Source organism: Nostoc sp. JL34, from assembly GCF_017114945.1.
Classification (GTDB): domain Bacteria; phylum Cyanobacteriota; class Cyanobacteriia; order Cyanobacteriales; family Nostocaceae; genus Nostoc.
Genome location: NZ_JABXKQ010000124.1, coordinates 30383 through 88053, shown reverse-complemented (window position 1 = coordinate 88053; position 57671 = coordinate 30383). Strand labels below are relative to the sequence as shown.

The following is a 57671-nucleotide window of genomic DNA, read 5'->3' as shown; positions in this document are numbered from 1 at the left end:
AGCAATACGTTTCCAACAGCAAATCGGCTACAGCAACCCTCCAAGCAGATCGAGAAGCGATCGCTAATGCTGAAGCAGTTTTGAAAAGCGATCGCGTGGCGCTGACTAATGCTGGCGCAGTTGTGAAGGGGGATCAAGCTGCGATTGTTAATGCTCAAGCCGTTGTCACTTCCGACCAAGGAGCATTAGACAATGCCAAAGTGCAATTGTCTTACTCCAAAATCTATGCCCCAATTGATGGTCGTGCGGGGAATGTTTCGGTGACTCAGGGGAATGTGGTGCAAGCTAACAGCAGTGCTTCGCTGACTCAGGGGAATGCCCTGCAAACCAACAGTACGGCTGGTACGACTAGCAGTTCGACTCCACTTGTTACCATCACCCAAATTCGCCCGATTGAAGTTGCTTTTTCCATTCCCGAAACAAATCTACCCCAAGTGCAAAAGTATATGCAGAATGGCAAGCTGAAGGTAGATGTGACATTCCCCAATAGTCAAGGTCATTCGACACCAGGTGTTTTGACATCTGTTAATAATACGGTTGATAACACGACGGGAACAATTCAACTGATTGGCCAATTTGACAACGCTCAAGGAAACTTATTTCCTGGTCAATTTGTCAATGCAACGTTAACGCTGACTGAAGAACCGAATGCAACGGTTGTTCCCTCCCAAGCCGTGCAGAATGGCCCCGATGGACAGTTTGTTTTTGTAGTTAAGCCAGACATGACAGTAGAAAATGTCCCAGTTACAATTAGCAACACCATTGAGGGGCTAGATGTGGTTCAGAAAGGGCCGCAACCAGGCGATAAAATTGTCACCGATGGTCAAGCGAACCTTGTTTCGGGCAGCAAAATCCGTATCAAAACAGCCGGCAATGACTCAAGTGCAGAGAAGTCTAGAAGAGGAAAGGGGTCAGGGGGCAGGGAGCAGGGGGGAGAACCTTCTAAGTCAGGCGGAGGTGATTCATGAACCTTTCAGAACCATTTATTCGCCGCCCGATCATGACGACTTTGGTGATGACGGCGATTTTGATCTTCGGTTTCATGAGTTATCGCTTGCTGCCCATCAGCGATTTACCAAGTGTGGATTATCCGACAATTCAGGTAAGTGCTTCCCGACCGGGAGCCAGCCCGGAAACGATGGCAGCATCGGTTGCGCGTCCCCTAGAGAAGCAATTTTCTAGTATTGCGGGACTCGATTCGCTCAACTCAACTAGCACTCTGGGACAAACTCAAATTACCCTGCAATTTAACCTGAGTCGGAACATTGATGATGCGGCGCAGGATGTGCAAGCAGCAATATCGGGAGCATCGGGGCAAATTGCGACGGATTTACCTAATCCTCCGACATACAGCAAAGTTAACCCCGCTGATCAACCAATTCTTTACCTTTACCTGGATTCTCCCACACTGCCCCTTTCCCAAGTAGACAATTATGCCGAGACTTATCTAGCGCAAAAGCTATCTACAATCAATGGGGTAGCACAGGTAGCTGTCTACGGTTCCCAAAAATATGCGGCTCGAATTCAACTCGATCCACAGCAATTGGCAACGCGGCAAATTGGGCTAGATCAGGTGGCAACGGCGATTCAACAGGGTAACGTCGATTTGCCCACTGGCAGTCTTTCGGGAAATCACAAGAATTTTACAGTCCAAACTAACGGTCAACTCCAGGATGCAGCTGCTTATCGCCAGCTGATTGTGTCTTATAAAGATGGAATGCCCATCTATCTCAATCAACTAGGTCGGATTGTTGACAGTGTAGAAAATGACAAGGTAGCAAGCTGGTACAACAATACTCGCGCCATTATTCTCACTATTCAAAGACAACCCGGAACCAATACGGTACAAGTTGTAGACACAATTAAGAAATTGCTTCCGAATTTGCGAGACCAGATTCCGGCATCCGTGGAAATTGGGATTCTCTATGATGCATCTCAGTCAATTCGAGATTCGGTGGATGATGTCAGATTTACGTTGATTCTGACGATCGCTCTAGTTATCTTAGTAATTTTCATCTTTTTGCGGAACCTCTCAGCCACGGTGATTCCCAGCTTGGCGTTACCCGTTTCGCTGATTGGCACTTTTGCGGTGATGTATTTGCTGCACTACTCACTAGATAACCTATCGCTGATGGCGTTGACCCTTTCGGTGGGTTTCGTCGTGGATGATGCGATCGTCATGCTAGAAAATATCGTCCGTCATATCGAAATGGGGGAACGTCCCTTAGAAGCGGCGTTGAATGGATCGAGAGAAATTGGTTTCACAATTCTGTCGATGACCCTTTCTTTGGTTGCAGTTTTCATCCCCATGTTGTTCATGAGTGAAGTTCTGGGACGATTATTTCATGAATTTGCTGTGACGATCGCAGTGGCAATTCTCGTCTCTGGTTTTGTGTCTTTGACTCTGACTCCCATGTTGTGCAGCCGTTTTCTGCGTCCTGTAAATCATGCTAATCAAAGTCGGTTATATCAAGCTTCCGAATATGTCTTCGATCGCTTCCTTGGTTTGTACGATTGGAGTCTGAAAAAAGTCTTAAAATATCATCGCACCACGATGATTTTATCTGTTTTTCTATTGGCGGTGACAGTTGGGCTTTTAGTGATAGTTCCCAAAGGCTTTATTCCTAGTGAAGATACCGGACAAATTACAGGTATTACCCAAGCTGCAGAGGATGCATCCTTCGATAATCTTGTCCAGCATCAGCAGACAGTTGCTAACCTAATTCGCCAAGATCCAAATGTGGATGCAGTCAACTCCAATATTGGGGCAGGAGCTAGTGCTAGTGGCGGTGGGGCAGCAGTTGCAGCCAATTCTGGTAGTTTGTTTATTCGGTTAAAACCGCGATCGCAACGCCAACTTGGAGCTGACGAAATCGTGCAAAATTTGCGAACCAAACTCGCCACTGTTCCAGGCATTCAAGTATTCTTACAAAATCCCCCAGCGATACCTATTGGCGCTCAACAAAGCACAGGACTTTATCAAGTTGCACTCCAGAGTTCTGATGTCAAACCCTTACAGGAGTATGTTCCTCAACTTGTTGTCAAGATGAAGGAGATGACAGAACTCCAGGATGTCAACAGCGATTTACAGTTTGCTTCCCAGATCCAAATTGACATTGACCGCGATAAAGCCTCAACTTATGGGATTACCGCCGAGCAAATCGAAAATACCCTGAGAAGTGCCTACGGTTCCTACCAAGTGTCAACCATCTATGCAGCGACCAATGAGTATCAGGTGATTTTGGAATTAGCACCGCAATATCAGGAAGATATCAATGCTTTGTTGACATTGTACATTAACTCCAGCACAGGAGTGGCAGTCCCTCTGAAGACATTCGCCAAACTATCTCAGGGAGTCAGCCCGTTAATGGTCAATCATAACGGTCGGATGAACGCCGCCACTATTTCCTTTAACCTCGCTCCCGGTGTGTCCTTGGGAAATGCCAACGAAGAGATTGAAAAACTGATTAATCAGGTGATTCCTGCCAGCATTAGCACCAGTTTTCAGGGCGCAAGTCAGGTATTTCAAAGTTCACTGCCGAGTTTGGGTTTATTGTTAGCGATCGCCATCTTAGTAATTTATTTGATTCTTGGCGTTCTTTATGAGGATTTCATTCACCCAATTACCATTCTTTCCGGTTTGCCTTCAGCAGGTTTTGGAGCATTGTTAACGCTGATAATATTCCATGTCGAACTTAATGTTTACTCCTTCATCGGCATAATTCTCTTGGTGGGCATCGTCAAGAAAAACGGCATCATGATGGTGGATTTTGCAATTGTTGCCCAGCGAGAAGAATTGAAAAAACCGTCTGAGGCGATTTATCAAGCCTGCTTGGTGCGCTTTCGTCCAATTATGATGACGACGATGGCAGCATTAATGGGAACCTTGCCTATTGCGATCGGATTTGGGGCTGGCTCCGAATCCCGGCGTCCTCTAGGTATTGCAGTTGTGGGCGGACTGGTGTTTTCTCAGATATTGACCCTGTATTTAACTCCTGTGTTCTATATCTACATGGAATCATGGCGGAACAAGCTCAATCAAGTGAAGTTCCGGCGGGTATTTTCATTTACAGGCGGGCGATCGTAATGTTCAATTATCTGAAAACCAAGACTAAATCTAATTTTCTGAATTACAAATTCCAATTAAATACTTATGTCGGATCTTCAAGATGCATTAACCCGAATTCATTACTGGTTTACAAACAAATATCCAGCAAAGATTTCATCCTTGGCATCAGGTTTAAGTCCATTGGAAATAGATAATTTGTTGAGTATTTTATCTTTTAAAGTATCCAACGAAGTTAAGGAAATTTATCAATGGTCAAATGGATATTCCAAATATGAATGTGCAGATGATTGGATATTTTATTATATGTTCCTTTTAAATTTAGAGTCAGCAGTGAAAGAAGCTCAAACTTGGGTAGAGGAACATGAAGAAATAAACCTGATGTATAAGTATGCAGGTAAACCTGTCTTGCCAATCTGTATATCGGATATGGAGTTTTTAGCAGTTGTTGCAACTGATGATGAACAAACAACTTCTCCTGTAATTCATATTTCCGAAATTGCTGAAATTTCACTGCAATACACCAATTTAACAGCTATGATGTTGACTCTAGCGGAATCTTACGAGACTGGGGGATTGTTCATTGGTCGTAACGGTTACATAGAGAAAGATGAGAAAAAGTATGCTGCTGTATATCGAAATTACAACTTAGGAATTACAGACTTAGCTCTCGAAAGATTTCTGAAAATATTTCCTGAAGATTCCTCTTGGCAAACCGTACAACTACTTCATGAAGACCTATCTATGATTAATAGCTATGCAATAGAAATTCCACAAAATAACCTGAAAACTAAAGTAGTTAATACTCTTCTGAATCTACTGCAAGATGAAAAACATGATTCAGGTTTTTCTGTAGTAATAGTACTCGAAGAACTTCGAGCAGTAGATGCATTAATTCAAGGACTCCAACACCCTAGCAAATGGGTTCGTAGTAGAGCAGCATTTGCTTTAGGAAAAATCAAAGCATTTGAGGCTGTGGAGTTTGTCTCGCAGCTTTTAGAAGATCCAGATCCAGTTGTTCAAGAAGCAGTTAAGGAGGCATTAGAGATGTTTAAAAATCAAAGATAGAGTTATTGCACCTATTACAGGTTTATCAAATTCACGTTGAAATTATATTTAGCGATCGCATCGCTACCACATTTCTGGGAGAACACAACTCATGAACCTTTCAGAACTCTTCATTCGTCGTCCGGTCATGACCACTTTGGTAATGATGGGTATCCTTATCTTCGGTCTCATGAGTTATCTATTGTTACCCATCAGTGCGCTGCCTAACGTTGAATATCCTTTTATTTCTGTCTCTGCTAGTCTCCCTGGTGCCACCCCAGAAACAATGTCATCTTCGGTCGCCGCACCCCTAGAAAGACAGTTTACCGAAATTGCCGGACTCAATTCATTCAATTCCACCAGTTCAACTGGCAGCACCAACATCTCCCTACAATTTGACTTTAGCCGCAGAGTGGAAGATGCCGCCAAAGATGTACAGGCAGCCATTTCAGCCGCAGCCGGACAACTGCCCGCCGGAATGCCTCATCCGCCCACCTACCGCAAAGTCAACCCATCTGTCTCACCGATTCTCTTCCTCTATATGTATTCTGAGACACAGCCAATCTCGACAGTAGATGAATACGCAGAGGTAACGGTTGGTCAGCCCATCTCGATGATTAATGGTGTTGCTCAGGTACAGGTTTTTGGTCAACAGCAATATGCAGTCCGCGTCCAGCTTGACCCGCGAGAGTTGGCATCGCGGGGAATTGGTCTAAGTCAGGTAAAAACTGCAATTCAACAGGGAAATGTCAACTTACCAACAGGTAGTCTTTCTAACACTTACAAAACCTATACGATTCAGGCTAACGGTCAACTCACCGATGCTGCCAGTTATCGCCAGCTGATTGTAACTTACAAAAATGGTGCGCCCGTGCGGCTTCAGGATTTGGGGCAAGTAATTGACAGCGAACAAAACGTCAAAGTCTCAAATTTGTATAGTGATCGCAAGGTGACAAACCGCCATTCCGTTGTTCTCGCTGTACAGCCGCAACCGGGTGCTAATACTGTAAATATTGTTGATGCCATCCAGGAACTTTTACCTACACTCCGCGAACAAGTTCCCAAATCGATTGAGATGGGGATTATGTACGATCGCTCCCAAACCATCCGAGCCTCTGTCAATGATGTGAAATTTACCTTGGTTCTCTCGGTTTGTCTAGTTATCTTGGTGATTTTCTTATTTTTACGTGATATCACGGCGACGCTAATTCCCAGTTTGGCGCTACCTGTAGCGATCATTGGCACTTTTGCGGTGATGTATCTATCGGGCTTCTCCCTAGACAACCTTTCACTCATGGCGTTGACCCTCTCCGTGGGCTTTGTCGTGGATGATGCGATCGTGGTGTTGGAAAATATCGTCCGTTATCGGGAAATGGGCGAATCTCCCCTAGATGCGGCATTGAAGGGATCAAAGGAAATCAGCTTCACCATTTTGTCGATGACCCTTTCCCTGGTGGCAGTGTTCATCCCGATCATGTTTATGAGCGGAATAATCGGTAAATTATTTCATGAATTTGCCGTGACGATCGCTGTGGCAATTTTGGTTTCGGGTTTTGTTTCCCTCAGTCTCACTCCCATGTTGTGTAGTCGTTTCTTAAGTTCATCCCATCAGCAAAGACCAAATCTGCTGTATCGAGTCTTAGAAGGGGGATTTGATTTACTACTGCGGGGATATGATTGGACGCTCAAGCCGATTTTAAAATACCGCCTGATGACGCTTATTGGTTCTGGCATTCTGCTGGTAATGACCGTCTATCTGTTCGTCATCGTTCCCAAAGGATTTATTCCTACAGAAGACACCGGACAACTGATGGCGAACACCAAAGGAGCGCAAGATATTTCTTTTGATGATATGCGGCTTCACCAACAAAAGGTAGTTGACATCATTCGTAAAGACCCCAACATTGAAGCAGTTGACTCGATTGTGGGTGCAAGTGGCCCTAATGCATCAGTCAACTCTGGGCGAATTACGATTCGGCTCAAGCCACGTTCTCAACGTCAACTCAGTGCTGACCAAATCATTCAAGAGTTAACCCCCAAGCTGAGACGTGTAGTTGGGGTTAAGACATTCCTCCGTTCTCCGCCAGCTATTCCCATCGGTGGACAACAAACCAATTCTACTTATCAGTTCACGTTGCAGAGTTTAAATCTGCAAGACTTGCGCCAATACGTTCCTAAACTTGTAGATAAAGTCAAAACTTTACCAGGACTGCGGGACGTTGACAGCGATTTACAACTCAGCACTCCCCAAATCCAAGTCCAATTTAACCACAACAAAGCCGCAACCCTGGGGATTACTGCCCAACAAGTTGAACAAACCCTTAGCGCGGCTTATGGTTCCAGTCAAGTGTCAACTATCTATACCCCAAATGACCAATTCTATGTAATCTTAGAAGTGAAACCAGAATTTCAGCGAGATCCCAGCGCCTTATCGATGCTATATGTGCAATCGAGTACTGGAAAACTGGTTCCTTTGAGTGCGATCGCTAATATTACCCAAAATGTCGGCCCCCTGACTGTGACTCACGTTGCTCAACTCCCCTCTGCAACTATCTCTTTCGACACACTCCCAGGAACATCTCTAAGTCAGGCTACCGATGCCATCAAGCAAGCAGCCAGTGAGGTGCTACCCTCAACAATTACCCCCAGCTTTCAGGGTTCAGCCCAAACTTTTCAGCAGTCCTTCAACGATTTAGGCGTGCTGTTGTTGGTGTCTATTTTAGTCATCTATCTAATTCTCGGTATCCTCTATGAGGATTTCATTCACCCAATCACCATTCTTTCTGGTCTACCTTCGGCGGGTTTTGGCGCATTATTGACGCTGCTGATTTTCCAGGTTGATTTAAATCTTTACTCTTTCATCGGCATAATCCTGCTAGTGGGTATCGTCAAGAAAAATGGCATTATGCTGGTAGATTTTGCCATTGAAGCGCAGCGAAAGGAAGGAAAAAATTCCTTTGATGCCATCTATGCCGCTTGCTTGACTCGTTTCCGTCCAATTATGATGACGACGATGGCAGCTTTAATTGGCACACTCCCCATTGCTCTGGGGACAGGAGTAGGTTCAGAAGCGCGTCGTCCTCTGGGGATTGCGATCGTTGGGGGATTGCTGTTCTCTCAAATATTGACTCTCTATCTGACTCCAGTATTTTATATTTACATGGAGACATGGCGGAAAAAGCTTGGCCAACCTAAGTTTTACCGCTTTTTCTTCAAAACTTAGCAAGAGAATGGCAGACTTCTTAAGATGAAACTCATACTACTTAACAGTACGTCACATCTTGCACCTAGCCCTAGCGATTAGAAATCGCGGCTATACAAACAAAGTCCGCCTACGCAAACTAACGCAAAATCAAGGCTTTTCAACCTGCGGAGGCGACTAGAAGTCTCGTGTAGCCGCGACTTCTAGTCGCCTGGTGCAAGATATAATATCAAGTCCGATTAATTACTTATGATTACCGCATCCGTGCAAAAATCAGGAAAACCTCTTTCTCCCTGCTCCCTGCACCCCTGCGGTCTAAATGATAAGTCTTTACCCGAACATGATATAAGGTACTCTTCCGTTGCGCTTGTCGTTACAAGGTACTTGCCATCATTTAAATAACTTTATTCCCAACTTTTTAGCCGCTTCTTTTCAAAAACGGCTGAAAATTTATGTGTTTCTTGAGAAACGACAAATCCCTCTCAAGTCATAGATGCATTCTGTGCTGTGGTAGAAGATTTTTTGATTCTACTTCAGTATCGTACTAAATGAACAAATTATTAGATCAATCATAATTTTTCCGATCTTTATCTAATCCCCAGTTTCTTTTTCTTACAGAAAAATAACTCTTAAGGTCATGTTGTTAGCAGATAAATAATCTTAGAAAAACAATGAAAAACATGGATAACCCGAACAAAGCTGATAGTAAAAAAAATAATTCTGAGCAGCAGACAGTAGAGACCGAAACTGATATGTCTTCATCATCTAACGAACTGAGACAGATAAACAAAACAATTAATATAGATGGTCAACGCCCAGTTGATCCGAGTAACATTCAAATTAAGGAAACAATTAATGTAGATGGTCAACGCCCAATTGTGAAGGATGCAAATCATTCTGATAAAACAATTAATATAGATGGTCAACGCCCAATTGCTAAGAGCGCTTTTCCAGAAAATGACATGCTAACTGTAGAGAGTAAACGTCCAATTGATCCTAGTGATTTAGAGGTTGAGGAAATTCTTGATATAGACGGTCAACGTCCGATCGCTAAGAGTAATTTTCCAGTTCAGGATACTCTAGAGATAGATGGTAGCCGCCCAATAGTTTCAAATAACACTGTTGATTCGCAAATACCAACGGATTATGTAGACTAAAATCGCGATCTTGTTTGATATTGTCACTGCGTTGAGGGCATTTGTAATGCTGTGGCCTTGACCATAAAATGACCACAATTGTGAATCATCACTTGGCTACTTGTTAGTTAAAGTAAAAGCTTGCCGAACTTAGAGCTTTACTGGCTTTATGGTCGAATAGCTCTATTGTATGCGATTAGGGGGCGGGTACGCCATCGCAAAGGGTGCATCGCTCTCTTACCCCCCCCTTGAACGGTTACAAATATGAAGAGGATGCAAAGATTTTTTGAAAAGATAGACATCTAAGTAAATATTCGATATTAAGTTATTGTCGGGTTATTTTAATGTTTCCTATTTTACAGATAGAAATTTAAGGGCGATGCCTACGGCGGCAAGCTACGCCAACAACGAATGCATAAAGATTTCTTGTTTTATGCTGTCTGTCTCAAGTGTTCTCTATTTTGAAATTAGTAAGACTTATGCATTGACAAATCAACTAATTTTTGTACAGTCCTTAAGAGGATGTTTGAAAAGTTTTTTTGGTAACATCTAAGCCTCGAAAACCTAACCCCCCAGCCCCCATTCTCTTGTACGGAATGGGGGTTTTAAAGCCGATCGACCTTTCGGGGAGAGCGATGGAAGCGGGATTTTGAGTATACTTTACAACTTTTCAAAGAACCTCTAAGACTTAGATAGTCCTCAATATTGGAATAAGTAATGTGTCCAAGCGAATTAAAGGGGAAATCTTTAATGAACAATTGGCGAGTCTATCTAAAGAGTGAATAATATAATATGCCGAAAATTTCAACTTTTGGCATATTATTTGTGCTAAAAAACAGTCCTAACTCGATTATTGACAACTAAAGTTACTCCAAAAATCGATTCAAGTAGAAAAAACTTATGGCAATTATCATTGGAACCAACGGTAACGATACCCTACAGGGATTTTCCGAGCAGGATTTTTTCGACACCATAACCACCGTAACTGGTGGCGGTGACAAGGATATATTTGTTTACAGGAATGATGTAGGTTCCTATACCAGCGTAATCACTGATTTCGGTGGGGTAGGTGAAGGAAAAAACCCCACAGCAGCAGTCATTGCTGAAGTGGACACCCTAAATTTCCAGAACAATAATGACTTCACTGCCCAAAACTTGATCCTCACCCAGAATGGCAATAATCTGGAAATCAACTTTCAAGGGTTTATTTTTCGCACAATCATCTTGGAAAACTTTGCCCTGGAAAACCTGGAAAACCTCACCAAATCCACTGGAGCCACTGTAGATTTAGGCAATATTCTGTTTTATGGGCAAACTACCATCACCGACAGCTTTGATGTCTTCAATGCTAACTCCACTCAAAGCACTGTCTTTAAAAAAAACACAGTCACTTTCCTAAACGACCTATCCAACAATGTTAGTGGATTTGACAATTCAAATGATGTGATCAATGGTCAAGGGGGTAATGACATTATTGAAGGCTTAAGTGGCAATGACATTTTGAAGGGTGGTGCGGGCAATAATACCCTTAACGGTGGTGTTGGTGACGACTTTTTGGATGCTGACTCCCCCTCAGGCAATAATCTGCTTAATGGTGGCGATGGCAATGATTCTCTGACAGCCTCTGGCAGCGACGAGTACAACGCCTACTACGGAGAAGTCGATGATCGCTCTTTCGGCAATAATACGCTCAACGGTGGTGCTGGTGATGATACTTTAAATGCTAGTGGTTCATTCGGCGATAACCTCTTAGATGGGGGCGATGGCAATGATTCTCTCTCCATCTCTGGGAGTGTAAGCAGTGAGCAGTACACATCGTCCAACTCTCGCTCAGATGGCGATAACACCCTCAACGGTGATGCTGGTAATGATACTTTAAATGCTAGTGGTTCATCAGGCGATAACCTGCTTTTTGGAGGTGATGGCAATGATTTTCTCTCCATCTCTGGTTTTCTTTACCAATATTATGACTCCGGCTACGACTCTCGCTCATCTGGCAATAACCTCCTCTCTGGGGGCGATGGCAATGATACTCTAACAGCCTCTGGTGCCACTGGTAATAATACCCTCAACGGTGGTAATGGCGATGATAGCCTTACAGGCGGCGATGGTAAGGATAGCCTCACGGGCGGCGGTGGTAAGGATAAATTTGTTTACAAAGGCTTAAGCAACGACAGGATTAATACTGGCACTCATACGATCGCCGATTTTACTGGAGTAGGTAAAGGAACAAACCCCACAGCAGCAGTCATAGCCGAAGTGGATACTCTGATATTCCAGGACTCTCGTGCCTTCACTGCCGACAATTTGCTTCTCACCCAGAATGGCACAAGTTTGGAAATCAGCTTTCAAGGGTATGATAATACCAGATTTATCCTGGAAAACTTTGCCCTGGAAAACCTGGAAAACCTCACCAAATCTACTGGAGCTACCGTAGATTTGGGCAATATTCTGTTTTATGGGCAAACTACCCTCACCGACAGCTTTGATGTCTTTGATGCTAACTCCACCCAAAGCACTGTCTTTAAAAAAAACACAGTCACCTTCCTAAACGACCTATCCAACAATGTTACTGGATTTGACAATTCAAATGATGTGATCAATGGTCAAGGGGGTGATGACATTATTGAAGGCTTAAGTGGCAATGACATTTTGAGGGGTGGCGATGGCAATAATATTCTCAACGGTGGCGATGGCAATGATACTCTCAATGGTGGCACTGGCAATAACACCCTCAATGGAGGGAATGGCGATGATTCTTTAAATTTCTACTCCCTATCTACGTTAGTGACTCAAACAGTAGACGGGGGAACAGGTAACGACACCTTGTCTTTCAGTTATAGCAGTGCTACTACGGGAATTACTTCGACTTTCAATCCTACTACTAACATTGCAATAATTTCTACGACGGCGGACACAAAAGTGTTTAACTACAAGAATATCGAACAATTAAATATCATAGGTACAGACTACGATGATTATCTTGTGGGAAGCAATGGTAATGATACGCTCCGCTCAGGCAATGGTAACGATACAATAGATGGCGGCGCTGGTGAAGACTTCTTGGATATTAGTCTTTCAACAGGGGATCACCTCCTCAATGGAGGCAATGGCAATGATTCTTTACAGGTCTTGAGTTACATTTACGACGAATACGGAAATTTTGTTGAAAATGGCGTATCTGGCGATAACACCCTCAACGGTGGTGCTGGTAACGATACATTGAATGTTTACGGTTCAGCAGACGATAATCTATTAGATGGGGGTGATGGTAATGATTTCCTCTCTGCTACTAACACCTCTGGTGAGAACATCCTCAACGGTGGTGTTGGTAACGATACATTGAATATTGGCACTTTTACAGGCAATAATCTATTAAATGGGGGCGATGGTAATGACTTCCTGATAGCCTCTTCTGCCTCAAATAATAATACCCTGAAAGGTGGCAATGGTGATGATACCCTCATAGGTGGCTATGGTAATGATAGTCTCTATGGGGAAGGTGGTACTGATACCTTTGTTTTCGATACTTTCTTCAATGAAGGTCTTAATCTGATACGTGACTTCGATGCCACTAATGAACTAATTCAGGTGGGGACTGCGAGTTTTAGTGGCGGTTTATCAGCAGGTGTACTTAAGACAAGTCAGTTTACACTTGGAGAATCTGCAACCACTAGCACCCAGCGATTTATTTATAACTCCACTACAGGTGCATTGTTCTTTGACCTAGATGGTAGTGCAGGCGCATTTACTCAGGTACAATTTGCAGGATTATCTCCTGGGTTGTCACTCACGAACAACAATTTTGTGGTTGTTTAATCGTTATTAGAGTTCCATCATTTAGCCGCAGAGGACAAGAATAAGACTTACGCACTAGAGCCTAGATCCCCCTAGCCCCCAATCAATTGGGGGGAACTTCTAAAGCCCCTTTTTTTGGACTATCTGAATTGAATAGCACTAAGAAAAGCTCTAAGTTATTCATAGTTATTTCTAACGGTACAAGACGAATAACTAAAAATAGTGCAATTTAAAAGTAGTGCAAATATCGTAAATTATGGACGCTGCCAAACGCCTTGCTACTCTCAATCGCATCCGCAAACTCAGCCGCTTGATGGATACATCTATACGTATCCCTCTAATAGGTTTTCACATTGGAATAGACCCAATTATCGGTTTGGTTCCAGGTGCTGGTGATTTAATCAGTACAGCGTTTTCAGCTTACATCATATTTTTAGCTACCCGTTTTGGTATCCCACATCGAGACTTAGCCAAAATGATTTTTAATGTTGGCTTGGAAACAGTCGTTGGTACTGTGCCTTTAGTGGGTGATTTATTTGATGCTTTTTATAAGTCTAATATTCGCAATTTGGCAATTTTGGAGCAACATCTGACAGTAGTTGAACCAGAACTCAAAGAAGTTTCTGATGAACTTTATTCTCGTAAGTTCAGCCAAGTTTAAGTTGGTTGTCATCCATCATTAACCTTGGCACTCCTCACTGCTGTAAAATCAAATATTTAAATCGCGTAGAGCCAAACGAATTTGTTCCACACGCCTGCGGTTGACACCGAGATCGGACTCTCCCAGGCGAGATGCCGAGCGCAGATGAATTACTGACTCATTGGGAGGTAAATAAAACTCTACGTCATCAACAAATTTGAAGATGCGGCTTTTAGAAAGAGCATGGATGTAATCATCTGTCTGTTCTATAACTTCTGTACGGGGAACAACAGTGAGAACTTTGAGTAGGGTTTCTCTAGCTGCATTGCGGTCTACATGATAAGCAATCGGGTCGATCGTGTGTTTGTCGTCTGCATTTTGACTCACAACACAGTTGTTTGAAGCTGGACAAGAACTCAGATGACCACGATCAACTCCCAAACTAGAAGAGGCAGCCCAAGTAGCCCCAGGAAGTATTAAACTACTAATCAAAGTTAAGAGTATTACAAAAGTGATCCTCTGCAAGAATCGCTGCTGGAAGGCTGTTAGCAGATGGGACATGATAAATTTACTCCTCAAGGTCTAAATAGCACTTCCCTTATTTTCGGTCATTTCAGGTGGGCGCTGCTTATCAGTTCGCTTTACACAGTATCATCCATCCACACTTTGAATTTGAGCAATCCCAATGCACACGCGCTGACTAGTCCCGATTAAACTCAGCACCGCAATGGAGGCTAGGAACGCCAGTCAATTAGTTCCACCTGCTGTTAATGACTCAGGAGTAATTTAGCCGCGTTTGTGCCTATTCCTCTTGCCATTATTGCTGCCAATAACGGAATTAAGCCAAAAAGTGACCAAGAATTCAGATTTCCATTGACTACGAACCCAAAATTACTAGTAGGGGTTGCCACTGCATTCCCTGGTGATTCCAGCTTACCCTGCGGTTGAATGGCTGGTATCGACTTTGTTGTGCTGTTTGTTTTAAAGTTTGATGGTTATAGATGAACATAGGAATAATCGAGTCTTACAATAGCGGATTTTTAGACGTTGTACCAGAGGGTGAAGACAGCGACTATTGGCAGATTGCAGCTATACACATCAACGGACAAGCCTACTGCCCTACTCCTCGGCTTTATCGTTCAGAAAAAGTGGCATTAGCAAAGGCTGCACAAATTTATGATTGGCTAGCTGACCATGAAGGAGAAATTATTAATGGGGCTTGCAATTGCTCTGAATTGAAACTCATTCTATGGCAGCAACCAAAAGTATTTTAGTTGACCTGGGCGATCCCCTTGGGTAAATTTTATAGTACTTTTGTGTTAATGCTTGAGAGTAAGCCTATAGTCCCTGCCTCAAATGTGGGGATTTTACTTTGTGGGTAATTAATAATTTTTAATTTCGAGAAGCGACTTGACTGCTGACTGCTTGAATAAAACACAGTAGACTTCAATCACTTTCACGATATTACGCTTGTTAATTTAGCTTAAAGGCTGTACTTCGTCTAATTGATTGTCGTTTGCTGTAAAAGCATCTTCTGGTAAGGGGATAAATTCTTTTTCTTCTGGCACTTGCTCAAATCTATTTTCTTGCCAATCATGTTTAGCTTGTTCAATCCTTTCTTGCCGACTAGAGACAAAGTTCCACCACTGATAGCGATCGCCAATAGGTTCGCCACCGACAACTACACAGCGAGCTTGAGTATTGGCGGATATTGTGACTATACTCTTTGCAGATAAAATAGCTAACCGATGTTGTTCTAGCTCCTCACCATCAACAAAAAGACCTTGGGTGACGCTATAAATTCCCCTTTCGCTATAGTCAGCAGGGAGAGTTAATTTAGCTCCAGGAGCAAAAGACAGATCGAGGTAGATGATAGGAGATAGGGTTTTGACGGGAGAAGTCCGTCCCCAAGCTGCTCCCGCAATCAGAGCGATCGCCACACCGTTTTCTGTCCAAGTCGGGATATCTTCAATAGGATAATGGCGAAACGTTGGTTCGGTTTCTTCGTTAGCTTCGCTCAGACCTACCCAGGTTTGAATAGCGTGGAGAGTGCTTTCTTTGAGGCGATCGCTTTGGGGACTTCTTTCAGAATGAACGATACCCCTGCCCGCACTCATCCAATTAACTGCACCTGGATAAATTTCTTGTACATTACCCAAACTATCTTGATGTAATAATACCCCCTCAAACAAATAAGTTACCGTAGCCAGATTGATATGAGGATGGGGTCGAACGTCTACCCCTTTACCTGGAGGAAAGATAGCAGGGCCCAAATGGTCGAAAAAAATAAACGGCCCCACCATCATGCGATCGTCATGGGGTAAACTGCGACGAGCTGTAAACCCTCCTAAATCTTTGATGTGTGGGGTAATTATTTGAGAAATACTTGACATAAACAATACCTTTGCTAATTTCTTTACTATACAAGAAGGTATAGCCAGCTACCAGAAACAAGATTTATATTCGTTCTATTTTTCTTGGCGATCGCGCTCCTTGTGTTCTTGCTGCTAACGTCCAGATGAGCTAGTTCATCTCACTTGTACTACTACCAGAAAATAAATATTGTTAACATTTTTCATTATTTAAGACAAATATTGCGCTCTCGTCCATAAAATCGGATACTCAAATGTATCTTGAGTTTTAAGTAATAATAATTATGATCAATCCTGTAAAACCTGAGATGCTCATTGGTTTAGAAGATGTGCCAGAGGAAGTGAAAGCGGTCATTCGTACAGAACCTCGTGAACCAGAGACAGATCCGACTTTAGGCATAAAAGTATCAGTTAACCGACAAGGCAAGCCTCAGCATCGACTAGTAACAATCGGTGACTCCTTGACTCAGGGATTCCAAAGTGGAGCTATTTTCAAAACAAACTTGTCTTATCCCATGCTCATTGCCCGTGAAATGGGATGGGACAAAGATTTCCGCCATCCAGCCTATTCCGGCCCAGGAGATGGCTTACCAATGAATTTGGAAAAGCTAGTCCGAGAATTAGGTAATCGATATCAGGTTGCAGATGGGATAAATGCTTTAGATGTCGCTTTTATTACGCCGTGGTTATGGGATTATTGGAACAAAACAGAGAATTACTGGGAACAAGGGAAAGGAAAAGAAGCCCCCACAACAGGGAAATTCAACCACAACCTGGCTGTGTATGGATGGGATCTTCGGAATACTTTATCTCGGAACGCAGATATCGCCAAAACAATTATCCAAGCAAAACCTCCCAAAGATGATTCCAATTTTCTTCAACAAGTCCCTGAAAACGCCAATGAAATAGCAACACTATGGGTTTTAAATAATGCACGAGATTCCTTGGGAAATGCCTTAACTCCCTTAGAGGCAGCACTACAGTTAAGTGAGGAAGGAAATATAGAATCGGGCCAAGGAGATGGAATTGAAACGCTAATTATCTTTATTGGTGCTAATAATGCCTTGGGAAGCATTTTATCCTTCAACGTTAGCTGGTCTGGCGACGATTTCATGGATATGGCAAAGAATGACAAATACACTGTATGGCTTCCCAGTCATTTCAAAGCTGAACTAGACAAAATTGTTGAGGTAGTTCAGCGAATTAAGGCCCGCCATGTAATTTGGGCAACAGTTCCCCATGTGACAATTGTTCCTTTTGCTCGTGGTATTAGCAAAGATAAAAATGGTCAGAAAGTAAAACCAGGTTCTCGCTATTTCCCTTTTTACGCTCCATTTTGGTTCACTGATGAGACTTTTGACCCTCAACGGCATCCACACCTGACTGCAAATCAAGCTAGAGCGATCGATAGCGTTATTGATAATTACAACGAATCTATCGTAGATGCAGTACGCAAAGGTCGCGAACAAGGAAAAGACTGGTATGTCTTTGAAGCGGCTGGCTTACTAGATCGTTTAGCTGTGCGACGCTTTATTGAGGATGAACAAGCTCGTCCCGAATGGTGGACTGAATACATTTTACCCAGAGCAATTGATGCACTCGAGCCAAAACCAACCTCACTGTTGTTTAAGTCCAACTTACAGGGGCGTCAACAAGGTGGACTATTTTCTCTAGATGGCATTCATCCCACTACTATTGGCTATGGGATTATCACACAGGAAATCATTAAGATCATGAAATTAGCTGGTGTAAAGTTTTATAAAAGTGATGGAGTTACTGAACGAACAGAAGCAATTGAGATTGACTTTGGACGCTTGATTCAGGAGGATACGCTAATTTCTCAACCCCCACCTGCTGTTTCTGCTGTTTTAGATTTTATTGGTTGGTTAGATTCAACAACAGGTGTTATAACCCAAATGTACAAATCTAGTTTGTAAAACACTGTTTTTAAGAGATTATTTTGAGAAAAAAAACTTGAAGAAGGCAAGAGGTTTTCTCTGAGTTGGGGATTCAAGACCTCTCCTGAATAAGAGCCACCAAATTAAAAATTTGGCTAGGGTCTTAAATCCAAGAACCTTGCAGTCGCCGCACAGAGCAGCAAGCATTATTTCTCCTACCTCCTGCCTTTCTTGATAAAAATACTAAGTTTGACGCACCCACACCTTCAAGGTGTGGAATTCATGCGTAGAACTGCACGGGTTGCGTCAAGTAATCCCTATCGACTCGATTAAGGTCTAGCCCAAGCCTTGTACTTACTTTTGCTAAGATGTTAGCTGCTAACTTACTATTTAAGCCTGTACTTCTACGGATAAGCCAGCTATACGTAGCGTTTCGTAGAAAAGCGGCGAGTCAAGAGACATCGCCTTTGATTCATCAAGGTTGGTGGCTTTTGAAAAAGCGTCTGCTGCCATTATTATGTCTGATATCATTCTGTACGGTATTGCTACTTAACAGCTTTGCCCCTGCCGTTGCTCAACTACCTCCTCAACCTCGTCAGGAAATTCGGGGGGTATGGCTAAGTGGTAACGATTTTAGCGTTTTTAGAAATCGTTCACAGGTGCTTGCAGCCATGAGCCAACTGCGGCAGTTAAACTTTAATACTGTGTATCCCGTAGTCTGGAATGATGGTTATACACAATACCCCAGCGCCATCATGCAGAAAATGGGTATTCCCTTTTTCTTCAAGGGAATAGAGGGACAAGATGTAATTGCAGACATTATCACTCAAGCCCGCAAACAAGGGCTATTAGCAATACCTTGGTTTGAATTTGGTTTCATGGTTCCTCTAACTTCGGAACTCGCATCGGAGCATCCAGATTGGCTAACACAAAAAGGGGATGGGACTCAAACTTCAATTAGTGCTGCGGGTGAAGTCGCGTGGTTGAATCCCTTTCACCCGGAAGTGCAAAAGTTTATCCGCGAACTCGTCATGGAAGTTATTACTCAATACGATGCTGATGGCGTTCAATTTGACGACCACATGAGTTTACCAGTAGATTTTGGTTACGATAAGTACACAATTAGTCTATATACTCAAGAAACTGGTAATCCTCCTCCACCCAATCCCCAAGCCCAAGCATGGATAAAATGGCGGGCAGATAAAATTACTGCATTCATGGTAGACCTCTACCAAACTGTGAAAGCCCGAAAACCGAATGCTATCTTCTCAGTTGCTCCTAATTACTATGATTTCGCCTATAAGATACAACTGCAAGACTGGCTGAACTGGGTACGTTTAGGTATTGTCGATGAGTTGGTTATGCAGGTGTACCGTAATGATTTGGAAAGTTTTATCGCTCAAATTACCCGCCCAGAAATTTTAGAAACCCAACAAATCATCCCAACTGGTATCGGTATTATGGCGGGGTTACGAAATCGCCCAGTTTCGATACCACAAATCCAATGCCAGGTGCAAGCAGCGCAACAACGCGGTTTAGGTATTGGCTTTTTCTATTACGAAAGCCTTTGGGATATCGCTCCTGAACCAGCAGCACAACGCCAGTCGACATTCGCGGCTCTTTTCCCAAATTCAGCGTTGCGCGATATCTCGCAAAATACACCCCGCAAGCCAACTTTTAACACCATATCTTTACCTTTATATCCAAAACCTTCCCTTGGTCAACGTGTTCGCGGCTATTTTTTGGAAGTTGCGATCGCAGGTGGTCAACCAAGACGTATTTTATTGGATACAGGATCATCTGGGCTAAGAGTTCCCAAAGAGTTTTTAGGTAATGCTCCGATCCAAAAAACAGGTCAAAATGTCAAGGAAGTATTAAGTGATGGTACTATCCTGGAGGGAGAATTAGTTTATACGAATGTCCGGTTTGGTTTGATTCCCACCGCAGAACCCGTTCCCGTACAGGTTGTTACTAGTCGCAAATGTACTGCCCAAAAACCTAATTGTTCAGCAAAGAGTGGTGTGCCATTTTCCGGTATTGTCGGTGTCAACTATTTTGAAAAATCACTTCCCTATAACCCGTTGAGAAAATTACCAGGTAATCTGAGTAACGGATTTATCGTCGTTGGCAATGGTGGTAGTAACAACAATGGCAGCCTAATTCTCGGTTTAACTACTGAGAATCAAGTAGGTTTCAAAATGGCTTCTTGGAGTCAGCAACCCGAAATTAATGGTGTACCCGGTAAAAGATGGGACTCTCGACTGAGCAAAGTTTGTTTAACTCTTGCTGGAAGTTCTGCGAAAAATTCGTGTAATAGCAGAGCGATCGCTGATACTGGAACTATTAATGGTTTGACTGAATTCAAGTCAGCTTCTACAGCAGGTAAACTCAAACCAGGAGTATTAAGTTCAGCAAATGCTGTGAAAGTAGGAATTAATGGCATTTTTGATTACAGCTTGACACCAGGAAACCGGGACGGATTTAATCGCTGGAATTTGAGTATCTCACCACAAGCAGAACCGACTATATTTGTAAATCCTGGAATCGCCTTGTTTGATAAATACGATGTCCTCTTTGACCAAGTTAATGGTAAACAGGGTTTTCGCAGTCGGCGTTAACGACTTTCCATAAAACCAGTAATCTTGTCTCGCCTGGTGTGCAAGCACTGAGAACGACTAATTCAGGTTTTATTTCAAGTCAAAAATTTCACTGGCGGTAAGGATACCATTTTTTTCTGTTGAGGTTTGCCCTATTTGAATGTAAGACTTCAAACGACGGGTTAAGTCAGCGCTTGACATTCTTCGATAGTACATTTAACCTAATAGTTAATTAACCGTGTGGTTAAATAAAAATGTCTACCGATCAACTGAGCATTACCTTTGCCGCTCTTGCCGATCCCACGCGGCGGGCGATCCTGGCTCACCTCGCCAAGGGTGAGGCATCGGTAACAGAGTTAGCCAAGCCCTTCGAGATGAGCCTTCCGGCAATCTCCAAGCACCTCAATGTACTGAAGCGTGCCGGACTGATCACGCAAAGTCGTGAGGCTCAATGGCGACCGTGCCAGATCAAAGCGGAGCAGCTCAAGGATGCGGCGGATTGGATCGAGCAATATCGCCAATTGTGGGAAGAGAGGCTCGATCGGCTGGATGATTACCTGCACGAATTACAAACCCAGGAGAAACAAGATGAGCAACAAAAATGATCCCACTAATGCTCAATCAGAACGCGAGATCGTCATCACTCGCATCTTCAACGCGCCGCGCGAACTGGTGTTTCAGGTGTGGACTGATCCAAAACACGTAGCGCAGTGGTGGGGGCCGAAAGGTTTCACAACTCGGGTGACTGAGTTGGATCTGCGTCCTGGCGGTAAATGGCGCTACGTCATGATTGGCCCAGACGGCACGGAGTACCCGGTCAAAGGCGTCTTCCGCGAAATCGTGCCCCTTGAACGGATTGTTACCAGTGATGAATTTGATGAAGGCTTTGAAAAAATCGTTAACGCTGATTTGCCAAGGGGAATAGTTATGACAGCGATTTTCGAGGATTTGGCCGGTAAGACCAAACTCACACTCCAGATTATGCATGAGTCTGTTGAGGATCGCTTCAAGCATGAAGAGATGGGGGTCATTACAGGGTGGAATTCCAGTTTTGATTGCCTCGATGAGTTCTTAGCGAAGACTTGAGTTTTTCTTGCCACGGATAAGACGGTCAACTAATAGTGTGTATGAAATGACTCAACGGAAAGATTAGCATCGGCTTACTGATATTTCCTACATACAAATGAGTTTTCAAAAGGAGAAAATATGGCTACTAAAATTTTCGTGAATCTCCCAGTAAAAGACCTCAGTCGGTCTGTCGAGTTTTTTACTAAACTTGGCTTCAGTTTTAATGCCCAATTTACTGACGAGACAGCTACCTCCATGATTGTTAGCGATGATATATTCGTCATGCTGTTGACTCACGACAAATTCAAGACTTTTACTCCCAAAGAAATTTGTGATGCTACGAAAAGTACAGAAGTGCTTGTGTGTTTGTCTTCTCAAAGCCGAGAAGAAGTAGATGAAATGGTTGGCAAAGCAGTAGCCGCCGGTGGAACAACCTACAATCAACCGCAAGACCACGGTTTTATGTATGGACATGGGTTTGCTGACTTAGATGGTCACATTTGGGAAATTATCTACATGGAGCCAAGCGCAATAAATCAAGGTTGAAAATGCACCCGACACAATCTGCTAACAAAGCGCCCCAGCCGACTGTTTTGGCGTAAAACGGTCGGCTGGGGCGTTATGTTGCCTAAGTTATCGCTGAGGGCAGTATTTGGAGATCATCTATCGCAGTTTAGGATTAAATTAGATTGCATCAAAGTTACTGCCGCGATGCGTTCAACTTGCACAAAAACCTCCGCTTCCTCTATTTCCAATCTCAGAGTTTGAGTTTTTTGCTAAGGCGATTAACACTCACGTTCAGTTTTATAAGGATGCTACAGGATATATGAGCGCCTTAACAATCAATCAGACAGGCAAACAAATCAGACCGCAAAGAAACCAATAGGGTGAGTCAAGTCTACCCATAGAACCCGCTTGAGCGCCAGTGCAGAATTGATTTTAACGGTAGAGTGATGGCATCGTGATGGCAGCCGTTTTCTTGATTGGAGTTGAGGTTACGTTATTGCTATATCCGTCGATCGCAAAGACGCGGGAAGATTTTAATAATAAGTGATTAGCCTGACTTGATATAATACAAGGATTTATGCGATCGCTCAAAGCATTGACACTCCCTTTGAACATCAAAGGCCCTGCTGATCTTGGCTAGTGGATAGATAACCGAGATGATTGGAGACTTCCTAATCACGCTTGAATTCCATTTGTGCGAAGTGGTCTTGCAGTAGGAAAATAGATAAAGCGGTAGTGGTCACCAAGCTATATTTTTGGAATTATGGTGTTGAAACATTTGTTGTTAAAAGAGCCTGTTTCGGTATCTTATCAACACTCAGAGGACATCAATCTACTTTTGTGAACCCAAAATCTGCTCTAAAAGAAGCTCTAAATGGGGGCAAAGTCACAGCAAGTAAGGATAAAATGTCATTTATTATACAACCTTCTGGAACTCTTGCTGGTTTAGATATCCTGGTAGTTGAGGATGATGATGATACTCGCTTTTTTATCACTACTGTCTTGGAAATGGATGGAGCAAAAGTTATAGCAGTGATATCAGCAGCGGAGGCACGCCAAGTATTATCTGAATTCCAACCCGATGTTTTAATTTCCGATATCGGGTTACCTGGGGAGGATGGCTACACTTTTATCTGCAAAATCCGTGCGCTCAAACCAAAGAATGGTGGACGAGTCCCGGCTATTGCTTTAACAGCATTTGCTGATAGTGAGGCTCGGATTCGTGCTTTGGAAGCTGGCTTTGACACTCATGTATCTAAACCAATCGCTCCAGAAGAACTAGTTGAGATAGTGGCTAATTTGGTTGCTTCTTGTAATTGGTAATTATGAAAAACTTAGCTGCCGCTTATTTATCAAGCATGACTCGATATAGATGTTTGCACTTGCTCATGGAGAATTGAATCTCATTCCGATAAAAGTATTTTTACATCCAGAACTTGCATTCAAGCGATTTTTCCAACTAGCAAGCAAAATAAAAGATGGCAGAAATCATCCTATCCAAATAGCTTGAAAGTGGCAATACACCTTGGATTCTGGAAGGAGTAGCACAAATAAAACTTAATAGGTTGTAAGACTAGCAAATAATATAAACAAAAAGAATAGTAGTCTGCCTTATTCCTAATGTTTTAATTATTTAAATTCTAGATAATATATCACAGTTTGATTGTAATGTAATGCCAAAATGGCAAAGAATCAACAACAAAAAAGACGGGGGTTAGCCCGTCCTCTGTATAATAAGTAAAAACATCTTGGTAATTTCTGCAATATATCAAAATACTTTCATAACAATCTGCCAAATTGCCAAATACTTACCAATCAAACACGAAGATTAATTTCTCTGTAATTAGATATTTTTATCAGCTATAAATTTTACTCTCAGCAAAAATTAATAGTTACTCAAAGCATATAGCTATGAATTGCAACAAGAAAATATAGTTTTATATCGTCGTTAATTAATATCGCATAGGGTGGGCGACTTGGGGACATCAAAAAAACTTGCGTAGGCATATCCTGTCGTAGATATTGCACCATCAATTAAATCTACTTGCGTAATTTCTAAATTGTATAATTATTTGGCTTTTTATAAATATTTTTACAGTCGCAGATAATATTTTTGGCACTTGCCAGTCACCAGAAAATACTGATTATGATCGAACTTTTGTGGGTAATACTAGATAAAAAATTACTGACGACGAAGTTCATCATGAACCTAAGTATAGTTGATGATAAATTGCAGATAGAATTTACGTTTAAAGAGCAACTGCTAGCTGTTCGTTTGAATAAACTTTGGCAAATATCACTAGCCCATATTGAACAAGTTACGATAGCCGAACCCCAAAGTAATTGGCGAGAATTGCGTGCCCCTGGTAGTTTTGTTCCTGGAGTGATTAAGGCTGGGACTTATTATACTAACCGGGGTAAAGAGTTTTGGTATGTGAATCGAGATACAAATTATTTAACCATGCAATTGCGAGATGAATCCTACAAGCGGATTATCTTAACTATCGATGACAATGAATCTTGGCAACAAAGACTTGCTCAAATAATTGCTGCATAGTTAGCCAAATGAATAGTGCTGAGTTAAAAAAACCCACACCATCGCAAGCAAAGGAGGCGGAAACTCTTAATGGGCATTCCCAGTCTGAGACTGGGAACGAGGTAATCTCTCAAAGGTTTTCCTAGTGAGGTTTTTACTTTATTTACTATTCTCTGTATTAACCACCAGCAACAGCTGGGACAATACTTACTTCATCGCCATCTTTAAGAGTTGTGTTTATACCATCTAAATGACGGATGTCTTCGCTATCGACGTAAAAATTTACAAATCGCCGTAGCTTACCTTGTTCATCGCACAACCGGGATTTAATACCAGGAAAGCTTTGTTCTAAAGAGTCCAATAATTCAGCAATGGTGCTACCGCTAGATTCTAGAGTAGCTTGATTATTAGTAAAACTCTGAAGAGTTGTAGGAACTAAAACTTTTACAGCCATAGAAGTACAAAGTGAATAATGAAGAGTGAGGAGTGAGAAGTTAGGAATAAGTTAATAGTGAAGAGTTATGAATAAAAAACTCACAACTCATAACTCCTACTTAAACGAGGACTTGTTGCCATTCCAAGCGATCAAGAGTACGCGATCGCTCAAGGGCCCGTTCAAAACTATCGAGTTTGGCATCAATAGTCAAGGGTTCACCAACGTAGCCTTGGATTGCTTCTTGGGTTTTCAGACCATTGCCGGTGATGTAAATTACGGTAGTTTCATCTGGATCAATCTTGCCTGCTTCTACCAGTTTTTTCAGTACGGCAACGGTTGTACCACCAGCCGTTTCTGTGAAGATGCCTTCGGTTTCTGCCAGCAGCTTGATGCCGTCAATAATTTCTGCATCATTGACTGATTCAATGTTACCACCAGTCTTCTGAGCTAACTCCACAGCATAAATACCGTCTGCTGGATTGCCGATCGCTAGCGATTTAGCAATTGTATTCGGTTTAACTGGCTTAATAAAGTCGCGTCCTTCTTTGAAAGCTTGGGCGATGGGTGAACAACCTTCAGCTTGAGCGCCACTGAAACGGACGCTCTTGTTTTCTACCAAACCAACTTCTACAAATTCTTGGAAGCCTTTATAAATTTTTGTAAAGAGTGAACCAGATGCCAAAGGAGCAACAACATGATCGGGTAGTTCCCAGCCTAGTTGTTCCGCAACTTCAAAGCCTAGCGTCTTGGAACCTTCAGAGTAATAAGGGCGGAGATTGATATTGACAAAACCCCAGCCATGTGTATTAGCAACTTCAGAACAGAGACGATTTACTTGATCGTAGTTGCCCTTGACGGCCATTAGGGTGGGACTGTAAATCAGGCTACCCAGAATTTTACCGGCTTCTAAATCTGCGGGGATGAACACACAACAGTCTAAACCGGCGTGAGCTGCGATCGCAGCTGTAGAATTTGCCAAATTCCCAGTGCTAGCGCAAGAAACAGTAGTGAAACCCAACTCCCGCGCTCTAGATAGAGCGACTGACACCACCCGATCCTTAAAGCTCAGGGTGGGCATGTTAACGGCATCATTTTTTATATAAAGTTTATTTAGACCCAAGCGACGGGCTAGACGGTGGGAACGAACTAAGGGAGTCATACCAGTTCCCACATCTATAACGTTATCAGTGGCGACAGGCAAAAAGGGACGGTAGCGCCAAATTGAGTTGGGCCCGGCTTGAATTGTTTCACGAGTGACAGTGAGACGCAGAGCGCTGTAGTCATACTTGACTTCTAACGGCCCAAAGCATAACTCACAAACATTACTGGCTTTGAGTTCATATTCTGCACCACACTCCTTACACTTCAAGGCTTGAAAGTAGGCAGTGCTGGCTTTGGTTTGGGTTGTGATTGCCTGAGTCATAAACTAGCTTTCCCTGTTTGTCTGTCGGCTGTCGCCTGATAGTAACACGAGCAAAAATACCAGTCAAACATACCCGACAAAAATTGTCGGGTATGTTTGGTATTGAAAGGAATGATTCTTGTAAACCTTTAATATCAGTAATCCCTCTATTTAGTATTTACACGCATATATCTAATGTTAAAAAAAAATAAAGTAGCTTCAAATCCCCAGTGCTAACACTGTTAAATAATATGATTAAATCGCATGATGTTTATGAGTAATTTGCATGTGTTTCCATTACTATCCCATTTAAGTGATCTAGATCACTTAGTTAACTTTCAATTTTTTTATCTTAATGACTCCACAGAGCAGTATCCATTTCTGACAGCAAAGACTCAAAAGTATTTTCATATATAAGTTTTAGTGTTTTTAGCATCTGAGTTAAACCACTAAAATTGCTATGTGTGTTGCCAAAATAAAGTTACTTTTTTAGCTTTTATGCACTCACTCATAGCTAGAGAAGTTACTTATTTATACGGAAGATTTTTTTTGATGTAAAAGCTACATTGCTATTTACATCGAAAATCAAGGAAAATACAGTAATAAATTACACATATTTGCGATTGCCAGCCTTGAGTCTCAAGGGTAAGCCTAAAACAAGTGGACAAGTTATTTCTGGTTATTGCCTCAATATAATTTTCAAGGAGTGTCAATAATTTAACTCCTTAAATATGCATTACCGAAACGTTGAAGTTTTGGGCAGCTATAATCGGTAATTCTTTCAAGAATTGCCGAACTTTATTCTGTCTCAAAATCCCAGATACAAGTTCAGCAAACAAATAAACTACTTTTATGGTAAATCGAAATAAATCTGTCAACAAGCAGCGTAAACTTTACCAATCTCTAGTAGCAACAGCATTATTAACTGGTAGCTTTTTCCAATTTCTCGCACCTGTATTAGCTGACGGAACTACCGCAGGTACATCTATCAGTAACACCGCGACAGCAACCTACGAAGATCCCAACAGTCCAGGGACAACAATCAATGCGACTTCTAACACTGTTGTTGTCACCGTGGCAGAGGTTGCTGGGATTACCGTCACAGCTTCTGGTGTAACTGATGCCACTTCTAGTCCTACTAATACAACAGTTCAGGTTGGCGACTTACTCATCTACACCTACAACCTGACTAACGTAGGTAACGACCCCACCAAATTCCACATTCCTAACCAAGCGACAACAACTGGGCCAGGTACAGTTTCTGGCACATTACCAAATGGTGGTACAGCTAATAGCCTGCAATATAGCACCGACGGCGGTCAAACTTGGACAAACGTCCCGCAAGGCGGCGTAGACACACCCTCAGTTCCAGTTGGCGGTACTGTGTTGGTGCGTGTGCCAGTTACTGTACAAGCTGGGGCTCAAACCAACGACATAATTACCGTTACCCTTGGTAACACTCCTGGTGATGCTCAAAACCAACTGCGGAGTCCTGATGGTGGTGACGTGTTTACCGTAGATAACCCCGATGGCAGTGTTGTTGGTGAGGTACTTGGGACACCAGTTAATGGTACACGGGAAGCTAGCGCCACCGAGCAAATTAAGGTTGGTTTAACGGTGAAGACCTACGCTTTAGCCACCATTCTAAAGATTCGCAGTGGCTATAACAATGCTGGCACCACTGCAATTACAGATGACAAGCTGACTTATGATTTGAGTTTGCGAGTTGAGTCCAATGATCCTACAGGGCAGGGAATTACACCAGCAGCTTTGACGGGTACAAGCATCAATGTTGATGGCGTTGCTAGCAAATATATCTTGGTTTCTGATGCGATTCCTGCGGGTACAGATTTGGCAGTAGCACCAACTGCACCTCCTGGTTGGCGAACTGTCTATACCACCAATCCAGTTACAACTAATGCTAATACAGCTAGTTGGACTACGACAGCACCAGGCTCTCTGGCCTCAGTCACTCGCATCGGTTTTATCAATAATCCAGCGACTATTACTTCCATCGCTCCTGGTACAACGGTAAATGGCTTCTCGATTCAGCTAGCTGTTGAATCAACTGCATCTTCACCCTTAACCATTGCCAATATCGCTCAATTATTTGGTCAAACGCCTACCAACAATTTCCCAGTATACGACGAGTCTGGTGACCAAAATCCCAGCAACTATGACGGCTCCCCAGGCAGTATGACACCTCCTGTGGGTACAGATACCAATGGTGATGGTGTTCCCGATACTCTACCACCTGGCAACGTTGATGATGGTTATATTAACACTCCAGCATCTCCAGAAACTGGGACTGACACGGGTAACAATAACAGTGGTGCTGGGACTGGTGGTGAGGCGAACGTCTTCACAGTGCAAGCACCTGTCGCTTCAGCGATACTCAACGGGCCGCTGAATGCCCCTGATGCCACTGGCCCATCGGGTCTGACCAACGATGACTTCACTAACAAATCTTCTCTCGTTCCTGCTGGTACACCACCTGGTAGTACACTTGATCCTCAATCAGTTGGTTTCACCAATACAGTTAAGAACAGTGGTACTGACTCAGGTGTTTTGAAGATAGAGCCAACGCCACCAGCAATTCCAGGAGATTTACCGAATAATACAAAGGTGACTATTACCTATAATAGTCAGTCTGCTGTCTATACCTACAATAATGGAGCGTTTACATTAACTGCTGGTACAGCAATCACAATCCCCAACTTTGCTCCTAATGCAACTCTCAACTATGGTGTAGAAGTTGATTTACCTCCAGGCACACAGTTATCTACTGATATTAGCAAAGGCTTCCCAGTACCCATCACTGCTTCGATTGATAACTACACAACGGATACAAATGCTGATGGAATCAAAGATAGTGGGAACGATAATATCTTTGATTCATCCAACATCACCATAGATCGCGTCTACACTGGCTTCCTGAAACTGCTAAAAACGTCGCGAGTCTTACAAGGAACCGGGCCCGTAGTTCAGGGGAATGATGGCACATTCAGTATCGATCCGAAGAAGCCGGCACCAGGAAATATTATTGAGTACCAAATTCAGTACACAAATATTTCCGATCCTCAATCTGGAACCGGTAACGTGATTTTGAATGCTAACAAAGTTGTGATTACTGAAGACGGTACGAAAAGCCCCAATAACTGGGCATTAGATAACGATGCCAGCGGTCAAATTGATACTAGCAACATTGTTGGTTCAGCTAAAGATTCCGGGACTGCAACCATCCAATTCTTTAGTGGTAATCCAGCCACTAACTCTGGTATCGACCAAACTGGAACTACCGCAAACACTGATGTTGCTAAGTACATAGATAGTGTAACTGGCGCGATCGCACCGGGTATTCAAAGAACATTTACCTTCCAACGCAAGGTGAACTAATTCGTTGGGATTGGGGACTGCGACGTTGGCAGATTCTAAGAGATTGTGCTATCGCCGCAACCATTTTACCTGATCCCCAACCCCAAACAGCAAGCAAATAGCAGAGTGACTTTTTCTTAGCAAAAGCTGGGAAAGATAAGTCAACAATTAACATTCTGGAAGTTTTTTGAGGTTATTTATATGAAGCGTGTTTCTCTGGCAGGTTTAGGAGCGTTCGCCCTGATTGCTACAGTCCCATTTGTCGGTCAAATTCCGGGAATCGCAAATGTATGGCATTCAGGAAGTGCTGTTGCTCAGAATATCAAAACTCAAGGGCAAATTCAATTGCGTTTAGAAGCAGAAAAACAAGTGGTGGCACAGGATCAGCAGGGTAAGCAAAGCCAAAAATGGGAACCTTTGAAAGGTCAAGCTGTGGTGCGACCAGGAGATGTGTTGCGATATACCTTGAGTGGCGAAAATAAGAGCGATCGCCCAGTGAAGAATTTGACTTTTAATCAACCTATTCCTAAAGGAATGGTCTACGTGCTGAATTCTACCAATGTCGCCAACAATGCCAAAGTTATTTACAGCATTGATGGCGGGCGTAGCTTTCTCGAAAATCCCACTGTTAAAGTTACTCTTCCTGGCGGCAAAGTGGAAACAAAACCAGCACCAGCCATTGCTTACACCCATATCCGTTTACAGATTCCATTACTTGCAGCTAAGACAACAGTCAAGGCGACTTATCAAACCCAAGTGCGCTGATTGGGACGCGGGGACACGCCGCCTTCCTGACTTGAAAAAGAGCCGCAATCAACAGTATTTCTAAATGGAATCTGGAAACGACATTTTTAAAGGGTTTTGGCTTAACTGCATTTCCCCAAATAAATAAGTGCTTTTATTAACAACAAGCTTGACATTTCAGAGGAGATGTGTTCAGTGAGCCGTCCTCAAAACCAAAAGCAAATTACTTTGAGCAGTAGCTGGTGGCGACGGTTAACAGCTACTGTTCTTCTGGGAAGTTTTTTGCATACTACTATACCTATACCAGCGATCGCGCAACAGACTAACAATCAGGTTGCGTCTGTGCCATTAATAAATCAAGCTACTTATACTTATACAGATTCTGCTAGTAATTATCAATATCAAGGAAGTTCTAGTCAAATTAATGTTAGTCCTAGCCCATTACTCGATCCATTAGGGCGGATTTTAGGTTGCGCTGGCACAATTTTACCTGACTATACAGGTTTTTCTGTTGGGGTATACGAACCTAACTCTAGCGACCCAACGGGGACAGAATTGGGCAGCTTGGTTGCTTTGACTCGAACAGAATTACCAGATATTCCTAATAACAACGTTCCTGGTGGTAAATCGCCAAATACCGAAAATAGTAATCCCTACTTCGTTACCAATAACCCTGCGGGTGTCTACAATTTCCTACTCGATCCGAATAAGGGTCAAACTGATCCAGGTAGAACCTACATTTTTGTAGTTAATCCACCACCAAATTCTATCTACAAACAACGGCGGATCAAGATTGAAATCCTTGCTAGCAGTGGCACACAAGGTAATGGTGTTGTACGATATGTCGCTAGTTCTCTAGATGGTCAACCAATTAGTCTCACAGGTGAAACCAGGATAGAGCAAACAGTTGTTTTAGTTCCCAATGCAGAAGTTGTGGGACTGGACTTATTAGCCTTTGAATTCACCACAAATTTGTGTCAAGCCAATCAGTTGCAGATTGTCAAAACAAGCGATCGCGCTGCTGCTGAACCTGGAGATACGGTAATCTACCGCCTATCGGTAAAAAATCTTGCTGATGCTGGTTTGAATAATATATTTGTCATCGACAACCTACCTTTAGGATTCAACTTCTTGCCGAAATCTGTGCGGGGAGAAGTGGATGGTCAACCAGTCACTATTACCTCAGAAGGCAATGCTAACACAGTGACATTCCGCACAGACGTAACGATTCCCACTGATAAAGTCCTGAATATTGCCTACGCTGCTCAATTAACAGCCGATGCGCTGCGTAGTAATGGTCGCAACACTGCGATCGTTAATGGGCAACGAGCAGATAACCGTTTTAGTACTAAGGATGGCCCTGCAACGCACCAATTGAAAATTCGTCCAGGAATCGTTTCTGACTGCGGCACGATTATCGGTCGGGTGTTTGTTGATAAAAACTTTGACGGTGAACAACAGCGTGGTGAGCCTGGAGTACCCAATGCGGTGATTTTTCTGGAGGATGGAAACCGCATCACTACAGATCCTAATGGTTTGTTCTCCTTAGCTAATGCCTTACCTGGATACCACACTGGTGTATTAGACCTCAGTAGTGTACCCGGTTACACCCTAGCTCATAACGAAAAATTCCGCGAACGCAATAGCCAATCTCGCTTGGTGCATTTAGAGCCTGGTGGCTTGGTACGGATGAACTTCGCTGTCACCCCCACATTTCAGGAGCCAGTCAAGAAATGAAAACCAGACTGCACTGTGCAACTATCTTGAACCTGAGATTGATGGGGGCAATGCCGGTAGCTCTCAGCCTTGTTTTGTACCCTGCAATAGTCAAAGCAGAAATCACTAGTGAAAACCTCGTTTTTCCTAACTCCCCTTCGCAAGTAGACAAAGGTGTTGAAGTCGAAGATCAAGCGGATCAAAATAAAGTTGCTGAAAAAAGTATAGATTCAAATTCTCCCCATCTTTTGGAAAGTTCCGAGCAGCAGTCACCTCTTGAATTTCCTTCCACTTCTTCAGCACCAACTACTGATACTTCAATTCCAGATGTCCAGCTAAGTGAAACAGAAATACAAGCATTTCAACCAGCCACTTCTGTAGGTTTATCTAGAGGCTTACGCCCAAAAATTGCCGGAATAGAGGACAAGAACGACGGCCGCAAAGATACTGAGACCCAGTTTCATGCTTCTCCAACGGGAATACAACCATTTCAACCGGCAACTTCTGTAGGTTTGCCTAGAGGATTACGCAAAATTGCAGGAGTCGAGGACGCGGGGGGGGATAAGGAGAAAGGGGAAAATCTTCCTGTGTCCCCTACTGTCCCAATATCTACAGCAATCAAAATTCTGACTCCGACGGCTGACAGTGTTGTAGATGTACAAGCTAGCACGGTGATTGTGCAGTTTCCCGCTGGGAGTCAAGTGGAATTGCGAGTAAATGGTGCATTGGTAGACCCTTCCTTAGTGGGACGGACGGAAACTGATGCTACCACCAACTTGGTAACGCAGACATGGTATGGTGTCTCCTTAAAAGAAGGTGCAAACACTATCTCTGCACAAGTTGTTGGCGGAACAGAACCCCCTGTAACCGTACAAGTCGCAGTCCGGGGAGCGCCACAGCAACTAACTGTAGAAACAGTTGAGTCGCGTATTCCAGCAGATGGACGTTCCACAGCTACAATCCGGGGTCAACTGATCGATGCAAGTGGCAATCGCTCTAACCGTGATGCTGTTGTCACCCTCATCCCTACTGCTGGTGAGTTAGTTGGGAAAGACTTCAAACCCGATGAACCCGGATTTCAAGTGGAGGCGAAAGGGGGGCAATTTACTGCTACGTTGCGATCGCAACTGAAGGCGGAAACTGTCACAATTCGGGCGATCGCTAATGATTTAGAAGCCTTTACTCAACTGCAATTTGAAACGGCACTGCGTCCGAGTTTGCTAACAGGAATAATAGATTTACGTTTGGGCGCTAGAGGGACAAATTATTACGGTAGTTTCCGTGATTTCCTCCCTCCTGACAAAGACAATGGAACGCAATTAGATTTCCATTCAGCAATATTTGCCACTGGTGCGATCGGGGAATGGCTGTTTACAGGCGCATACAACAGTTCTCGTAGCCTCAATGAAGATTGTGAGTGCAATAATCGCCTGTTTAGAACTTACCAATCCAGTGAACAAAACTATCCTGTCTATGGCGATAGCTCCAAAGTTGATGTAGTCGCTCCTTCCATTGACAGCGTATTTCTGCGTTTCGAGCGTTCAGCTCGTATCCCCGGCTCCGATCCCGATTATGCCATGTGGGGTGACTACAACACAGAAGAATTTGCGCGGCGATCACAGCAATTTACTTCTATCACTCGTCAACTCCACGGTTTTAAAGCTAACTACAATTTAGGAAACTTACAAATTACAGGTTTCTATGGCGACCACTTAGAAGGGTTCCAACGGGATACTATTGCTCCCGATGGGACTAGTGGTTATTACTTCCTCTCTCGCCGCCTACTACAAGCAGGTAGTGAAAATGTCTTTATCGAGTTAGAAGAACTTAATCGTCCTGGGACTGTATTAGAACGCAAACAGCTTAACCGAGGCCCAGACTACGAAATCGATTACGAGCGCGGGACTTTATTATTTCGCGAACCGATTCTTCGTACCGATATCGATCAAACCGGACAAGTGTTGGTTCGCCGGATTGTTGTTAGCTACCAATATGAAGACCAAAACTCTGAAGGCAACATCTATGCTGGTCGTTTGCAATATAACCTTTCCCGCAAGCTGAATCAGGAAAGTTGGATCGGAGCAACTTACGTTCAAGAAAATCACGGGGTGCGTGACTTTCAACTCTACGGTGCAGATGCATTGATAGCTTTGGGTGACAAGGGGAAGTTAATCGCAGAATATGCCCATTCCACTAATGATTCTGATGTTGTGGGAAAAGTCAGGGGTGACGCCTACCGCTTGGAAGCTGAGGGAGAAATTGCCAATGGGATTCAAGGTCGTGCCTATTATCGCTTTGCTGATACGGGTTTTGCCAATAATGCCACTATCAGCTTTGTCCCAGGACAAGCCCGTTATGGAGCGGAGGTGACAGCAAAACTCACCTCAAGTACCAACGTCAGAGCGCAATACGACCACGAAGACAATTTTGGCATTGCTCCCCAACCCCTAGACACCTTTGAAGAACTGTTTGCACCTCGTTCTGAGGCCATACCTGGGAGTAAAGTTGATAATTCGCTGACGACGATTTCCGCTGGGATTCAACAACGTTTGGGTAGCGCTACCTTTGATGTGGATTGGATTCATCGTCATCGGGAAGATCGCATCTCTACTGAGGCTCTGAGTAGTAATTCTAATCAATTGCGATCGCGCTTTACAGTTCCCATCGCTAAAAACCTGACTTTCCAAGCCCAAAATGAACTCAGCTTATCTTCCCAAAAAGATACTGTTTACCCAGACCGGACTATTTTAGGGTTGAATTGGGCAGTAATTCCTGGTGTCAGCGTCAGTCTGGCCCAACAGTTTTACACTAGCGGTCAATTTTCGGGTAATTCTATCACCAGCTTAAGTGTCAATGGTGAACACAAACTCGGTACTGATACCACCTTGACTGGTCGATACTCAATTTTGGGTGGTGCAAATGAACTTACTACCCAAGGTGCAATTGGTCTAAATAACCGCTGGGCTATTGCTCCGGGATTGCGGCTGAACTTAGCTTACGAACACGTATTTGGCAACTTCTTCGGACGAACTGCGGCGGGTCAACAATATGCCCAACCCTACGCCTATGGTCAAGCAGCATCTGCGATCGGATTTGATGGTGGCGATAGTTACAGCGTTGGGCTGGAATACAGTGATAATCCACAGTTTCAAGCCAGCGCTCGATATGATCATCGGTCTTCTTCTGGTGGTAGCAATACAGTAATTACCGCAGGGATTACAGGTAAAATTTCTCCGGCTCTGACGGCTCTAGTACGTTATCAACAAGCAAACTCTTCCAATCAAAAGCTTTCAGGATTGGGAGATACCGCTAACCTGAAACTGGGTTTAGCCTACCGCGACCCCTACAGCGATAAATTTAATGCTTTGTTGCGTTATGAATATCGCCAAAATCCGGCGATTATTCCTGAGACTATTTTGTTAGGAAGTGGTACTGGTTCCCAAGACCATACCTTTGCCTTAGAAGCTATCTACGCCCCTAACTGGCAATGGGAATTCTATGGTAAATATGCTTTGCGTAACAGTACTTCTTATTTAGCTAACGATTTAGCTGGTACAAGTATGGTGAATCTGGGCCAATTACGAGCTACTTATCGTTTGGGATATAGCTGGGATCTAGTTGGTGAGGCTCGTTGGATTGGTCAATCTAACTACAGCGAGACAGGCTTTGTTGTGGAAACAGGCTATTACCTCACTCCTAATCTGCGCCTTTCGGCTGGATATGTTTTTGGTAAAGTCGATGACCGAGATTTTTCCGGGACACGTTCCGCAGGTGGGGCGTATTTGGGCTTCACGGTAAAGCTCGACGAATTGTTTGATGGCTTTGGACAGCAAAAGCCTGTGCCACGTCAGCAATCAGAATCTACAGTACAAACCCTGATCAACAAATTAAAAAACAGAATTCAGGAGTTAGGAGCCAGAATTCAGAATTGAATTCTGTGTGATTGGCAGATAGCGAGTCCGCGGACTCCTGCAAAGAAGCAAGCTAGGCGTAGCGTCTCGTAGAGAGCGTCTGAATAAAAGGGTTTAAGTCCCCCCACTAAATTTTTGATTTAGTAGTCAACAAGAAAGTGGGGGATTCAGACCCGCCACTAATTGATTCTGAATTCTGAATTCTGCATTCTTCTTCAAGCTTCCTCTGTCAGCATCCAAGTGGAGTAAGCATCCTCGACAAATCTGCTTTGACGACGAGTTCCCTTATGCTTGCTTACTCTAACTTTCAGGGTAGTTATGTAAACTCCATCCATTAGCTGATGTCCATAACCACAAACTTGACCAACCTGCCCTGTTCTTTGATGCAAAGCATAATCTCCGATATTCAGCATAATTCTGACTTCCTAATTAACTAGGTTGAGTAGTTTGTATGAGAGTGTTTGTGCGCGGCAAAATCACTCTGATGATATTAGTTCCGCGCTCAAAGCTGTAGAAGTTAAGCTGCAATCCGGGGTCGGGTATTGGGTGCAGTTGGAGCCAGCAAACGACTGTATAACTGAGTCAGTCGGAATGCCACGCTATACCAACTAAAAGCAATTTCTGTCCGTTGCCTTGCCGCTTCACCTAACTGGTCTCGCCAAGCTGGGTTGATGAGAATGCGGTCTATGGCAGCAGCAAAAGCCACTTCATCTTTAGGGGGCGCAAGTAATCCTGTGACTTCTGGTACTACAGTAAACTGCAACCCACCGACATTACTAGCTACGACTGGAGTTTTACTCGCCATCGCCTCAATGGCAACTAAACCAAAAGGTTCATAGTGACTGGGTACTACGCAGACATCAGCGGCGGCGTAGTAGAAGGGGAGGATAGTTTCATCTAGGCGACCGGCAAAGGTTGTACAATCTTCTAATCCAAGTTCAGTGACGATACTGCCAATGCGATCGCGTTCGATTCCATCACTCTGACCTGGACGGCTGCCACCCCCAATCACTAGTTGGAGGTTAGCCTCACCCCTTAAACTAGACTTGGCAATGGCTCGTACCAAAGTTTCAATACCTTTGCGTCGGTCAAAGCGACCAACGTAGAGAACCATCTTGACATCTGGTGCAATTCCTAACTTTTCCCGTGCAGCAGACCGTTGAATTTCTCCAAATTTATCAGTATCGGTGCCACAGGGAATCATTTCAATGTTCCCCTTGCTAGAAACGAGTATCCGCATGTGTTTCTGTTCTTGCGGACTGGTGGCAACCACGCAGTCTATAGTTTCTAAACAGGCTTTTTCTACAGCTAATCGCTGGGCTGCAATTACGGGAACATCACTAATACTTCTGTATTTTACTGCTCCTAAAGAGTGGTAAGTATGCACCTGAATCAGCGGTTGTTGCTTTTTCAATTCCATACCAACCCAAGAAGACAACCAGTAGTTGGTATGAATTAGAGAGTAATGGAACCCTTGGTGCTGCTGGAATTGCTGGAATTCTCTGATGAATTCAGGTAAATAGTTGAATAATTTATCTCGCCCGATAAACTCAGCTGGGCCAGCGTTTAACCGAATAGTCCGACAGTTTGGACTATGTTGAGCGATCGCAGCTTGTTCAGGACTACTACGACGAGTGAACATATCCACTTGCCAACCTTGCTGGGCTAGGGCATAACCTACTTGACGCACATAGACATTTTGACCCCCAGCCTCTTCTTGACCGATTTCAACAGCTGGGTCACCATCAACAGAAATTAGGGCAATGCGATGTTTCTTATTCTGGAACATAGCTGATTTTCACCTCAAGGTAAATAATCCTGCCTCAGACGCCAGAAATCAAGATATTGTTATCCTCTCTCAAGGCCGAGGGCAGGCACAACGAACCGCAAAGTTACCAGCCAAAGGACACTGACGAGAACAAGGCATTACTTGTAAGAATGCTTCTCGTTCAGTCTCCTCTCAATGCCGACGAAGTTAGCTGACGGGCTAGGACTGAGAGATGTCCTTCTTAAGAAAGTTATGAGTTGTAAATTATGAATTATCAGTTATCTATGTTAGTAACTTTTAACTCCTCACTCTTAACTCTAACTTTCTCCAAGATACGCCCCAAACTTGGTTCCTCCGCTCCGGTTTACCCTTACTCACAAAATTTTTCAGGGAATTATAGTGGATTAAGCAGACTGATTTATTTTTCTTCACAGTTTATAACGTGTCATCATCAACTATGTCAAGAGTATGAACAAAAAAAGTGTGATAGGAATCACCTCAAAGCGCATTGTGCCTAGTGCTAGAGAATCAGTGTATAGAGGAAAATTGCAGTTTTTTAGATGCTTTCAACAATAAACTTACTGATATTCACCGCTACATTTTCTTTAGTCTCTGGGAATGAATTAGTCTTGATAGTTTCAGGTGTATAAATCTAACTACGAACTTGATTGAATTTACATTGAAGCTTTTCATAGTGTCACAGATATTACTCTGGTTAAAAAAAATACTAAAATCTAAAAGAGTCTATTATAAGCTTTGCACCAATTCAATTTCACTATTGAACTATAGTATTCCCTACTGCTTACTCCCTTTCATAAACGTGAATGCTGTAAACTTTGATAACTGTCTGCATTTACTATGTTCATAAGGCAAGGATCTCAGTTTTTTATAAAAAAATCTCTTAAAGAATCCGAAAAGCAGCAATTTAACTTTGGAGATTAAGTATACACCTACTAAAATGAGATGCACTCATTGCTAAATTATGGGAAATGTAAATTTAAAACTGAGATTTAAACCCGTTTCTCACAGTTGGGTTGCTCTACATCCACAGCCTAAAGGGGTAATTCAATTTATTGCTGGGGCTTTCTTTGGTACATTTGGCCCCATGCTTTTTTATCGCTATCTGCTTCAATCTCTATTCGAGCAGGGATATACGATTATTCTTTTGCCGTTTAATTTTACTTTTAACCATTATGTAGAAGCTGGTTTTCTCATGAGAGAGCAGTATGAAATTCTGCCGCAACTTGTGAAAATGGCAAGTGTTGCAGGATATGATTATGAAGCCTATCTAGATGATAAAAACTTTTCTTGGATTGGACATAGCCTTGGCTGTAAATATATCTCGCTGTTAGAAGGATTTACTGCTCTACCTCCAGAGCCTCAAGAGAGAGAACAGTTTATTCGGAATTTACTATCTAAAACTTCCGATGAGTCACAGATAGAAAGTGTGATTGCAGACATTAACATTCTCTTTGAAGAACTAACGCGAAAAAGGGATGAAGTTAAAAACTTAATTTATACTTATGTGCAGAAAAATATCAATATTAACAGTGTCTTCATTAAAGGGCAGGTTTCTATCCTCTTAGCACCTGCTATTGCTGACACAGGGAGCGCAATTCGTCCTCGATTTTTAGCGGATATTATCGATAATCTTGGTTGGGGTGTGAAACCAACCGTTAAAGAAACCCAGACTTTAATCTATGATAGTGGGCTATTTAATATCATGGGTTTAGTCTGTTTGAAATCAGATAAGATTGCTAAACCAACCGGTGAATGGTTTACTGATATTCTGCAAAAGCCACCTGAAAATTTTCGGAAACCTTTAGCAGGTAAACATTTAAGACCTCTAGGCATTCAGCTAGCTAAGTATGTCATTAATCTTTTTGACAAACCCCTGGTTGAATCAGTTCAAGAGCGAAATCAAGGATTTGAGCATAATGTTATTCAGTTGCTTGAAGAACTGAAAAAAAATCAACATAATGGGCATAGGGCAGAAGAGGCAGAGGGGAAATAGTATACTGCAACTTCTCCTTTTCTCCCCACTCCTCACTGCTTAACCCTTTTTCATGACAATCCCAACTCTTCTGGAAAACCGAGCATGATGTTTAGGTTTTGGACAGCGGCTCCTGATGCGCCTTTACCCAGGTTGTCAAGACGAGCAACTAACAACACTTCTTTAGTGGTGTCATTGGCAAATACAAAAACCTGAACAATATTGGTATTATTCAGTGCGATTGCATCCAAAAATGTTCCGCCTCTGAGCAGAGTAGAATCTTGGTATGGAGCAACCTGCACGAACTTTTCACTTTGGTAGTAGTTAGCGATCGCTTGATGGATAATCTCACCTGATGGTGGATTATCCAAAGTCCCCAGCGGTAAAGGTACTTGTACCAGCATCCCTTGCTCAAAATCCCCTACTGCGGGTACAAACAGCGGCGGCGATGCTAACCCTGAGTAATGATGCATTTCCTTAACGTGTTTATGCCCAAACTGCAAACCGTAGATGCCATAGGGATAGAGTGACTCTGCTCCGGCTTGCTGCTCATGGAAGGTATGGTACTCTTGAATGAGATTCTTCCCGCCACCAGAGTAACCTGACACTGCATTAACGGTGATGGGAAAGTTGCTGTTCAGGAGTTCCTTGGCAATCAACGGACGGATACAAGCTAAAAATCCTGTGGGATAACAGCCTGGATTGCTGACAAACTGAGCGCTGGCGATCTTCTCTCGCTGTCCTGGATTTAGTTCAGGGAAGCCATATACCCAGTCTTTAGCCGTGCGATGGGCAGTACTAGCATCAAGGATCTTAACCCTAGTATTACTGACTAAGCTAACAGCTTCGCGGGCCGCATCATCAGGTAGGCAGAGAATCACAACATCAACAGCATTGATTAGTTTGGCTCGCTCAGATGCATCTCTACGTTTAGATGCGTCAATACTAACTAACTCAATGTCATCCCGTTGGTTGAGGCGTGAGTAAATCTGTAAGCCTGTGGTTCCTGATTCCCCATCAATAAAAATCTTCGGTTTAGTAGTCATGCGCTTCTTAAGATGTGAGTGATATTTTGACTGATTAATACTTACAAGAGAAGGCAATAGGCAGAAGGGAAGAATTACAGCAGTTTACTTTTTAAGTAAGGTACAAAATACAGGACTCCAAATTTAGATATAATTCTGAATCGGCTACTCCTCCCAAGCCAGAGTGCGTTTCACTGCCTTTTTCCAAGTAGCAAAGTTAGACAATGGATCATCGCCCCCCGGCTCAAACACACGTTCAATCTGCCGTTGTTCTACCAATGCTGCATAGCTCTCCCAAAATCCTACAGCTAAACCTGCTGCAAATGCTGCACCCTGAACGGTCGTATCACGCATTATGGGCCGTTCAACTGGAATACCCAACACATCAGCCTGAAACTGCATCAGGAAATTATTCTCGCAAGCACCACCATCTACGGTTAATCGCCCAACTGGAGTACTGCTAGATGCATTTATTGCTTGCACCACCTCTAGAACTTGATAGGCGATCGCTTCTAGCACAGCGCGAACTAGATGCTCTGGTTGTACACTGGCGGTAATGCCGAAAAAGGCTCCCCTAGCGCTCATATCCCAGTAGGGAGCGCCCAGTCCACTAAATGCAGGCACAAAATATACTCCGCCATTATCTTTTACCTGATTTGCCATCGTTTCAGTTTCAGCAGCAGTTTTAATCAGTTTGAGGCGATCGCGCAACCATTGGATACAAGCTCCACTAGTAAACATACTGCCTTCTAGCGCATAGCCTACATCTAAACTTCCCCTTGAATTTCTTTGAGTCCATGCCACCGTGGAAATGAGTTGATGTGGCGAGCGCACAATTTGATCGCCTGTGTGAGCAACTAAAAAGCTACCAGTTCCGTAAGTACATTTCATCAAACCAGGGCGATCGCAGCCATGACCAAATAGAGCAGCTTGCTGATCTCCCAAGATGGCAGTAATGGGAATTTCAGCACCCAACAAAGTCGCATCAGTGACTCCAAATACTCCTAAACTCGGCTGAATCTGGGGCAAAATATGAGCCGGAATCTGGAACAGATCCAGTAAAATCTCATCCCATTCACAGGTTTTGAGATTCATCAACATTGTACGGCTGGCGTTGCTGTGGTCAGTGGCATGGATTTTCCCACCTGTGAGATTCCACAACACCCAGGTATCAATAGTACCTGCCAAGACATTGTTCAAGTCAACATCTGTAAACTTGTCTAACAGCCATTTGAGTTTGGTAGCAGAAAAGTAAGCATCGATGATTAATCCGGTGCGATCGGAAATTTCTTCAGCGTAGCCTTGCTCTTGTAACTGGTGGCAAAAGGGAGCAGTGCGGCGATCTTGCCAGACGATCGCTCTATGGAGTGGTTTACCAGTAGTTTTGTCCCAAATCAAACAGGTTTCGCGCTGTACAGTCAGTCCCAAAGCTGCGATCGCGGATGGAGCAATCTGGGCATTCCCAATTGCGGTTTGCATCACCCAACAGGTATCCTGCCAGATTTGTTCGGGATCATGCTCTAACCATCCAGGCTGAGGATAATGTTGAGTTAGTTCTTTGTATGCCTGCCCAACAATCTTGCCATCTGCGTTAAATACAAAGGCGCGGTTGCCTGTCGTCCCTAAGTCCAGTGCTAAGATGTAGCCCGATGATGGAGTTGTGTTGCTAAGTATGTGCATAGCCGCTTTGAATGCTGCGTAGGCGTAGACCAACCTAGGCATTGCGATTTTAGTAATACTCGTCAAATCAGATATACATTATTTTGGGTACATTTTGAATTCCCTGTTTGCATAGCGTTGCACTTAAGTATCTAGGCATAAATCAATTTAAAGTTTGTAGTCAGGACTTTAGTCCTGATAATCCTTGCTCTGAGCGATAAATCGCTCACTACAAACTAGGAGTTTATTTTATATTTAATTATGTTTACCTACTTACTTTGCCTCTCTGTACATTTAAAAATGCTACGATTTTACGCAAAAACGTGGTTTGAATTAGTCCAAAAAGAGAAAATTTTTCCACTCATAAGGGGCGGGGTATACACCAAAATCCAATAACCAATGACTACTTAATCAATCGACTGCCAAATAATTAATCGAAATCTTTTAATATAATATGTTTTTTTAAGTCAAAACTGATTAGACCTTGTTCTTGTAATTTGCCCATCAATCGTGTAATTGTGACTCTCGTAGTACAGCAGGCGCTAGCAATATCTTCATGAGTGAAGCGAACACTTAAACGAGTTCCCTCCGGCACAGTTTCACCCACTTCTCGTTTCAAAAGTTGTAATAGATCGTGCAAGCGTTCTTGTACATGTCGTCTTCCACAAATGACTAAAAAAGATTCTGTTTGCTGTAAGCGGTGATTAATTTTTGGTAAAAGAGTATGGCTCAGATTTGGGGAAGCTGCTATTTCTGCCGCGTAAATTGACACCAACTTAACATCAGAGAGGGCTGTTGCTTGGTAAATGTTTAGAGATGTCAAACTAGAACCAAAAACCATTCCTGGTGTCGCCAATCCTATCAACAATTCTTCGCCCGTTTCACAATACGTACTCAGCTTGACCAAACCCTGACAAACATAGCAAATTACTAATGGGTTGAGGGGAATAGTTTCTCCTTTAGAATGCTTATATATGGGACGATCATTGAAAAAGTCGCCGTCATTTTTGACAATTGCTGATTCTCTGTCCTGACGCTCAGTAATATTACGCAGCATCCAGCGTAGAGAGATTGCCTTACCCTGGTGATTGCGCACAACTGCCACTGTCAAAGCTGCATCAAAAAACTCGCCATAACGTTGTTGTAAACGTACAAATAACTCTTTAACTCTGTCTGATTGATATAGCTGCATTAGTTCGTTATGAACTTGCTGACGTTCTTGTACAAGGACAAAGTTAACCATTGGTTTGCCCACCAAAAAATGCTTTGAAACATTAAGCAACTTAGCTGCGGTGAGGTTAGCTTCTTGGATGATTCCTTCTGTATTAGTAACTAAATAGCCATCTGGCGCAAACTCGAATAAATCTTGGTAGTGTTGACGTTCTGCTTCTAACCAATTTCGTGTTTGTACTAGTTCCTCATTTTGCTGATAAAGTTCCTCCGCCGCTAACTGGACTATTTTTGAAGTGTTATAGAGTTCCTTGAAAGCTTGCGGCAGTAAATCCGGGGGAATCCAAGGTAATACATTAGCAGTTTGGTATAAATCTGCTAAACCCTTGTGCAATACTTCTGCGCGTTGGATAAATTTTTCTATGTTCACCTTAAATTCCCGCTACTTGCTTGCAGAGGTTGAGCAAAAAAATCTACTAGGTAAATCCTCGGAATAATTGCAGCATTCCTGATTTTGCTGAGTGATAAATTTAACTGGTTGTAAACTGCAATTGTTATTCAATTGAACTTATAAAAGTACATTTATTTTAGGTTTTCGACAATTTATTTCCTACAGCACTACAGATGAGTAAGCCAGTTTTTGAAATAACACCTGTTACATTCAACCTAGATGCTCAAAGTAGACTGAATCTAGGAAATTACAAAGTGTCCATTTAAAACTTTCGCCACTTGGGTGCTTTTTTACAAGAAATTCTACAGTATTTTGCTAAGTATTACTTCTACCTTTGGTGGGAAAAATCGGTAAACTCAGCTAAATACAAGCACCAAATCTGCCGAACTAACGACTATGCAAATTTGTGACTAAACTGATAAACCAGTCAAAATTATGACTAGTAGAGAAATTAGATAAGATACCAAAGTCAGAAAACCTTAGTTTCTTACTATTGTTTAACCTGCTTTGTCATTCCCCCAATGAATGATTTAGCGCTAATGATAATTGTTTCCATTATTATCCAGAATAACTGATCAGATTTTCCCCAACTTCCATCACAAGAGTCAAGCCACTACTACCAAAGACATAGAATCTAAGTTAAGTTTGTTTGTGATCGTGAATACGTTCCCTATTAATAAATTTCACAATAAGATTCCCAACTCCTCTAAGAAGTCGTGAATCTGAGCCTTTCGATTTTCAAATCCATTATGGAACTGTTTGGTACAGGCAAGGGTAAAACTTCTGAGGACGAGCAATAGTCGAACTATTACATCTAAAATTGCAAAATAGATATTGATCAATTACAAATGTTTGTATATGAAAACACATATTAAATTAATAATTATCCGCCTCTTTAGTTAGAGGATAAATGAAGTAGTAAGCTGGTGTAATTTAACAATGCGTAACAGCTTATCAACGCGCAAGTCATAAGGAGTGATGGGTGAGGTGTCAATACTATAAAATCTCGTCACTCCTTTTTACTTACCGAAGCAAGGCAGATAGCAGGAAGCATTACTCTTCCTGCTATCTGCCGTAACTGAAAAAAAGCATAGAGTTTAAGACCCCACCAAACTTTTAATTTGGTGGCTTTATTCAAGAGAAGTCTGAATCCCCAACTGAGATAAAACCTTCTGACTCCTACCTCTTTCAATAGCTTAACGGATGCCATCATTATCAATGGCGCTGTAGCTATCGCTGGGGAAAAGTCCCAACCAAGGGTCAGAACTAGGAGTTAAAAATAGTTGGGCATATACTTGTTCATTCAGCGCTTCTACATTCCTTGTTTCCTTACCCTGCATAAACCATTGATGAATTTGGCTGTGCAGCATATATTCATTTCTGACTGTATCTAAAGCCATTGCGGCTTCAAATTTTTTCACTATTGTTGGCAAATTATCTTCCTGAGTATTGGCAGACTGAGACTTTTTAGCTTTGATTAGAGAAATGCTGTTTTGATCTAGCTTGGCATCAACGGCATAGAGTTGAGCGATTTTATTCCAAACTTCCTGGTCGGTTATTTCAGCTAAGGCGTTTTGATTCCGTTCAGCACTAGACTGGAGGGCACTCAGCATTGGCGTTTCAACTCTCATCTTAGAAACTGCTAAAGAACTGGCTATTTCTGCTGTAGGTGGCTGACTAGGATTGGTCGGAATTTTCACCAACTTAGGGGGAGACTGGATACCCAGGCGGGATAAATCTGCAACCCATTGGGCTTGGATAGAATTCAGGCGATCGCTGTGGTATTTTCTTAAATAAGACTCGCGATCGCTTGGTGTAAGTTTACTATAATTTTTTACTGCTACTTCAGCCTGCTGTAGCTGACGCAAAAATGCTTTGGGACTATATAACCCTGGAATTGCATCTATTGGACGCCCCGATGCATCCAATATATAATGAATGCTATTGCCTGTAATCGTTCGCTCTAACTTGCGTCCGTCGCCAAAATCAATAGTTACTTTAGGTACAGGGCGCACTGATTGCCAGTGCAAAATGAAGCGGTCTTGAAGCAGTTTAGAAATTTCAGCATTCGGATACAACGCAACCCTGAAGAACCTACTATTAGCACAACTCAAATCCTGATCCAGCCTACCCAGCAACCGCAGAGATAAAATGGGTTTACCACTAGTTCTAGCAGCAGCTTTGGCTTGTTCTATGTCAGTGTACCAGTACAAGTGAGAGGCGTAACAGTCCCGTTGTTGGCAAAGTTCGTCTAAAGCTACGCGGAGTGCAGGGGAAGGTAGAACTGCACCGGAAGAATCGCTATTTAGCGGATTGTTATGGGATTTGAGAAATACTTCTAACCCTGTTGGGCCCTGTTTCCGAAGCACAGAAACTTCCTGAGATAGCTTGGAGATTTCAGCTACAGGAGTTTGAGCATCAGCTGTCTGCAAAAAACTGAAGCTGACTAGCATCAGTGCAAAAGGATATTTGAAGGTTCTAAATTTCATATATTTTCAGAAAAATAGGAGGTGCGGGTGTCACTATTAGTAACTAGAGAAGTCTAGTTTAACTTGTCATAATACCCAGATGCTCTGAAAGTTTCTCATGGGATGGTAAACCTTAAAATATCGACATAAATCAAAAAAACTCCCATTTATTTTTTGGCTGGTTCATCTGATAGAAACGGCTTGCAGTTCTAGAATGTCTACAGCTAAACTTATATATAGCAAGCAATCCTAAATCATTGGTGAGAAATAAGCTCCCCAACTTTTTAAATCATTCGGGGAACTGTGGGTTTATATTCTCAGTATTTACCTAATATAGTCAGATTAGTATCTATTGCTGAACGGATACACGTATTTATTTATGAAAGCTACTTCATCAAACTCAGGGTTTGTTAAAAATTCATATAGTTTTTCCTATATTTAGTTAAATATGCGAATTAAGAGTTGATTTTAGATAAATCAGCTTTTTGAAAAAGTTCAGTAACATTCCTCTTTTAATAAGAAGTTCAATATCACTAAAATATTAATGGTTGTGCAGAGTTAGTTGATTAAAAAACGTCAATTATTTCAGGTGCTATCTATTTACCAACTCTCTATCAGACAAATTCAGTAGTCTTAAAATAACCACTCTCTTTTTACCAAAGAGAAGTTTACCTTACCCTTGATTGAGATAGGTTCGGTTATTGTTAGCGAATTAACGTATTAAGCACTAGTAGTCTATTCATTTATAAATCGCTGTGTTCAGGTTTGATTGGACAACAGCGCCATGATTTATATTGGGAAATTGCAGTTTTATTTCCAACTAATAACAAACACAACTTCCTTAAGCTTTGAATATTTATCAACCCACTTTACTAATCCCCATGCAACAATATATTTCTCATTTGCTCATATTGGTATTAGGAGCAAGTTCGACTTTTATCGTTACTCCATCTCAAGCTGAAACTCCGGTAAAGCCCAATAGTCAGAATACTGATAATCTTACTTCTATATCTTCAAATTCACCTTCGGCTATCCAATTGAATGATTTTGCCAATTCTACTAATAGCAAACCAGCTATCCTCTCTGAGGCAGGTAATAACTCTTCTACTACTAATGCCAATATAACAGAAAATAAGCCTAAGCCACGGGTTCCTATATTCAGCAGAATTTTTCCCACACCTTCAATGCAGCAATAATTAGCAGTTAAACATTTAGTTGACTCACTTGCACTGATATACAACATTAGCTATAGCAATCTTATTTAATTTGTGAGAATTGCAACCCGCAGATCCCCGACTTCGTAAAAGTTGTCGGGGATCTTGTTTCTGCGCGTTTGATTCAGGATTGCTATAGTGAAAATATTATCCCAGTGAGAGAGATTCTAATTGTTTTCTCTTCTTGGGGTAGCACGAATATTAATCTATAGCGGTTCTTGTTTGTATGCAAAAGACTTTGACCCCTCTCCTAAAAGGAGAGAGGCTTTGAGTGTTACTCTCCAACGCTACAAGGGTTGGGACTGTTTTTGCTAGGTTTATATTGGTATTGGATTCAACTGAGAACCGCTATCTGTGTGAGGCATACGCTGATTTGCTTTATGCTTGTAGCTGACAGAGTAGTAAACCAAACCATTGATTTGGATCTGTCCACACATGAAGAGGTAATAAACCTTGTGCAGTGAGTTGCTGCTTAATAGTATTAGGGTCAAATTTGCGAGAAATTTCGGTGAGGATAGTCTCACCTAGGGCAAAATTAACCTTGAGGTTAAGAGCGTGTAATTCTACAATTTGCGATCGCAAGCTGCGTAAATGCATTTCTATTTGATCCTCACTTTCATTGTAAAACGCCCAGTGTTCAAACTGTGTGGTGTCAAAATTCCCCTCAAACCGCTGATTTAAATGTTCCAGCATATTGAGGTTAAATGCTGCCGTCACTCCTTGACTGTCGTTATAAGCTGGTTCCAAAATCTGTTTCGGCTTTCGTAAATCTATCCCCAACAGTAAATACTCACCTACTTGTAGAGCATTTGTAATTTGAGAGAAGAATACATCACACTCATCAGGTGTAAGATTACCTAAAGTGCTACCAATAAAACAAATCATCCGACTGGGTAATTGCGTCGGTAGGAGTTGTGCAAGGGCTAATTCATAGGTTCCCGCTAGTGCATAAACTTGTAGTAAGGGATAATCTCCCAATAACTGCTTGGCACTACTTTCTAACATCCCTGCACACACATCAATTGGTAGATAGTGTAGGGGATAGCCTAGCTGCTGGTACGCATCTAGTAAAATGCGGGTTTTGCTAGAACTGCCACTGCCAAGTTCTACCAATTCACAAGGGCCAGTTATCTGGGCAATTTCGCCAGCATACTGCTGTAAAATCCTTGTTTCTGTGCGTGTAAGATAATATTCTGGTAAATCACAGATTTGCTCAAACAGATTAGAACCACGGTCATCATAAAAGTAACAGGGAGGTAGAAATTTAGGTGTTTGAGTTAATCCCTTTACTACATCACTCCCACTACTAGGTGCAACTATTTGATTTGCTCCTAACAAACGCTCTATCTGCAAGCGTTTTTCAACGCTGCTTTGAGAAGTAATATTGCTGTTAACAGCTTTAGATATCGACATTAAACCTCCGTTTGCTTGGCGTAATAGGTTACCTTTTATGGCAGACCTTTACCCCAATTAGTGAAACACATAGCCATAGCTAATAAAATCATGCTTGAGCAATATTGCTCAAGCATTCAAGCTATTTTTAGCTATTTTCCCATTAAAATTACAGCAAGTAAGCGCTTAAGTGCTATTACTAACTTGTTACTTAATCAGCAGCACAGCGAAACCCTGCGAATATCTGGCGTACACCAGGATGATACCAATTGCGAAAACTAGAACGCAGTACCCAAGGACAAGTTGCCCAACTACCGCCTTTTAAAACGCGGTGCTGCTGGTCAAAATAAACTTGCGAGTAACCTGTGTAAGGGTAACTTTGGAAACCTTTGTAGCCATTAAACCAGGAAGCTGTCCACTCCCAAACATTGCCAAGAGTATCGTACAAACCATAGGCACTTTGCCCAGCAGGGTAGGCATCTACTGCCGTTGTGTTACCAATTAGATGATGTCTACGACGGGCTACGCCTACGCAATTACAGTGTTGGGCGGTTGGTTCTTCATCTCCCCAAGGATAGGTGCGGTGACTATTAGCTCGTGCATCCCAACTGACTGCTTTTTCCCATTCGGCTTCTGTAGGTAGTCGCTTGCCTACAAATCGCGAGTAGGCCTCAGCTTCATACCAACTTACACCGCAAACCGGGTGATTATCGTCACCGTGTAGCTTGCTGTCGTAGGCATCGCTACACCAGTAAAGCGGTTGTGTTACTGACTGAGTTTGTAACCATTGCCAACCGGATTCTGACCACCAATGAGAATTTTGGTAGCCTCCTGCCTCCATGAATGCACGATACTGTCCACAAGTCACAGGGTAGCGGTCAATAAAATACGTATCTAAATATACTTTGTGTGCCGGACGTTCATTATCCAGAGCATCACTTGAGTTGCTCCCCTGCTCAAATTCACCACTGGGGATTTGAATCATTTCTGTGAAAGTGCCGAGTTGTGAGCTTTGAGAAGAGAGTGAAACAGAAGAATAACTAGTTTCCCTCTCGATTCCCCATCGCCCCTTATCCCCAGCGGGGGGGCCAAGTTCCCCATTCCTCCTATCTAATTCCAACACAAAACTAATAATTTCATAGTGCTGACTTTCGTGCTGAATTAAAAAGCGCCAGAGACGTTCTTGCTGCTCGATATTAGCTACTTCTAGATATTCGAGAACTTTTTCTCTAACTGTGTCTAGATAATAACGAATTTCTTTTAAGTTTGGTAAATGAATGCGTTCTGATTTGGGCAAACCATCAGCTGCAAACAGCTTACGATATTGTGGGAACAAACAAGGGCTACCTGCACTGCGTTCTAGCAGCCATAAAGACTCGATATAGGCAATATGTCCCAAGTGCCAGCCAACAGGGCTAAAGTCAGGATGAGACTGACTAGAGAATGTGGCTTCGTCCATATCTTGGAACAGTAGAAAAGTTATCAGGCGACATTCATGAAAGGCTTGATAAATAGACTCTTTCACACTAGATTTGCTCAATTTGGATCTCACAGTCTGCTCCCACACTAATAATGCTATTTTCTGGACAAGCAATCCAATTACCTATAAATAGAGGTTCGGACGCAATAATTACGGATTTTGGAAAAGTCGGATCATCTCGTATCCAGTAAAGAGATGGAGGCGGTGAAGTGGTAGCAAAGCGAGAAGCTATTAGGCGATGCCCGTCACTAAAGATTATATTGAGTGAAGCTTCGACTTCATAGCGTTTTGCCATCTCTAAAAGCGTTAATAATGTGCTGCGTAAAGCATATTCTGGAGGTCGATGTTTGTTAATTTGACTTTGTGAAAGTAACAATGCAAAAATGTGTTCGGAATCAGTACTGCCATGAATTTTTTCGTAAAATTCTTGAGTTAAAGTGCTGCGAATTTTTCTGTATAATGTTTTGCGGAAATTTTCGATTCGTCCATTGTGAATAAACAGCTGTTGTTGATGGTTAAAGGGCTGACAATTAGCAAAATCTACGGATTGTCCTGATGTAGCACTGCGGACATAAGCAAGTACACACTTTGATTCAACATAACGGCTCAGACTGGGTAGGTTTATATCATTCCAAATAGGCAGGGTATTTTTGTAGACAAAAGGGTTAGTATCTTTTTGACTATGATACCAACCCACACCAAAGCCATCTGCATTTACTACCCCAGAGGTCATTTCGCGGGGTTGATAACTCTGGACTATCAGTGAATGTTCTGATTTATACAGAAGATGATCTAAAGAAACAGGCGAACCGAGGTAAGCAAGTAAACGGCACATTATGAATATTCCACCTTCTATTAACACAATTATTGGGCAACAGCCTTACCCGCTTTTATTCACCATCATCAGTGGTTCCCACTTATATGGCTTTCCGTCACCTGATTCTGATTATGACTTGCGTGGTGTGCATATTTTACCAGTTCAAGAAGTAGTAGGATTAGAGACTGGAAATGAAACTATTGAAGTTTCAGAAGTTCGCGAATCTTTAGAAATTGATTTAGTAACTCATGATGTCAAAAAATTCTTTTTGATGCTACTTAAAAAGAATGGTTATGTTTTAGAGCAATTGTATTCACCTTTAATATTAACAACTTCATCTGAACATGAAGAATTGAAATTTATTGCTAAAAATTGCATTACTCGTCACTATAGTTACCACTATATGGGTTTTGCTGCAACCCAATGGAAACTTTTTCATCAAGAGCAGACGCATCGAATTAAGCCATTGCTTTATGTTTATCGAGTCCTCTTGACAGGGATTTATCTGATGCAAGCAGGGGTAGTTGAAGCTAATTTAATTAAGCTCAATGAGGTTTTTAATTTACCATATATTCATGATTTAATTGCTCAAAAGTTAGCAAGTACAGAAAGGTCTATTTTGTCAGATATTAATGTAGATTTTCATCAAAGAGAATATGAACGTCTGCGTAATAAGTTGCAGGAGGCGTATGAATCTAGCCCATTGCCTGAAGTACCTTCAAGTAATGTGGCTTTGCATAATTTGTTGGTTCGCTTGAGAGTAAGAAGCTATGAATTATGAGTTCATAACTCCTCGCTCATGATTTTTTTTTAAACAGAACTTTGGTAGTTTTAAATTCTGCGTTACCTATAGATAGCAGTACTAGTTTATTTGGGTTTTAATAGGTAAAATGATTGCAAATTCTGTTCCTTGCTCAAATTCTGATATTATTTATATTTTACCTTGGTGTTTATCAATTATTTGATCACAAAAATTTAAACGTTATTTAGCAATACACTTATGCAATTAAATATTTTTTAATGCTCATAGTTTATGTAAAATTACGGAAATTATTTTTATGAGTTTGGCAATCTTATGTGTTGGAAAATATGCGATAAAAAGCAGGAAATTGAGCTTCCAATAAATGGAGTTAGGAGTTTTTAACTTCTAACCCCTAACTTTTTTACAACTTCAAATTCCAAGCCGCAAAAGCTAAAGCAGCCCAACCAGCAAGAAAGGCTGCACCGCCTAGTGGTGCGATCGCTCCCAAGGATTTAATACCGGTTAAGCTAAGGGCATACAAGCTACCTGAGAAAATAGCAATGCCGATGAGAAACAGCCATCCACTGGCGATGAGAGTGGGTTGAGGGGACTCAGTACGACTAATTAGTATGGCTACTAAGAAAAGCGCTAAAGCATGATACATTTGGTAACGAGCGCCAGTTTCAAAAATTTCTAGCGATCGCTCACTAATTTTTTCCCGTAAGGCATGGGAAGCAAAAGCACCAGCAGCAACTGACAAACCGCCTAAAATGGCAGCTACGCTCAAAAAAATCTGCGTCATTAGACCTAGCCGTAAGTTGAAGATCGTCATTGGTCATTGGTCATTAGTGAATAACAAATGACAAAGGACAAATGACCAATGACAATTTAGACATCAAAATGATATGATACAGCCCCTTCTTCGTTCACCTTAAAGTTTGCATTGAATTCTTTAGCTTTTTCATCTAAATATTGTCTGGCGTTAGCTGCGGGTAGTTGTGACTGTATGGCAAAGCCTAAAACAGTTACGCGCCCGTGATTTTCTTGTAGCATCTCATAAAAAATCGATTGCAGGCGATCGCTAACTTGTTGATTAATCGCCTTTTTATCCTGCCGACTTTGACGGTACAATCCCAATGCTAACCATGTACCCAGTGTTAGGGTAGGAACGCCAAAAATTAGACCGCCAACAGCAGCATTATTATCTTCATAAGTAGCATTCGGTGCGTTAAACTCATACTCACTTGTAGGTATTATGATGGCTTTACGTGTAGCAAGTTTTTCTAATGCCGCTGTTGCTGATAGAGTTACAAACATGAATCCGAGTGTCAGTAGCCAACCGGCAGCTAATTTTTCAGCAGTTTTCATAGTTTCACTTCAGATTTACACTTTGCTTGCGATTTTAACCTGAGTTTCATAAAGGTTCCAATATATCAATCTCCTCCCAGCGACAGTTTTTTAGCTTTTACACAATATTTTTTTGCCTACATTGCTTAATTAGTGCAGCGTTGGTTAATACAATGTCACCCGTTATGGTATGAAATTAGGAAATTAGAGAAACTAGATAAACAAGAAATTAAATACACCTATGAAACTCTTTGAGTCAGCATTCCCAGAAATCTATATCCTCTGTTGAAGCTTCAAAGAAAAAGTTTTATCTGAATAAAACGTAAATATGGTTAGTTGCTTTCACAATTTTCTTGGAAGCAGCTGCGATCGCTACCTTTGTAAAAATGTATGATTATGCAGAGCGGAACAACGGTTATTTAGAGAAAAAACAAGGCTTGATGCCAACTGCAATATCTACCATATCTCAGGTTTGATATTGTCAAATCGCAGCAAGAGGTTTATTATACCTTTGCTGCGATTTTAATCTTACTCGCGTGTAGCTTCCAGTAAGCGAGAAAAATAGAAGCGAGTCTTCGTCATTGCCCGTCGTTGCAAAGAAAAGCCATTACTTTCCAAGATTTTCACCACATCAGCCTCACGATGCAAATATGCACGAGTGGCTTTACTAGGCCCAGGAAAGAAACTGCCAATTTTCTTGAGTATACTCAGGGCACAGGTCTTCGGTGCAAAACTGAGAATTATCCGCGATTGTGCCAAAGAACAGAGGTGAGATATCATCTCATCGGCTTTTTCTTGGGGGTAGTGAATAAGAACATCCAAGCAAATAACAGTATCGTAACTACCACTCAACGATTCCAAATCCTGCACAGCAAAAGTAGGATTTTCGGTATTTCCCAAAGTTTGCTTCGCTCTATCCTTGCCTTCTTCCACCATTTTTTCAGAAATATCGGTGGCATAGACTTTGGCACCATCTACCGCCAGGGGAATGCTGAGACTACCGACACCACACCCAGCATCACAGATTGATAGTTGTGGTAAATTGTTATCAGCCTTCAGCCAACCGAGTACTGTATCCACGGTTTGCTGGTGTCCAGTGCGGATGTCTAGTTGAACTTTGTTGACTTCGCCATCGCCGTAGATTCGCTTCCAACGGTCAAACCCTGTGGAATTGAAATACTCACGAACAATCGTTTTGTCGTCGGCTACGTTCATAAACTTTGATTTTTAGGGGTTCCCAATGCTTAAAATTATCATTGATAGGAACCCATAAGAGCGGTCTTCCAGATTTTTCCAGATGATAGTTCGCAGATAAGCAAGGATACTTACGTACATACAGGAACTCAGGGTGTCGAATTCCAGTCCAGACGCGCAAAATTGAATTGCGATCGCAAATCACCTCCAAATCGAGTAGAAAGATTTGTATCTCAATTGTGTTGTTGGGAGAGCCAAATTCGTGATGTGCGAGTCAAAGCCAGTAAAATAATTGCGAGCGCTTTTGTCTCAGTGATGGGAATCGACAAGAGCGATCGCGTGGTTTTATAACTATTCTCCAAATTACTCTTGAGATAATAACGGCTCAAATGATTGGTAAGCCTTATAGTTCCGAACATATAGTTGAAAAATAGCCGACTATTTCCGTTTCCATAAGATAGTAAATCAATATTATCACCGAAACCAACTGCCTATCCAACGCCACAACCGATGCAACCACACCCAAAACCCACGACGATGGACTACAGGCGTTTGTGGTTTAGAAAGACGCTCAATTGCATTGTTACAATCTTGCACATTAGCATCGAGTCCCATCGCCTGACAAAGTTCACGGGCATTGCGATAAGCACCCAGCGCGTCTGATTCCCGATTGAGGTTTTCTAATGACAGACCTAAATTAAACCATGTGATCGCTTCGCCATTGCGATCGCCTATTTCCCTAGCTATATCCAAAGACTGCTGCAAGAACTCTATCGCCCGTTGGTACTGCCCCTGAGAGTTGTAAGCATTACCCAAATTACCTAAGGATGCGCCTTCAGAATTGCGATCGCCTATTTCCCTAGCTATCTCCAAAGACTGCTCAAACAAAGCTATCGCCTGTTGGTACTGCCCCTGAGAGTTGTAAGCATTACCCAAATTACCTAAGGATTTGCCTTCAGAATCGCGATCGCCTATTTCCCTAGCTATCTCCAAAGACTGCTGCAAGAACTCAATCGCCTGTTGGTACTGCCCCTGAGAACCGTAAGCAATACCCAAATTCATTAAGGATTTGCCTTCAGAATTGCGAGCGCCGATTTCCCTAGCTATATCCAAAGACTGTTGCAAGAACTCAATCGCCTGTTGGTACTGCCCCTGAGAGAAGTAAGCATTACCCAAACTGATTAAGGAATTACCTTCGCCAAAGCGATCGCCGATTTCCCTAGCTATATCCAAAGACTGCTGCAAGAAATCTATCGCCTGTTGGTACTGCCCCTGAGAGAAGTAAGCATTACCCAAATTAGCTAAAGATAAGCCTTCTGTTTTGCGATCGCTGATTTCTGTAGCTATATCCAAAGACTGCTGGTGGAAATCTATCGCTTGTTGGTAATGCCCTAGAGATAAGTCAGCAACACCCAAATTCATTAAGGATAAGCTTTCTGTTTTGCGATCGCCGATTTCCGTAGCTATATCCAAAGACTGCTGGTAGAAATCTATCGCCTGTTGGTACTGCCCCTGAGAGAAGTAAGCATTACCCAAATTAGCTAAAGATAAGCCTTCTGTTTTGCGATCGCTGATTTCTGTAGCTATATCCAAAGACTGCTGGTGGAAATCTATCGCTTGTTGGTAATGCCCTAGAGATAAGTCAGCAACACCCAAATTCATTAAGGATAAGCTTTCTGTTTTGCGATCGCCGATTTCCGTAGCTATATCCAAAGACTGCTGGTAGAAATCTATCGCCTGTTGGTACTGCCCCTGAGAGAAGTAAGCATTACCCAAATTAGCTAAAGATAAGCCTTCTGTTTTGCGATCGCCGATTTCCCTAGCAATGTCCAAAGACTGCTGGTAGAAATCTATCGCCTGTTGGTACTGCCCCAGACATAAGTAAGCATTACCCAAATTAGCTAAAGATAAGCCTTCTGTTTTGCGATCGCCTATGTCCCTATATATTTTCAAAGACTGCTGGAAGAACTCAATCGCTTGTTGGTACTGTCCCAGGGAACGGTAAGCACTGCCCAAATTGTTTAAGGAACTACCTTCACCATTGCGATCGCCAATCTCCCTTTTGATTTTCAAAGACTGCTGGAAGAACTCAATCGCTCGTTGGTACTGTCCCTGATAATTGTAAGCACTGCCCAAATTGTTTAAGGAATTACCTTCACCATTGCGATCGCCTATGTCCCTAAATATATCCAAAGACTGCTGATAGAACTCAATCGCTTGTTGGTACTTTCCCTGATAATTGTAAGCATTGCCCAAATTGTTTAAGGAACTACCTTCGCCATTACAATCGCCTATGTCCCTTTTGATTTTCAAAGACTGCTGGAAGAACTCAATCGCTCGTTGGTACTGTCCCTGATAATTGTAAGCACTGCCCAAATTGTTTAAGGAATTACCTTCACCATTGCGATCGCCTATGTCCCTAAATATATCCAAAGACTGCTGATAGAACTCAATCGCTTGTTGGTACTTTCCCTGATAATTGTAAGCATTGCCCAAATTG

At 42.4% G+C, this 57671-nt stretch carries 41 protein-coding genes and 1 riboswitch (1 of these 42 cut by a window edge); of the genes, 23 read left to right on the top strand and 18 right to left on the bottom strand.

The genetic code is table 11. The features are described 5' to 3' along the window. From HWQ44_RS21925 to HWQ44_RS21895, 7 genes are all read left to right on the top strand, one after another. A protein-coding gene (locus HWQ44_RS21925) for an efflux RND transporter periplasmic adaptor subunit (RefSeq protein WP_292722979.1) crosses the window boundary here: on the top strand, positions 1-968 show its 3' portion. The gene continues 643 nt to the left of window position 1, outside the view; 968 of the gene's 1611 nt are visible here — the last part of the coding sequence; its start codon lies beyond the left edge, outside the window; it ends in the stop codon at positions 966-968. Then, the gene (locus tag HWQ44_RS21920; protein ID WP_292722976.1) at positions 965-4087 is read left to right on the top strand and encodes an efflux RND transporter permease subunit; all 3123 of its coding nucleotides are present in this window, start codon (positions 965-967) and stop codon (positions 4085-4087) included. The genes HWQ44_RS21925 and HWQ44_RS21920 overlap by 4 nt, the downstream gene beginning before the upstream one ends. Before the next feature lie 66 nt (positions 4088-4153). After that, the gene (locus HWQ44_RS21915) at positions 4154-5134 is read left to right on the top strand and encodes an SMI1/KNR4 family protein (protein ID WP_292722973.1); all 981 of its coding nucleotides are present in this window, start codon (positions 4154-4156) and stop codon (positions 5132-5134) included. 91 nt (positions 5135-5225) lie between these two features. Beyond that, positions 5226-8336: an efflux RND transporter permease subunit gene (locus tag HWQ44_RS21910; protein WP_292722970.1), complete on the top strand. Its 3111-nt coding sequence runs from the start codon at positions 5226-5228 to the stop codon at positions 8334-8336. A gap of 650 nt (positions 8337-8986) precedes the next feature. Further along, complete coding sequence (locus tag HWQ44_RS21905; protein WP_292722967.1) at positions 8987-9472, top strand: hypothetical protein; 486 nt, start codon at positions 8987-8989, stop codon at positions 9470-9472. An 879-nt stretch (positions 9473-10351) separates the two neighbouring features. Further along, the gene (locus tag HWQ44_RS21900; protein ID WP_292722963.1) at positions 10352-13270 is read left to right on the top strand and encodes a calcium-binding protein; all 2919 of its coding nucleotides are present in this window, start codon (positions 10352-10354) and stop codon (positions 13268-13270) included. Positions 13271-13505: 235 nt separating this feature from the next. Continuing rightward, a complete protein-coding gene (locus HWQ44_RS21895) occupies positions 13506-13910 on the top strand; it encodes a DUF4112 domain-containing protein (protein ID WP_292722960.1) in 405 nt (134 codons plus the stop codon). A 48-nt stretch (positions 13911-13958) separates the two neighbouring features. On the opposite strand, the gene HWQ44_RS21890 is transcribed toward HWQ44_RS21895, so the two are convergent. Further along, positions 13959-14450, bottom strand: a complete 492-nt coding sequence (locus tag HWQ44_RS21890; protein ID WP_292722957.1) for a DUF1499 domain-containing protein — start codon at positions 14448-14450, stop codon at positions 13959-13961. 440 nt (positions 14451-14890) lie between these two features. On the opposite strand from HWQ44_RS21890, the gene HWQ44_RS21885 reads away from it, so the two are divergent. After that, positions 14891-15163: a hypothetical protein gene (locus HWQ44_RS21885; RefSeq protein ID WP_292722954.1), complete on the top strand. Its 273-nt coding sequence runs from the start codon at positions 14891-14893 to the stop codon at positions 15161-15163. A gap of 204 nt (positions 15164-15367) precedes the next feature. On the opposite strand, the gene HWQ44_RS21880 is transcribed toward HWQ44_RS21885, so the two are convergent. Then, positions 15368-16282, bottom strand: a complete 915-nt coding sequence (locus HWQ44_RS21880; RefSeq protein ID WP_292722951.1) for a pirin family protein — start codon at positions 16280-16282, stop codon at positions 15368-15370. Between the two features lie 263 nt (positions 16283-16545). On the opposite strand from HWQ44_RS21880, the gene HWQ44_RS21875 reads away from it, so the two are divergent. The 5 genes from HWQ44_RS21875 (at position 16546) to HWQ44_RS21855 (ending at position 22370) form a co-directional block, all read left to right on the top strand. Further along, entirely contained in the window at positions 16546-18198 is a 1653-nt protein-coding gene (locus tag HWQ44_RS21875; RefSeq protein ID WP_292722948.1) for a hypothetical protein, read from the top strand. 329 nt (positions 18199-18527) lie between these two features. After that, entirely contained in the window at positions 18528-20777 is a 2250-nt protein-coding gene (locus tag HWQ44_RS21870) for a family 10 glycosylhydrolase (RefSeq protein WP_292722945.1), read from the top strand. Positions 20778-21010: 233 nt separating this feature from the next. Next, positions 21011-21361, top strand: a complete 351-nt coding sequence (locus HWQ44_RS21865) for a metalloregulator ArsR/SmtB family transcription factor (protein ID WP_292722943.1) — start codon at positions 21011-21013, stop codon at positions 21359-21361. Beyond that, positions 21345-21842 carry an SRPBCC domain-containing protein gene (locus HWQ44_RS21860; RefSeq protein WP_292722941.1) on the top strand — a complete coding sequence of 166 codons (498 nt, stop codon included), beginning with the start codon at positions 21345-21347 and terminating at the stop codon, positions 21840-21842. Before HWQ44_RS21865 ends, HWQ44_RS21860 begins: the two co-directional genes overlap by 17 nt. Positions 21843-21962: 120 nt before the next feature. Beyond that, positions 21963-22370: a VOC family protein gene (locus HWQ44_RS21855; protein ID WP_292722939.1), complete on the top strand. Its 408-nt coding sequence runs from the start codon at positions 21963-21965 to the stop codon at positions 22368-22370. A 393-nt stretch (positions 22371-22763) separates the two neighbouring features. Here the strand turns inward: HWQ44_RS21855 and HWQ44_RS21850 are convergent, their stop codons facing one another. Continuing rightward, positions 22764-22946, bottom strand: a complete 183-nt coding sequence (locus HWQ44_RS21850; protein WP_292722936.1) for a hypothetical protein — start codon at positions 22944-22946, stop codon at positions 22764-22766. Positions 22947-23237: 291 nt separating this feature from the next. Between HWQ44_RS21850 and HWQ44_RS21845 the strand changes: the two genes are divergently transcribed. Next, the gene (locus HWQ44_RS21845; protein WP_292722934.1) at positions 23238-23654 is read left to right on the top strand and encodes a response regulator; all 417 of its coding nucleotides are present in this window, start codon (positions 23238-23240) and stop codon (positions 23652-23654) included. 880 nt (positions 23655-24534) lie between these two features. Then, a complete protein-coding gene (locus tag HWQ44_RS21840) occupies positions 24535-24888 on the top strand; it encodes a hypothetical protein (RefSeq protein WP_292723232.1) in 354 nt (117 codons plus the stop codon). 157 nt (positions 24889-25045) lie between these two features. Here HWQ44_RS21840 and HWQ44_RS21835 read toward each other — a convergent pair whose 3' ends face one another. After that, positions 25046-25321: a ubiquitin-like small modifier protein 1 gene (locus HWQ44_RS21835; protein WP_292722931.1), complete on the bottom strand. Its 276-nt coding sequence runs from the start codon at positions 25319-25321 to the stop codon at positions 25046-25048. 100 nt (positions 25322-25421) lie between these two features. Then, positions 25422-26726 (bottom strand): threonine synthase, encoded by a 1305-nt coding sequence (gene thrC / locus HWQ44_RS21830; RefSeq protein ID WP_292722928.1) that lies wholly within the window; start codon positions 26724-26726, stop codon positions 25422-25424. An 831-nt stretch (positions 26727-27557) separates the two neighbouring features. Between thrC and HWQ44_RS21825 the strand changes: the two genes are divergently transcribed. The 4 genes from HWQ44_RS21825 to HWQ44_RS21810 all read left to right on the top strand — a co-directional run bounded on the left by HWQ44_RS21825 (position 27558) and on the right by HWQ44_RS21810 (position 36472). Then, positions 27558-30101 (top strand): hypothetical protein, encoded by a 2544-nt coding sequence (locus tag HWQ44_RS21825; RefSeq protein WP_292722926.1) that lies wholly within the window; start codon positions 27558-27560, stop codon positions 30099-30101. Between the two features lie 180 nt (positions 30102-30281). Beyond that, on the top strand, positions 30282-30845 hold the full coding sequence (locus HWQ44_RS21820; RefSeq protein WP_292722924.1) for a hypothetical protein: 564 nt from the start codon (positions 30282-30284) through the stop codon (positions 30843-30845). 165 nt (positions 30846-31010) lie between these two features. Further along, on the top strand, positions 31011-32561 hold the full coding sequence (locus HWQ44_RS21815) for a hypothetical protein (protein WP_292722922.1): 1551 nt from the start codon (positions 31011-31013) through the stop codon (positions 32559-32561). Then, the gene (locus tag HWQ44_RS21810; protein ID WP_292722920.1) at positions 32558-36472 is read left to right on the top strand and encodes an Ig-like domain-containing protein; all 3915 of its coding nucleotides are present in this window, start codon (positions 32558-32560) and stop codon (positions 36470-36472) included. Before HWQ44_RS21815 ends, HWQ44_RS21810 begins: the two co-directional genes overlap by 4 nt. A gap of 194 nt (positions 36473-36666) precedes the next feature. On the opposite strand, the gene HWQ44_RS21805 is transcribed toward HWQ44_RS21810, so the two are convergent. Together HWQ44_RS21805 and HWQ44_RS21800 are read right to left on the bottom strand one after the other, a co-directional pair. Next, a complete protein-coding gene (locus HWQ44_RS21805) occupies positions 36667-36864 on the bottom strand; it encodes a hypothetical protein (RefSeq protein WP_292722917.1) in 198 nt (65 codons plus the stop codon). Between the two features lie 104 nt (positions 36865-36968). After that, entirely contained in the window at positions 36969-38240 is a 1272-nt protein-coding gene (locus tag HWQ44_RS21800) for a glycosyltransferase (RefSeq protein ID WP_292722914.1), read from the bottom strand. Positions 38241-38403: 163 nt separating this feature from the next. Further along, a riboswitch (cyclic di-AMP (ydaO/yuaA leader) is annotated at positions 38404-38629 on the bottom strand. 572 nt (positions 38630-39201) lie between these two features. Here HWQ44_RS21800 and HWQ44_RS21795 point away from each other — a divergent pair. Continuing rightward, a complete protein-coding gene (locus HWQ44_RS21795) occupies positions 39202-40233 on the top strand; it encodes a DUF1350 family protein (RefSeq protein ID WP_292722911.1) in 1032 nt (343 codons plus the stop codon). A 50-nt stretch (positions 40234-40283) separates the two neighbouring features. Here the strand turns inward: HWQ44_RS21795 and argC are convergent, their stop codons facing one another. From argC to HWQ44_RS21775, 4 genes are all read right to left on the bottom strand, one after another. Further along, complete coding sequence (gene argC, locus HWQ44_RS21790) at positions 40284-41258, bottom strand: N-acetyl-gamma-glutamyl-phosphate reductase (RefSeq protein WP_292722909.1); 975 nt, start codon at positions 41256-41258, stop codon at positions 40284-40286. A 144-nt stretch (positions 41259-41402) separates the two neighbouring features. Beyond that, positions 41403-42917, bottom strand: coding sequence for a glycerol kinase GlpK (glpK, locus tag HWQ44_RS21785; RefSeq protein ID WP_292723229.1), 1515 nt, complete (start codon positions 42915-42917; stop codon positions 41403-41405). A gap of 409 nt (positions 42918-43326) precedes the next feature. Continuing rightward, positions 43327-44496: a PAS domain S-box protein gene (locus HWQ44_RS21780; protein ID WP_292722906.1), complete on the bottom strand. Its 1170-nt coding sequence runs from the start codon at positions 44494-44496 to the stop codon at positions 43327-43329. A gap of 1217 nt (positions 44497-45713) precedes the next feature. After that, complete coding sequence (locus tag HWQ44_RS21775; RefSeq protein ID WP_292722903.1) at positions 45714-47006, bottom strand: hypothetical protein; 1293 nt, start codon at positions 47004-47006, stop codon at positions 45714-45716. An 860-nt stretch (positions 47007-47866) separates the two neighbouring features. Between HWQ44_RS21775 and HWQ44_RS21770 the strand changes: the two genes are divergently transcribed. Next, positions 47867-48181 (top strand): hypothetical protein, encoded by a 315-nt coding sequence (locus HWQ44_RS21770; protein ID WP_292722900.1) that lies wholly within the window; start codon positions 47867-47869, stop codon positions 48179-48181. 396 nt (positions 48182-48577) lie between these two features. Here the strand turns inward: HWQ44_RS21770 and egtD are convergent, their stop codons facing one another. From egtD to egtC, 3 genes are all read right to left on the bottom strand, one after another. Then, positions 48578-49612, bottom strand: coding sequence for an L-histidine N(alpha)-methyltransferase (egtD, locus tag HWQ44_RS21765; protein WP_292722898.1), 1035 nt, complete (start codon positions 49610-49612; stop codon positions 48578-48580). Between the two features lie 190 nt (positions 49613-49802). After that, positions 49803-51143 carry an ergothioneine biosynthesis protein EgtB gene (gene egtB, locus HWQ44_RS21760; protein ID WP_292722896.1) on the bottom strand — a complete coding sequence of 447 codons (1341 nt, stop codon included), beginning with the start codon at positions 51141-51143 and terminating at the stop codon, positions 49803-49805. Continuing rightward, the gene (gene egtC / locus HWQ44_RS21755; protein WP_292722893.1) at positions 51118-51906 is read right to left on the bottom strand and encodes an ergothioneine biosynthesis protein EgtC; all 789 of its coding nucleotides are present in this window, start codon (positions 51904-51906) and stop codon (positions 51118-51120) included. Before egtC ends, egtB begins: the two co-directional genes overlap by 26 nt. 1 nt (position 51907) lies before the next feature. On the opposite strand from egtC, the gene HWQ44_RS21750 reads away from it, so the two are divergent. After that, positions 51908-52669 (top strand): nucleotidyltransferase domain-containing protein, encoded by a 762-nt coding sequence (locus HWQ44_RS21750; protein ID WP_292722891.1) that lies wholly within the window; start codon positions 51908-51910, stop codon positions 52667-52669. A 382-nt stretch (positions 52670-53051) separates the two neighbouring features. On the opposite strand, the gene HWQ44_RS21745 is transcribed toward HWQ44_RS21750, so the two are convergent. The 3 genes from HWQ44_RS21745 to bchM all read right to left on the bottom strand — a co-directional run bounded on the left by HWQ44_RS21745 (position 53052) and on the right by bchM (position 55192). Beyond that, positions 53052-53432, bottom strand: a complete 381-nt coding sequence (locus HWQ44_RS21745; RefSeq protein WP_292723227.1) for a DUF423 domain-containing protein — start codon at positions 53430-53432, stop codon at positions 53052-53054. 86 nt (positions 53433-53518) lie between these two features. Then, on the bottom strand, positions 53519-53998 hold the full coding sequence (locus HWQ44_RS21740) for a hypothetical protein (protein WP_292722888.1): 480 nt from the start codon (positions 53996-53998) through the stop codon (positions 53519-53521). A gap of 507 nt (positions 53999-54505) precedes the next feature. Next, complete coding sequence (gene bchM, locus HWQ44_RS21735) at positions 54506-55192, bottom strand: magnesium protoporphyrin IX methyltransferase (protein ID WP_292722886.1); 687 nt, start codon at positions 55190-55192, stop codon at positions 54506-54508. A gap of 162 nt (positions 55193-55354) precedes the next feature. Between bchM and HWQ44_RS21730 the strand changes: the two genes are divergently transcribed. Then, a complete protein-coding gene (locus tag HWQ44_RS21730; protein ID WP_292722883.1) occupies positions 55355-55522 on the top strand; it encodes a hypothetical protein in 168 nt (55 codons plus the stop codon). 123 nt (positions 55523-55645) lie between these two features. Here the strand turns inward: HWQ44_RS21730 and HWQ44_RS21725 are convergent. Next, on the bottom strand, positions 55646-57671 hold a 2026-nt coding region (locus tag HWQ44_RS21725; protein WP_292722880.1), incomplete at its 5' end, for a tetratricopeptide repeat protein.

Bases quoted from the DNA above. Each gene is read 5' to 3' on its own strand.
- HWQ44_RS21920 (WP_292722976.1), top strand. From the start codon at position 965: ATGAACCTTTCAGAACCATTTATTCGCCGCCCGATCATGACGACTTTG.
- HWQ44_RS21915 (WP_292722973.1), top strand. From the start codon at position 4,154: ATGTCGGATCTTCAAGATGCATTAACCCGAATTCATTACTGGTTTACA.
- HWQ44_RS21910 (WP_292722970.1), top strand. From the start codon at position 5,226: ATGAACCTTTCAGAACTCTTCATTCGTCGTCCGGTCATGACCACTTTG.
- HWQ44_RS21905 (WP_292722967.1), top strand. From the start codon at position 8,987: ATGAAAAACATGGATAACCCGAACAAAGCTGATAGTAAAAAAAATAAT.
- HWQ44_RS21900 (WP_292722963.1), top strand. From the start codon at position 10,352: ATGGCAATTATCATTGGAACCAACGGTAACGATACCCTACAGGGATTT.
- HWQ44_RS21895 (WP_292722960.1), top strand. From the start codon at position 13,506: ATGGACGCTGCCAAACGCCTTGCTACTCTCAATCGCATCCGCAAACTC.
- HWQ44_RS21890 (WP_292722957.1), bottom strand. From the start codon at position 14,450: ATGTCCCATCTGCTAACAGCCTTCCAGCAGCGATTCTTGCAGAGGATC.
- HWQ44_RS21885 (WP_292722954.1), top strand. From the start codon at position 14,891: ATGAACATAGGAATAATCGAGTCTTACAATAGCGGATTTTTAGACGTT.
- HWQ44_RS21880 (WP_292722951.1), bottom strand. From the start codon at position 16,282: ATGTCAAGTATTTCTCAAATAATTACCCCACACATCAAAGATTTAGGA.
- HWQ44_RS21875 (WP_292722948.1), top strand. From the start codon at position 16,546: ATGATCAATCCTGTAAAACCTGAGATGCTCATTGGTTTAGAAGATGTG.
- HWQ44_RS21870 (WP_292722945.1), top strand. From the start codon at position 18,528: ATGTTAGCTGCTAACTTACTATTTAAGCCTGTACTTCTACGGATAAGC.
- HWQ44_RS21865 (WP_292722943.1), top strand. From the start codon at position 21,011: ATGTCTACCGATCAACTGAGCATTACCTTTGCCGCTCTTGCCGATCCC.
- HWQ44_RS21860 (WP_292722941.1), top strand. From the start codon at position 21,345: ATGAGCAACAAAAATGATCCCACTAATGCTCAATCAGAACGCGAGATC.
- HWQ44_RS21855 (WP_292722939.1), top strand. From the start codon at position 21,963: ATGGCTACTAAAATTTTCGTGAATCTCCCAGTAAAAGACCTCAGTCGG.
- HWQ44_RS21850 (WP_292722936.1), bottom strand. From the start codon at position 22,946: ATGTTCAAAGGGAGTGTCAATGCTTTGAGCGATCGCATAAATCCTTGT.
- HWQ44_RS21845 (WP_292722934.1), top strand. From the start codon at position 23,238: ATGTCATTTATTATACAACCTTCTGGAACTCTTGCTGGTTTAGATATC.
- HWQ44_RS21840 (WP_292723232.1), top strand. From the start codon at position 24,535: ATGAACCTAAGTATAGTTGATGATAAATTGCAGATAGAATTTACGTTT.
- HWQ44_RS21835 (WP_292722931.1), bottom strand. From the start codon at position 25,321: ATGGCTGTAAAAGTTTTAGTTCCTACAACTCTTCAGAGTTTTACTAAT.
- thrC (WP_292722928.1), bottom strand. From the start codon at position 26,726: ATGACTCAGGCAATCACAACCCAAACCAAAGCCAGCACTGCCTACTTT.
- HWQ44_RS21825 (WP_292722926.1), top strand. From the start codon at position 27,558: ATGGTAAATCGAAATAAATCTGTCAACAAGCAGCGTAAACTTTACCAA.
- HWQ44_RS21820 (WP_292722924.1), top strand. From the start codon at position 30,282: ATGAAGCGTGTTTCTCTGGCAGGTTTAGGAGCGTTCGCCCTGATTGCT.
- HWQ44_RS21815 (WP_292722922.1), top strand. From the start codon at position 31,011: ATGTGTTCAGTGAGCCGTCCTCAAAACCAAAAGCAAATTACTTTGAGC.
- HWQ44_RS21810 (WP_292722920.1), top strand. From the start codon at position 32,558: ATGAAAACCAGACTGCACTGTGCAACTATCTTGAACCTGAGATTGATG.
- HWQ44_RS21805 (WP_292722917.1), bottom strand. From the start codon at position 36,864: ATGCTGAATATCGGAGATTATGCTTTGCATCAAAGAACAGGGCAGGTT.
- HWQ44_RS21800 (WP_292722914.1), bottom strand. From the start codon at position 38,240: ATGTTCCAGAATAAGAAACATCGCATTGCCCTAATTTCTGTTGATGGT.
- HWQ44_RS21795 (WP_292722911.1), top strand. From the start codon at position 39,202: ATGGGAAATGTAAATTTAAAACTGAGATTTAAACCCGTTTCTCACAGT.
- argC (WP_292722909.1), bottom strand. From the start codon at position 41,258: ATGACTACTAAACCGAAGATTTTTATTGATGGGGAATCAGGAACCACA.
- glpK (WP_292723229.1), bottom strand. From the start codon at position 42,917: ATGCACATACTTAGCAACACAACTCCATCATCGGGCTACATCTTAGCA.
- HWQ44_RS21775 (WP_292722903.1), bottom strand. From the start codon at position 47,006: ATGAAATTTAGAACCTTCAAATATCCTTTTGCACTGATGCTAGTCAGC.
- HWQ44_RS21770 (WP_292722900.1), top strand. From the start codon at position 47,867: ATGCAACAATATATTTCTCATTTGCTCATATTGGTATTAGGAGCAAGT.
- egtD (WP_292722898.1), bottom strand. From the start codon at position 49,612: ATGTCGATATCTAAAGCTGTTAACAGCAATATTACTTCTCAAAGCAGC.
- egtC (WP_292722893.1), bottom strand. From the start codon at position 51,906: ATGTGCCGTTTACTTGCTTACCTCGGTTCGCCTGTTTCTTTAGATCAT.
- HWQ44_RS21750 (WP_292722891.1), top strand. From the start codon at position 51,908: ATGAATATTCCACCTTCTATTAACACAATTATTGGGCAACAGCCTTAC.
- HWQ44_RS21745 (WP_292723227.1), bottom strand. From the start codon at position 53,432: ATGACGCAGATTTTTTTGAGCGTAGCTGCCATTTTAGGCGGTTTGTCA.
- HWQ44_RS21740 (WP_292722888.1), bottom strand. From the start codon at position 53,998: ATGAAAACTGCTGAAAAATTAGCTGCCGGTTGGCTACTGACACTCGGA.
- bchM (WP_292722886.1), bottom strand. From the start codon at position 55,192: ATGAACGTAGCCGACGACAAAACGATTGTTCGTGAGTATTTCAATTCC.